Below are 56,791 nucleotides of genomic sequence, written 5' to 3'. Positions count from 1 at the left end.
GTACGTCGCCACTTCCTTGCGGTTCGCGGCGTGGTCCTTCGCAAACGTCACCGCGCGCCGCACCGAGAAATATTCGAGCACACTCGGTATCGACTTCACTGCGGGCAAGATCACGCAGATCAGTATGACGATGACGATGAGTAACGACCCCATCGAAAAACCTCGCGACCGATGCGACTTATACATCACATCACGAAGCTGTTGTTTCCTGTTGATGCTGACCCATTGACCCATATGCGCTTCTCTCTTCTATGTGAGTGTTTGCGCGGCGCGAAAAGAACGCCTGTTCCCTGCTATTTGAACGTTCCCACGCGTCCGAAATTGCCCAGATTCATCCAGATCACGAATGCCTTTCCCACCACATTCTGATCCGGTACGAATCCCCAGTACCGCGAATCGAGGCTGTTGTCCCGGTTGTCACCCATGACGAAGTAATGACCCTCGGGCACCTTGCACGTCAGCCCCTGCTGATTGTAAGTGCAGTTCTCGTGGAACGGAAAATCCGGGTCGGCGCCGGCCACGAACGCGGGCCGGTCGGCGTCGTTGAGGATACCGTGCGACGGACCGCCGGGCAGCGTCTCGGTGAAATGCTTCGAATACGTGAGGCGCTCTTCGTCGAGGTAGTCGGGCAGCGGCTGGTACTCGGCCGGCTTGCCGTTGATCGTGAGCTTCTTGTTCTCGTACCGGACCACATCGCCGGGCACGCCGATCACGCGCTTGATGTAGTCGAGCGATTCGTCCTTCGGGTAACGGAACACCATCACGTCGCCGCGCTGCGGCTCGCCCACGTTCATGACCTTCTTGTTGATCACCGGCAGGCGAATGCCGTAGTCGTACTTGTTCACGAGGATGAAATCGCCGATCAGCAGCGTCGGGATCATCGAGCCCGACGGAATCTTGAACGGCTCCACCACGAAGGAGCGCAGCACGAACACCGCGAGGATGACCGGGAAGAAACTCGCCGAATATTCGAGCCACCAGGGCTGGCGCATCTTTTCTTCGGCCAGCCGGGCGCGCGAGGTATCGAGCTCGGCGCCACCATGCGTCGTGGCAAGCTGGCTGCGGTTCGCGTCGAACTCGGCCAGCGCCAGCTGCGCCACACTGCGGCGCTGGCGCTCGAAGACGAGCTTGTCCGCGACCCAGGCAATGCCCGTAATGACCACCAGCACAAAAAGGATCAAGGCGAAATTCATGACGGCGTTTTGATTGTCGGTTTCTTTGTGTTCTTACTTGTCGTCAACCTGCAGGATCGCGAGGAACGCCTCCTGCGGAATCTCGACCGTGCCCACCTGCTTCATGCGCTTCTTGCCCGCCTTCTGCTTTTCCAGCAGCTTCTTCTTCCGCGAGATATCGCCGCCGTAGCACTTGGCCAGCACGTTCTTGCGCAGCGCCTTGACGTTCTCGCGCGCGATGATGTTCGCGCCGATGGCCGCCTGGATGGCCACGTCGTACATCTGGCGCGGGATGATCTCGCGCATCTTCGCGGCGACTTCACGGCCGCGGTACTGCGAGTTCGAACGGTGCACGATCACGGACAGCGCATCCACCTTGTCGCTGTTGATCAGGATGTCCACCTTGACCACGTCCGACGGGCGGTACTCCTTGAACTCGTAGTCCATCGACGCATAGCCGCGCGACACCGACTTCAGGCGATCGAAGAAGTCGAGCACGATCTCGGCCATCGGGATCTCGTACGTGAGCTGCACCTGTTTGCCGTGGTAGCTCATGTTGATCTGCGAGCCACGCTTCTGCGTGCACAGCGTGATCACCGAACCCACGTAGTCCTGCGGCATGTAGAGGTTGACCGTGACGATCGGCTCGAGGATCGCCTCGATCTTGCTCGGGTCGGGCATCTTGGCCGGGTTCTCGACGGTGACCATCGAGCCGTCACGCAGCTGCACCTGATAGACCACGGTCGGCGCGGTCGTGATCAGGTCCATGTCGAATTCGCGCTCCAGACGCTCCTGCACGATTTCCATGTGCAGCAGGCCGAGGAAGCCGCAGCGGAAACCGAAGCCCAGCGCCTGCGAGACTTCCGGCTCGAACTGCAGCGCGGCATCGTTGAGGCGCAGCTTCTCGAGCGACTCGCGCAGGGCTTCGTACTGGTTCGATTCCACCGGATAGAGGCCCGCGAACACCTGCGGCTTGACCTCCTTGAAACCCGGCAGCGGCGCGTCGGCCTTGCGCGTGGTGGTGGTGATCGTGTCGCCCACCTTCGCGGACTTCAGCTCCTTGATACCGGCGATGACGAAGCCGACCTGACCCGCCGACAGCGAATCGCGCGGGATCGACTTCGGCGAGAACACACCGACCTGTTCGGTCAGGTGCTGCGCGCCCGTTGCCATCAGCAGGATCTTGTCCTTGGGACGCAGCGTGCCGTTGACCACGCGCACGAGCATCACCACGCCCACGTAGTTGTCGAACCACGAGTCGATGATCAGCGCCTGCAGCGGCGCGCTCGGATCGCCCTCGGGCGGCGGCACCTTGGCGATCAGCGCCTCGATGACGTCTTCCACGCCCTGGCCGGTCTTGGCCGAGCACGGCGTTGCGTCCTGCGCATCGATACCGATCACGTCCTCGATCTCCTGGATCGCGGTCGCGGGATCGGCCTGCGGCAGATCGATCTTGTTGAGCACGGGCACCACTTCCACGCCGAGTTCGATCGCGGTGTAGCAGTTGGCCACGGTCTGGGCTTCCACGCCCTGCGACGCGTCGACGACCAGCAGCGCGCCTTCGCACGCGGACAGCGAACGGCTGACTTCGTAGCTGAAGTCGACGTGTCCCGGGGTGTCGATGAGGTTCAGGTTGTACAGCTTGCCATCGCGCGCCTTGTAGCTCAGCGCGGCGGTCTGGGCCTTGATCGTGATGCCGCGCTCTTTCTCGATGTCCATCGAGTCCAGAACCTGCGCTTCCATCTCGCGATCGGAAAGGCCCCCACAAAGCTGAATGATCCGGTCGGCCAGGGTCGATTTCCCATGGTCGATGTGGGCGATGATCGAGAAATTACGGATATGGTCCATCTACAAGTTCTGGGAAGCGTGGCGCGGCCGGGTCGGTCTGTCTGGCCGGATGCGGGGCGGCGCGCATGTGCGGGTGTTTCGCAATCCGCGCGCCAAACCGAGATTTTACAGGAATTTCAAAGGGTTCCGTGACTTCAAATGGTCCGGCCCCACCGGGCCGGGTGGCCCGCACAACACTCGGTGCGCACCAAGAAAAAACGCCGCGCTTCTCGCGCGACGTTGGCTGGCCACGTTGTGCCACATTGTCCGGCTTCCCCCGCCATCGCCCTGCATCCTGAGCAAGGCGAGGGCCGGGGCGCCCGCTTCAGCGGGCCTGCCCGTTCGGGCGCAGCGTCAGCACCTGCGTGGCGTCGCCGCGGCGCACGAAGATCGCCACGATGCGGCTCTTGTCGAGCGCCTTGACCAGATCGTTGAACTGGCGCGCGCCCGTAACGTCCGTGTCGCCGAGGCGCAGGATGATGTCGCCCGGACGAATCCCGGCCCGCAACGCCGGACCGTCTGCCGTATCGACTTCGACGCCCGACTTGACCTTGAGCTCCTTGAGGCGCGTTTCGGCGAGGTCATTTACCACCAGTCCGAGCGCATTGGGCTTCGGTGCCTGCTGGGCGCCCTCGTCGCCGCCCTTCTTGTCGCCGCCGCGCGAGCGCGCCACCTTGGCGTTGTCGGGTTCCAGTTCGGCAACCGTGATCGACACGTCGCGCGTCTGGCCCTTGCGCCAGAACTGCAGCGGCACGCGCGTGCCCGGCTTGGTGTCGCCCACCATGCGCGGCAGATCCGAGGCCTTCTCGATATCGCGGCCGTTGAACTTCAGGATGATGTCACCCGCCTCGATACCCGCCTTTTCCGCGGGGCCGCCCGGCTCGACGCTGCCGACCAGCGCGCCCCGCGCGCGGCCCAGCCCCAGCGAATCGGCCACTTCCTTCGTCACGTCGCCGATCGCCACCGCGATCCGGCCGCGCGTGACCTTGCCCGACGTCTTGAGCTGCTCGACCACGCGCATCGCCTCGTCGATCGGAATCGCGAACGAAATGCCCATATAGCCGCCGCTGCGGCTGTAGATCTGCGAGTTGATGCCGATGACCTCGCCGCGCAGGTTGATCAGCGGACCGCCGGAATTGCCCGGGTTCACCGCCACGTCGGTCTGGATAAACGGCAGGTAGTCGCCGGTGTCGCGGCCCTTGGCCGAGACGATGCCCGCCGTCACGCTGTTGTCGAGCCCGAACGGCGAGCCGATGGCCAGCACCCACTCGCCCGGGCGGATCTTGTCCGAGTCCCCGAGCGTCAGGCGCGGCAGGCCCGTCGCCTCCAGCTTGATCAGCGCCACATCGGTCCGCTTGTCGGAGCCGATCAGCTTGGCCTTGAACTCGCGCTTGTCCGGCAGCGTCACGTAGATGGTTTCCGCATCGGCCACCACGTGGGCGTTCGTCATCACGTAGCCGTCCTGGCTGATGATGAAGCCGGACCCCACGCCACGGCTCTGCTCCTCGCCCTGCGGCGGCTGACCGCGGCGCGGCGTATTGCCGCCACCGCCCGGAGGCGTCGGCTGGCCCGGCATCGGCACGCCGAAGAACCGGCGGAAGAACTCGGCCATCTCGTCATCGTCGGGCGTGCCGTTGCCGCGCGCGCGCACGCGTTCGGTGGTACGGATATTCACGACGGCGGGGCTGGCCTTCTCCACCAGATCGGTAAAGTCCGGCAGGTTGTAGTTCGATGCCGCGGCTTGTGCGTGGCCGGACATGGAAACGGCCGGGCCAAGCACGAGCATGGCCACCATGACCATGGTTCGCACCACGGATGGAGATTTCATCATCATCGACGGCTCCCGGGATTGCAGCGAGAAAGGAATGCAGTGAGAAAGAAATGCAAGGAGCGTCCCATGGGACGCCCCGAACCGGCTCAGTGTACCGTCTTGGGCGGACGGTATTCGACGGCCGTTGCGAATTGCTTGACCGTGGCGGCCGGCACCTCGCCGACGACGGTGATCCAGTAATCGGACACGCGGCGCACGACCACCTGGGTCGCGCCGAGAGAGGCCACGCCTTCGCGGCGCGTACGCTGCTCCGACACCGGCTCGATAAAGATCGACAGACCGGTAAGGCCGTCGCTGTAGACGACCTGCAGCACCTCGAACACCTGACCCTTGTTCCCGTCCTTGCTGTCCTGGGCGGGCGCGCGTAGCTCGCCGAGCGGACGGCGCACTTCGCGAATCTTCTGGAAACCCTTGAGCGGCGGGTTGATGGTCCACCCCTCGTCGGCCAGGTTGGCCGGCTGGTAGTTGACCTCGTAGTGGTTCCAGGAACTGGAGTTCTTGATCGCCGAGAGAATGCGCTGCTTCTCCGACGGCACGCCGATATCGACCTGCGAGAACGCGACCTGCTCGAGCACCTTGCCGCCCTCGCCCAGCGTCTGCGCGCGCATCAGCAATCCGGAGTTCTTGTCCGCCCACAGGCGCACCGCATACCGCGCGCTGTCGTGCGGCTCCAGCGCGAACACCTCGCACTCGACGCCCGCCACGCGCTCCGCCGGCAGCTTGCGCATGTCGTACAGATCGAGCACGTCGGTCTTGTTCGTCGCGAGCAGCGCCGGGAAGCGGTCCTTTGCTTCCTGCTTCTCCACGACCACGAGCTTCGCTTCGGGAATCAGGCTGTGGACGACGTCGTTCTGACGCAGCACTTCACGCGGCTTGCCATCGAGCGTCTCGAGGCGTTCGTACTCGTTGTGCACGAGGTCGCTGTAGTGCTGGATGCGCGAGGCGTGCATCACGCTGCCACGCTGATAGATCAGCGTGCCAACGTAGTTTTCGCGTTGCGCCGCCCGATGGATCTTGTTGAGCCATGCGGTGGCGTCGCGGCGGTTCAGCGTGCTGTCCGGCTGCGCAGTCGCTGCGGCAGCGGTCAGACACAAGGCCAGAAAAAAGGACCTGCGCAGGCCCTTCATTCCGTATCCGCCTGCTACGTTGGCAGGCGTGTGTCCCTTATGCATGTCCGGCATTATTCCTGCGAATTATCCTGGGTGAAATTGGCGCCGTTGGCCACCGTGCGCATGGTGGGCACGACGGCATCGGTCGCCACCGACGTACGGTGCGCGCGCAGGTACTCGTCGAGGCGCGGGTCGCGGATCATCTGCGAACTGTCGGCCGCGACGGTCACCAGCGCACCGCTCGCGGCGGGCTTGGCGACGACGGACTGCACGGCGGCCGCCGGCTGTTCCGCGCGTGCCACCACGGCATCCGGCGCACCGATGTCGGCGGGGCCGCGCATCTGCGGCACGACGACCCAGCTCACCGCGGCCACGGCGGCCGCGATCGCGGTGCCCGGCATTACGCGGCGTACCCACGACGGGCGCACGAGCATGCGCTGGCGGCTCGCCGCGGCAACCGCGGGAACCAGCACGTGCGGCTCGGCTTCCAGCGTCGCGGAAAACCGGGCGAGGAACGCATCGGTCGAACCGGCATGCGTGAGTTCCTCGGACCGCAGGGCATCGCCAATCAGCTGATAGGTTGACCAGTCGGCCATGCCGGCCTCGCCCTTGGCGAGCGCCAGTACTGCATCGACTTCGTTCGGCGCCAGCTCGCCGTCCATCAATACGGAGATTTGCTCCGATGCTTCCACTACCTGAACCGCATGAACCGACTGCTTATGAGCCTGACCCATTTCCAACCCCAAGAAATTCCATTGAACACCGATAAATCCCGTACTACTGCTTGTCGTTTATCGATGCAGGAATAGGCTGCAACGCTGGCTGCACGACATTCTTCTTACCACCGCTTGCCCTCTGCCGTTCCCAGCAAGGGCCGCAATTTCTCGGCAATCGCTTCCCGCGCGCGGAAGATCCGCGAGCGCACCGTGCCGATGGGGCACCCCATCGCCTCGGAGATCTCCTCGTAACTGAGGCCCTCGATCTCGCGAAGGGTGATGGCGGTACGCAATTCCTCCGGCAGCGCCTCCATCGCCCGGTTGACCGTCTCGGCCACCTGCCGCGTATGGAGCATCGACTCCGGCGTATTGATATCCCTTAGTTGTTCACCGTCCGCAAAAGTTTCAGCCTCTTCGGCGTCAATATCGCTGGAGGCCTCCGGGCGCCGGCCCTGGGTCGCCAGATAGTTCTTGGCAGTATTGACCGCAATCCGGTACAGCCACGTGTAGAAAGCGGATTCGCCCCGGAATTGGGGCAAGGCGCGATATGCCTTGATAAAGGCATCCTGCGCCACATCCTCCACTTCGGCGGGGTCCCTGACGAGGCGCGAGATCAGGCGAATGATCTTGCGGTGGTACTTGGCCACCAGCAATTCAAATGCCCGTTTGTCGCCCTGCTGGACGCGTTCAACAAGAAGCTGATCGGCTTCGCGTTCGCTCACGAATGGTTCACCTGCAGTGTATCTCTTGGTTTCGTCGTCACGACAAGCGTTGTATTTTACCTACGTTCGCGAAACTGCCGTGTGTTGCGCAGCGCATTCTGTGACCATCACTGCGCAAGAAACGTTCCTTGCACGTGATGCGCGCGTCGCGCGGGGAAAGGGTTGCACGCGGCGCGCCCCTTCCGGGGGCGCCGGCGCGCAGGCGGGAGCGGTATCAGACGCGCTTGAAGACAAGCGTGCCGTTGGTGCCGCCAAAACCGAAGTTGTTCTTCACGGCAACATCGATCTTCATCTCGCGTGCCGTGTTGGCCACGTAGTCGAGATCGCACTCCGGATCCTGGTTGACCAGGTTGATCGTCGGCGGGGAGACCTGGTGATGAATCGCCAGGACCGTGAACACCGACTCGAGGCCGCCGGCACCGCCCAGCAGATGGCCCGTCATCGACTTGGTCGAATTCACGGCCAGCTTGTAGGCGGCATCGCCGAAGGCGAGCTTGACCGCATCGGACTCGTTCTTGTCGCCCAGCGGCGTGGACGTGCCGTGCGCGTTCAGGTAATGCACCTCGTCCGGGTTGACGCCGGCATCCTTGAGCGCGTTGACCATGCAGCGGCGCGGACCGTCCGTGTTCGGGGCGGTCATGTGGAACGCGTCGCCGCTCATGCCGAAGCCGGTCAGCTCCGCATAGATGCGTGCGCCGCGCGCCTTCGCGTGCTCGTACTCCTCGAGCATGAGCACGCCGGCACCCTCGCCCAGCACGAAGCCGTCGCGGTCCTTGTCCCACGGACGCGAGGCGCCCGCCGGATCGTCGTTGCGCGTCGACAGCGCGCGCGCCGCGGCAAAGCCGCCGATGCCCAGCGGGGAGACGGTCGACTCGGCACCGCCCGCGAGCATCGCGTCCGCATCGCCATACTGGATCAGGCGCGCGGCCAGGCCGATGCTGTGCAGGCCCGTCGTGCACGCCGTGACGGCCGCGATGTTCGGGCCCTTCACGCCGTGGATGATCGACAGGTGGCCCGAGATCATGTTGATGATCGAACCCGGTACGAAGAACGGCGAGATGCGACGCGGGCCGCGATTGGCCAGCACCATCTGCGTATCCTCGATCATCGGCAGGCCGCCGATGCCCGAGCCGACGAGCACGCCGATGCGCTCGGCGTTGGCTTCCGTCACCTCCAGGCCACTGTCGCGCAGCGCCTGGGTTCCTGCCGCAATGCCGAAATGGATAAACGTATCCATGTTCCGGGCTTCCTTCGCGGGGATGTAATCCTCGGCGTTGAAGCCCTTCACTTCACCGGCGAAATGGCAGGCGAATGCGGAAGGATCGAATTTGGTAATGGTGGCGATGCCGGACTTGCCGGCAACCAGATTGGCCCAGCCTTCGGCGACCGTGTTTCCAACCGGAGACACAAGGCCAAGCCCAGTGACGACGACGCGACGACGGCTCACTATCTTTTCCTACGAGGTGCGTGAAGCGAAACGGAATCTCGCTTCGTCGAACAGACGAAAGCCACAGAAAGCAGCTTGACGGACCGGACTGGCCGGCCGCCGTGCCTTCTGTGGCTCGAATGAATACCGAGACGGCAGCAGAGACGACAGGCTTAGGCCTTGACGTGTGCGGTAGCGTAATCGATCGCTTGTTGCACAGTCGTGATCTTCTCGGCTTCCTCGTCCGGAATCTCCATGCCGAATTCATCTTCCAACGCCATCACGAGTTCAACCGTGTCCAGCGAGTCGGCGCCGAGATCGTTCACGAACGACGATTCGTTCTTGATGTCTGCCTCGGCCACGCCAAGCTGTTCAGCCACGATTTTCTTGACGCGTTGTTCGATATTGTCCATGTAACCCTCCAGGGAAGTTCGACAAAAAGTGGGCGCATTTTAGCAGGTTTGGACCGCAAAAAATCCGCTTAGCGGTCTTTGCAAGAATCGCGCCCGTTTGGTTTGAAAAACGACTGCTACGGCCGGCTTCGTAAGGCTTCTCCCTCGAAGCCGGAAAAAGCCTTTCACATATACATGCCACCGTTCACGTGCAGCGTCGTGCCCGTGATGTAGGCCGCCTGCGGACCGGCCAGGAAAGCCACCGCGTTCGCGATGTCTTCCGGCTGACCCAGACGGCCGAGGGGGATCTGCGACTTCAGCGCGGCATGTTGTTCTTCCGACAGGACCTTGGTCATGTCGGTATCGATGAAGCCAGGCGCCACGCTGTTGACCGTGACGTTGCGGCTGCCGATCTCGCGCGCGAGCGCGCGGGACATGCCCTCCACGCCGGCCTTGGCCGCCGCGTAGTTCATCTGGCCCGGGTTGCCGGTCGAACCGACCACCGAGGTGATATTGATGATGCGGCCGCCGCGCGCCTTCATCATCGGGCGCAGCACGGCGCGCGACAGGCGGAAGACGGCCGTCAGGTTCGTGTCGATGACATTGAGCCAGTCCTCGTCCTTCATGCGCATGGCCAGCTGGTCCTGCGTAATGCCGGCATTGTTCACCAGCACGTTCAGGCCGCCATGCGTCTTCACGATTTCCTCGACGAGGGCGTCGCAGCGTGCGGCGTCGTTGACGTTGAGCACGGCGCCGTTGCCCTTGAGGCCTTCGGCCGCGAGGTATTCACCGATCGTCGCGGCGCCGGCTTCGCTGGTCGCGGTGCCGATGACGTAGGCGCCCTGACGCGCGAGTTCGATCGCGATGGCACGGCCGATGCCGCGCGATGCGCCGGTGACCAGTGCAACCTGATTGTCGAGAAGCTTGCTCATCTTGCGTTGTTGCGTAGTTGCGTTCAGTTGCGGCGGCTTACTTCAGCAGCGCCAGTGTGTCCTGCAGCGATGCCGGATCGAAGATCGCGCCACCGACGAGGTTGCCGTCGATGCGCTTGGTCATGCCGGCAAGTACCTTGCCCGGACCGCATTCGATCACGTGGGTCACGCCCTCTGCGGCGATCTTCTGCACGCACTCGACCCAGCGCACCGGTGCGGCGGCCTGGCGCACGAGCGCATCCTTGATCTGCTCCGGGTCGCTGACGATGGCCACATCGACGTTGTTCACGAGCGGGATCTGCGGCGCGGCGAACGTCAGCGTCGCCATGCGTTCCTTGAGGCGGTCCGAAGCGGGCTTCAGCAGCGACGAGTGGAACGGCGCGGACACCGGCAGCGGCAGCGCGCGCTTGGCGCCCTTCGCCTTGGCGATCTCGCACGCGCGCTCGACCGCGCCCTTGTGGCCCGCGATCACGACCTGCGACGGCGCGTTGAAGTTGACGGCCTCGACCACGCCCGCCGATGCGGCTTCGGCGCAGGCCGCGCGCACGTCGTCATCCGAGAGGCCAAGAATCGCGGCCATGCCGCCCTCGCCCACCGGCACGGCTTCCTGCATCGCCTGCGCGCGGAAGCGCACGAGCGGCACGGCGTCGGCGAACGGGATCACGCCCGCGGCCACCAGCGCCGAGTATTCACCGAGGCTGTGACCGGCCACCAGCGCCGGACGCGGACCGCCCGCATCGAGCCATGCACGGTACACGGCCACCGCGGCGGTCAGCATGACCGGCTGCGTATTCGTGGTGAGGTTCAGTTCTTCCGCCGGACCTTCGGCGATCAGGCGGCCGATGTCCTGGCCGAGCGCCGCGGATGCTTCCTCGAGCGTCGCGCGCACGACCGCATTGTCGGCGAAGGCATTGAGCATGCCCACTGCCTGCGAGCCCTGGCCCGGAAATACGAATGCGAATGTCATGGGTGATTCTTTCCTGGATCTTTACTGGATCTTTGCTGGATTCGATCGGGATCTGCTTACATGCGCAGCAGCACCGCACCCCACGTGAAACCACCGCCCACACCTTCCATCAGCACGGTCTGTCCCGGCTTGATGCGGCCGTCGCGCACCGCGACGTCGAACGCCAGCGGAATCGACGCGGCCGAAGTATTACCGTGCTCGTGCACCGTGGCAACCATGCGCTCGTTCGACAGGCCCAGCTTTTTCGTGGTGCCCTGCATGATGCGGATATTGGCCTGGTGCGGCACGACCCAGTCGATCTGCTCCGGCTGCATCTCCGCGAGCGCGATCGCTTCCCGCGCCACCTTGTCGAGCACGGTCACGGCCAGCTTGAACACGGCCTGGCCATCCATATGCAGGAAGGCGTTGCCCGTGATGTTGCCGCCGGAGACATTGCCGGGCACGCAGAGAATATCCACATGGCTGCCGTCCGAATGCATCGCCGACGACAGGATGCCCGGCTCGTCGGAGGCCGTCAGCACCACGGCGCCCGCGCCATCGCCGAACAGCACGCACGTCGTACGGTCGTTGAAGTCGAGCAGGCGCGAGAATACCTCGGTGCCGATGACAAGCACATTGCGGTGCGAACCGCTGCGAATGAACTTGTCCGCCGTGGCCAGCGCGTACACGAAGCCGGAACACACGGCCTGCATGTCGAAGGCCGCGCAGTTGTTCGTGATGCCGAGCTTGTTCTGCACGAGGCAGGCAGTGCTCGGGAACACGAAGTCGGGCGTGGACGTGGCCACCACGATCAGGTCGATGTCCTGGCGGTCGATGCCCGCGGCTTCGATCGCGCGCTCGGCGGCCTTGACCGCGAGGTCGCTGCTGCCGACATCGGGCTCCGCCCAGTGACGCGCCGAGATGCCACTGCGCGTGAGGATCCATTCGTCGCTGGTCTCGATGCCCTTTTCCGCGAGCTGGGCGGCGAGTTCCTGATTGGTGACGCGCCGCGGAGGCAGATAGCTCCCCGTACCGATGATTTTTGCGTACTTGGTCATGTAGTGTCGGATCGTGTGGTCCGGGCCGCGGCTCGCTGCCACAAACGCCGCGCGCCCGGCGCCCTCTCGGACGCCGTGTCAGGCCGCATGCTTGCTGGAATGAGGATCGGGCGAATTTGTCTCCGGGCCGCCGGCGGGGTCGCCAGCAGCGGCGCTGGTGGCGCCGGCCTTGTTGGCGAAAGCCCTGGCGATGCGTTCGATGACGCCGTTACTGGCGGCATCATACCCGCGTTTGATCGCCCATTCAAAAGAGCGGGCGTCGGCCGAACCATGGCTCTTGATCACGAGGCCGCGCAGGCCGAGCAGCGACGCGCCGTTATGGCGGGCCGGGTCGAGCCGGTTGGCCAGGCGCTTGAGCACCGGCATCGCGATCGCGGCCAGCAGCTTGGTGAACCAGGAGCGGGTGAACTCGTCCTTGATCATGCTGCCGATCATCTTCGCCAGCCCTTCGCTGCTCTTGAGCGCGACATTGCCGACAAAGCCGTCGCAGACGACGATATCGGTGGTGCCCTTGAAGATGTCGTTGCCTTCGACGTTGCCGTAGAAGTTGAGCTCGGACGCGCGGAGCAGTTCGCCCGCGGCCTTGACCACTTCATTGCCCTTGATGACTTCCTCGCCGATATTGAGGAGGCCGACCGTGGGATGCGCCTTGTGATCGACGACGGCAACCATTGCCTCGGCCATGCGCGCGAACTGGAGCAGATGCTCCGGTTCGCAATCGGCATTGGCGCCAAGGTCGAGCACGGTGGTTCCCCAGCCCTGCTCGTTCGGAATCGTGGTGGCGATGGCGGGACGCTCGATGCCTTCGAGCGTCTTGAGCACGTATCGCGAGACCGCCATCAGCGCGCCGGTGTTGCCGGCGGAGATGCAGGCGCCCGCACGGCCTTCCTTGACCTGCGTCACTGCGACGCGCATCGAGGAGTCCTTTTTCTTGCGGAGCGCCACTTCCACCGGGTCATCCATCGTGATGACCTCGGTGGCGGCCACGACGGTCACGCGCGGGTGATCGAGCGCATGCAGCTTCTTCAGCTGCGCTTCGATGGCGTCGGGCAGGCCGACCAGCACCATCTCGGCATCGTCGTGACGGGATAGAAAACTGATCGCTGCGGGCACGGTCACGGACACGCCGTGATCGCCGCCCATGCAGTCGATGGCGAGCTTGATCGTCATTGTTTCCTGGTACGGAAAACGCGCTGCCGGCCCGAAGGCCGAGCGCCCAACAAAAAAGCGGCAACGAGCTTGCCGCTTTCCTGTTTCATACCTGACAACGTTCGCGAGCGAGACGCAAGGTCACGCCGAACGACTTGGTCAGTCGTTCTTGGTCTTGATGACCTTGCGACCACGGTAGTAGCCGTTCGGGCTCACGTGGTGACGCAGATGCGCTTCGCCGGTGGTCGGCTCGACAGCCAGGGGCGCAGCCGACAGATGGTCGTGCGAACGGTGCATGCCGCGCTTGGACGGCGACTTCTTGTTCTGTTGAACAGCCATGATGACTCCTTCGAGAATTTTGCGATATTAACACACGCACCCTGCACAAGGCGTAGCCGGGGCCCGGCCGGATGCTTCAACTTACTACCCTCTGACTGACGGCGCCGATGCTTTCATCAGTGCTTCGTCGTCTTCAGGCCAGCCAGCGCCGCAAAGGGCGATGGCCGCTTTTCCTCTTCGGGCGGCGCCTCGGGCTCCACCTCTCCATCCACACCGGTCACGAGCGACTCGTGCACGGTCGGACAGACTTCATGCTTTGGCGCCACCGGCAACGCCAGCAGAACCTCGTCCTCGATCAGTTCCAGCACCGAGAACCGGCGCGAACCGACGATCACATCCACGTCTTCGTCCTCGTCGGGCACGGCATCGGCCTCTTCGTCGCTGGCCATCACCTCGAACCGCATATCGGTGTCGATGGGCTCCGCGAATGCCGCCAGGCAGCGCTGGCAGTCCTGCCATACACGCCCTGCCGTCGTCACGTCGAGATACAGCCGCTGGACCGCTGGCGTTCCGGGTTCCGCCGCGTCTTCCTGGACAAAGCCCCGGATGGTATAGCGGAACGTCTCGTCGGGTGCCGTCGCTGGCGCGTCTTCGGCCGTCTCGGCTAAGATGCGCGGCAAATCGCGCACCGCGATTTCGCCTTCCGCGCTGCCGCCCTTGCGGCAAAACGCGAAAATGTCGGTCTCGCGCAAATCGAATTCAACGACATTCGCCACGTTAGCGACGTTTGCACCAGTCGGCGGGGTGGGCGGGGTCGATGGAGTCATGTTGATCTCCTGCGATACGCGAGCAGCTAAACGCGCGATTATACGACGCTTTCGTCCGCACAGCAAAGTTTACCGGCCTGACCCGCCAAAGATCCGTTCCACCGTTTTCCTTTCGCTTCAGATAGTTACTCATATGCCACACCCCTCGCGGCCTCCCCTGATCCTCGGCTCGAGTTCGCCTTACCGGCGCGAGCTGCTGACGCGCCTGCACCTGCCCTTCGAGGTGGCGGTGCCCGATATCGACGAGACCCCCCTCCCGGGCGAAGCCCCCGAAGCCACCGCGCTGCGCCTGTCGCGCCGCAAGGCCGAGGCAATTGCCGCGCGCCATCCGGGCGCGGCGGGAGCGCTGGTCATCGGCTCGGACCAGGTGTGCACGCTCGATGGCGCGCAACTCGGCAAACCCGGCACCCACGAACGCGCGCTCGCCCAACTGCAGCGCATGCGCGGCCGCACGGTCACCTTCCATTCGGCGTTGTGCCTGCTCGATAGCCGCACCGGCGAGGCGCAACTGGCAGACGTCCAGACGCGGGTGACGTTCCGCGACCTGCCCGACGCCGAGCTCGACGCCTACCTGCGGCGCGAGACGCCGTACGACGTGGCCGGCAGCGCCAAGGTGGAAGGACTCGGCATCACGCTGCTCGCGCGCGTGGAATCGGACGACCCCACGGCGCTGATCGGCCTGCCGCTGATCGCGCTGACCGGCATGCTGCGCCACGCGGGCTATCCGCTGAATGAGGTCCAGCCGGGGGACCGGCCATGAGCGGCACGCTCTATCTATTACCGAACACCCTCGGCAAGCGCGACGAATTCGATCCGCTGCCGAACGTGCTGCCCGCCGGCGTGCAGCAGATCGCCGCGCAACTCGACTACCTCGTGGCGGAAAACGCCAAGACCGCGCGGGCGTTCCTGAAGAAGCTCGGCGAGACGTGCCCGCTCGCCAGGCCGATCCAGCAGATCGAGATCCGCGAACTCAACGTCAACACGCGCGCGGACGCCCTCGGCGCACTGCTGGACCCGATTGCCGCGGGCCGCGACGGCGGCCTGCTGTCGGAAGCCGGCGTGCCGGCCGTGGCCGATCCGGGCGCGGATCTGGTCCGGCTCGCGCATGCGCGCGGCGTCACGGTGCGCCCGCTCGTGGGTCCGAGTTCGATCCTGCTCGCGGTGATGGGCTCCGGCCTGAACGGCCAGAGTTTTGCGTTCAATGGCTACCTGCCCGTGGATCCGGACGAGCGCGCGCGCCGCCTGCGCGAGCTGGAAGCGCGCTCGCGCAAGGACCGTCAAACCCAGGTGTGGATCGAGACGCCGTACCGCAACGGCGCGCTGCTGGAGGCGCTGCGCCAGCATTGCGCCGGCACGACGCTGCTGTCGGTGGCCGTGGACCTGACGCTGCCGACCGAGTCGATCGTCACGCTGCCGCTGTCGGCGTGGACGCCGGAGCGGCTTGCGCTGCACAAGCGGCCGGCGATCTTCTCGCTGCTGGCCGCCTGAGCCGTCGGATCAGCGAATCGCGTCGATGCGGGCCCCGCCGTAGATCATGGCCTTCATCGCCGCGGTGCCCATGGCCGCGCCGAACCGCTTGGCCACGCGCTCGGCGATATTCTCCTTGACCGTGTAGTCCACGATGTCCTCGGCCTTGAAGAGGTCGCGCGCCACGTAGTCGGCGCTGCCCACGCCATCGGCAAGGCCCAGCTCCACCGCGCGCTCGCCCGACCAGAACAGGCCCGAGAACAGATCGGGGTCGTCCTTGAGGCGGTCTCCGCGCCCTTCCTTCACCACATTGATGAACTGCTGGTGAATCTCCTTGAGCATGGTCTCGGCATAGGCTTTCTGGCGCGGCACCTGCGGCGAGAACGGATCGAGCATGCCCTTGTTGGCGCCGGCCGTGTACAGGCGGCGCTCGACGCCGAGCTTGTCCATCAGCCCCGTGAAGCCGAAGCCGTCCATCAGCACGCCGATCGAGCCGACGATGCTGGCCTTGTCGACATAGATCTTGTCGGCCGCGGCCGCCACGTAGTAGCCGCCCGATGCGCAGATTTCTTCCACGACCACATAGAACGGCTTGCTCGGGTACAGCGTGCGCAGGCGATGGATCTCGTCGTTGATGATGCCGGCCTGCACCGGCGAGCCGCCCGGCGAATTGATCTTGAGAATCACGCCCGCGGCCGTGGTATCGGCAAACGCGGCCTGCAGCGAGGCATTGATCGACTCCGCGCTGGCCGGCGTGCCCGCCGCGATCTCGCCCTCGAGCGTGACCATCGCCGTGTGGCGGCCCGACGTGCTCAGCGCGCCGTCGCCCTTGAAGTCGAACACCGCGAACAGGATCAGCGCCAGGATGCCGAGCCCGATAAAGCGGAAAAAGATGCGCCAGCGCCGTGCCGCGCGCTGCTCGCGCAGCGTCGCCATCAGCACGCGCTCGAGCACGTCGCGCTCCCAGCGCGCGCCCGGCGCGCCATCGGCGCCCACCGGCGCGGTGCCGCCCTTGCCCGCCATGCGCGCGCGGCGTGCGTCGGCCTCCCTGCGCGCGGCTTCGTCGCCGGCGCGCAGGTCGTTCTCGAGCGGATGCGCGGCTTCGCGCGCCACGTCGAGCCGTTGTGCATCGTCAGGTGTCGTATTGCCCGCGTCGGCGGACGTCGGATCGACCGGCGGTTTCTGCTGTTCTGTCATGCAATGGACTCGTTGGGTTCAGACTGTGCCGCCCGTCCTTCATTGGTCTTCGGGCGGGAAAAAAGGCGGCTCGGGCAGCCAGTAAATGGCGCCATCGCGTTCCTCGATCCGGAGTTTGGCCAGCGCGGCGCCCCGGCAAGGGCCGCCCATGCATTGACCGGTGTCTGGCGCGTAGACCGCGCCATGTGTCGCACACATCAAGTATAGGCCCGCGCTATCGAAAAACTGGCCTTCCTGCCAGTCCATCTCCATCGGCACGTGGGCGCACTGGTTCAGATAACCGTGGGCCACGCCGTCGTAGCGGATGACGAAGGCGCCGACGTCGCGCATCGACTCCCGCGCGGCAACCGCCACGGTGAAGCGGACGCCCATGCCGCCATCGGCGAGGTCTCCGGACGCGCAGACCCGCCGCGCGCTGGCCATGTCAGGCATGAGTCAGCAGCCACCCGTGCAGGTCTTCGATCGACGTCGCGCAGTGCACGGGCGTCATGGCGCGCAGCGAATCCTCCGGGTGCGCCCCGTAGCACACGCCGAGGCCGTGCGCCCCCGCGTTGAGCGCCATCTGCAGGTCGTGCGTGGTGTCGCCGATCATGACCGTGCGTTCGACATCCTGCCCGAGCTCGCGCGTGAGTTCGTGCAGCATCGCGGGATGGGGTTTGGAAAACGTCTCGTCGGCGCAGCGCGTGGCGTCGAACAGCCTGGCGAGGCCCGTGGCCGCGAGTGCGCGGTCCAGCCCGGCCCGGGTCTTGCCCGTGGCGACGCCGAGGAAGTAATGCTCGGCGCGCAGCGCCTCCAGCATCTCGCGCGCACCGTCGAACAGCACGAGGTCCGCATCGCGCGTCAGAAAGTGATAGCGGTAGCGCTCGGCCAGCTTCGGATAGTCGGCCGGGTCGAGCGTGGGCACCGCATAGGACAGCGCGTCCTTCAGGCCCAGGCCGATCACGTGGCTGGCCGCGCTGTCGTCGGGCACGGGCAGCCCCAGATCGCGGCTGGCCAGTTGGATGCATTTGGCGATGGTGGGCGTGGAATCCATGAGGGTTCCGTCCCAGTCGAACACGATCAGGTCGAAGCGCTGCCTGGCCATTGGGGTCCTTGTAGGGAGACTTTTCGGCGCCGGGCCGTCAGGCCGCCGCGCCGGGCTCCCGCAATTGTTGCAGAAAATCGACACACTCCGGCGGCAGCGGCGCGGACACGGTCAGCGGCTCGCCAGTGGCCGGGTGCGTCAGCGTCAGCCGGTGCGCGTGCAGGAACATACGCTTGATGCCGGGACGCGCGTTGCCGCGCGCGAGCGCCTTGTTCAGGGCGAAGTCCCCGTATTTGTCGTCGCCGACGATCGGGAAGCCCGAATGGGACAGATGCACGCGGATCTGGTGCGTGCGGCCGGTCTTGAGCTCCGCCTCGAGCAGCGTGTAGCCGGGAAACGCCTCCACGCGGTTGAATACCGTGTGCGATGGCAGCCCGTCGGCCTGCACGCGTACCCGGCGCTCGCCATCGGCGGTGCTGTACTTGAACAGCGGCAGCTTGACGTGCTGGCGCTGGTTCGTGAACTCGCCGGCCACGCAGGCGAAGTAGCGCTTGTCCATGCCCGGCGCATCGCCGTCGCCCCGGATCTGTTCGTGGAGGTTCACCAGCGCCGAGCGCTTCTTGGCCAGCACGAGCACGCCCGAGGTCTCCCGGTCCAGCCGGTGCACGAGTTCGAGGAACTTCGCTTCGGGCCGCGCACGCCGCAGCTGCTCGATCACGCCGAATGCGACGCCGGAGCCACCGTGCACGGCCACGCCGGCCGGCTTGTTGACGATCAGCAGGTGCGCGTCCTCGAACAGGATCGGGAATTCGCTGGGCGGGGCTTCGGCGGACGTGGCCCGTTCGGCGACCCGCATCGGCGGAATCCGAACGATATCGCCGATCTTCAATCGATAGGTAGCATCTATGCGCCCCTTGTTGACGCGGACTTCGCCCGAACGCAGGATCCGATAGATATGGCTTTTCGGGACCCCGCGCGCAACCTTCAGCAGAAAGTTGTCGATACGTTGCCCGTCGCCACTTTCGTCGATCGTGACATACGCCACCTGGAGGGCGTTCGACGTGGAACGCGGCTCCTTTTCAATTTGATGGCGTAACTCATTCATTTTCAATATAATTTCCCCGCTGTTGCCGGCGAGACGCCAGCAACGCAAAAGCCAGTGTGACTTTGCGTCATTCCGCATTTTACACTTCGGGTTGCCGCCAGCCCGGCCCGTCCCGCGCAAACGCACATATATTCGCGCGCGCCGATGGGTGAATGACGGCATCAGCAGCACGCACGCGCCACGCCGGCGCGCAGGAAGCCGCCCACAGGCGACTTCGGCGAAGACGGCGGGCTCGTGGGAACAGAGCTATCAGGTAGATCAGAATTTGGATGCGGATGCCAGGTGGCATCCGCAAATGGTGAGAGAAGACCGCCTGCACCGGGAATCCGGTGCCGGCCGGCAGGTTGAACTGCCACCTGACTTGTCATGCCGGCGCCGCGTCGTTGATGTGGTTTGCGCCGCGCCGGCCTGACGCACGCGCCTGGTCGCAGAACTCCAAGAAGCAGCCAGCGCGCCCAGAAGGAGAAGTCAGGTGGGCGAGTGTTTCGCCTGCCGTGTCCGAAAAACTTGCTCTTTGACGCGTCTGGGCCGTCCCGGCCAGCCGCGGTGCGAGGCACCCATGCCGCAGGCATGCAGTGCTGGCGCGCCGCCGCTGGCATCCGGGAGTTCGCCGGAGCCGCTGCACGAGGAGCAGGACTTGTTTGGTGCCCCTCCCTGCCAGCGGACGACTGCCTCGACGTCATCGCCTCTCCCTCACCCGTGCCCTTGCCGGTTCGCATGTCTTGCGCGCCGGTGCCCTGGCAATTCTCCCACCCTGCTCTCTTTCCTCGCGTGCTCCATGGATCGTTGCGCGCACGGCCACCCTTTGGCTTTCGGCCCCGCGCGACACTGGAGTGAGGTATTGCGATGAAACGCATGCTGTTCAATGCGACGCAACAAGAGGAATTGCGCGTCGCGATCGTCGATGGTCAGAAGCTGATCGACATCGACATCGAAACTGCCGGGCGCGAACAGCGCAAAGGCAATATCTACAAGGGCGTGATCACGCGCATCGAGCCGTCGCTCGAGGCGTGCTTCGTCAACTACGGCGAAGAGCGCCATGGCTTCCTGCCGTTCAAGGAAGTCGCCCGCGCGTATTTCAAGGAAGGTGTGGACGTGCGCAACGCGCGCATCCAGGACGCGCTGCACGAAGGCCAGGAACTGATCGTCCAGGTCGAAAAGGAAGAACGGGGCAACAAGGGCGCCGCCCTGACCACGTTCATCTCGCTGGCCGGCCGTTACCTCGTGCTGATGCCGAACAACCCGCGTGGCGGCGGCGTGTCGCGCCGCATCGAGGGTGAAGACCGTCAGGAACTGCGCGAAACCATGGCGCAGCTGCAGGTGCCGGACGGCATGAGCATCATCGCCCGGACCGCGGGCATCGGCCGCGCGGCCGAGGAACTGCAGTGGGATCTGAACTATCTGCTGCAATTGTGGAAGGCCATCGACGGCGCCGCCGGCGACAACAAGGCCCCGCTGCTGATCTATCTGGAATCGAGCCTCGTGATCCGCGCGATCCGCGACTACTTCCAGCCCGATATCGGCGAAATCCTGATCGATACCGACGAGATCTACGAGCAGGCCCGCGCCTTCATGAGCGTGGTGATGCCGGACAACATGAATCGCGTGAAGAAGTACCGCGATGACGTGCCGCTCTTCTCGCGCTTCCAGATCGAACACCAGATCGAATCGGCCTACTCGCGCATGGTCATGCTGCCCTCGGGCGGCGCGATCGTGATCGACCATACCGAAGCACTCGTCTCCGTGGACGTGAACTCGGCGCGCGCCACCAAGGGCGCGGACATCGAGGAAACGGCGCTGCGCACGAACCTCGAGGCCGCCGACGAAATCGCCCGCCAGCTGCGCCTGCGCGATCTGGGCGGCCTGATCGTGATCGACTTCATCGACATGGAGTCGGGCAAGGCCCAGAAGGACGTGGAAACGCGCCTGAAGGATGCGCTGCGCCACGACCGCGCACGCGTGCAGATGGGCAAGATCAGCCGCTTCGGCCTGATGGAACTGTCGCGTCAGCGCCTGCGTCCGTCGCTGTCCGAGGGTTCGCACATCACGTGCCCGCGCTGCAACGGTACTGGCCATATCCGCGATACCGAATCGTCCGCCCTGCAGGTGCTCCGCATCATCCAGGAAGAGGCGATGAAGGAGAACACCGCGGCGATCCATTGCCAGGTGCCCGTGGAAGTCGCGGCGTTCCTGCTGAACGAGAAGCGCCAGGAAATCAACCTGATCGAGCTGCGTTTCAAGGTCAACGTGCTGTTGATCCCGAACAAGCACCTCGAAACCCCGCATTACAAGCTCGAGCGCCTGCGTCACGACGATCCGCGCCTCGAGGATTCCACGGCCAGCTACCGCATGGCGGAAGCCGCGGCCAAGGAACTGGAAGCCGATACGAGCTACAGCAGCCGCAAGAAGGAAGACGCGCGTCCGCGCCAGGAAGCGGCCGTCAAGGGCATCACGCCCGACGCGCCCGCGCCGGTGTCGGTGCCGCGCCCCGAGCGCGCGCCGCGTCCGGAAGCTCCCGTTGCGCGTCCGGTTCCGGCCACGCAGCCGGTGGCGGCCGGCGGCTTTATCGGCTGGCTGAAGGGCCTGTTCGGTGCCCGTCCGGCGGCGCCGGCGGCGGAGCCCGTCAAGGCAGCCGCCTCGACGCCAGCGCGCGGCGAAGGCCGTGAGGGTCGCGAGGGCCGTGAAGGTCGTGGCGAAGGCCGCCGCGAGCGTGGGGAGCGCGGTGAGCGTGGCCAGCGCGGCGAAGGTCGTGGCCGTGCCGGCAACGAGGCGCGCGGTGAACGTGGCGAACGTGGCCAGCGCGGCGAGCGTGGCGGCGAAGGCCGTGGCCAGCGCGGCGAGCGTGGCGAGAAGGAGCAGCGTGAGCCGCGCGAGGCGCGTGGCGAACAACGCGCCGACCTGCGTGGCGAACCGCGTGGCGAGCGTGCCGAGCGCGGTGAGCGTCCGGCCCGTGCCCCGCGCGATGCGCAGGCTACGCCGGCCGTGGCCCGTCAGGCGGATGCCGCCGCGGGTACCGAGGCCCGTCCGGAAGGCGGCCGTCGCGAGCGCAATCAGGAACGCCGCGAACGCCAGCGTGAACGTCAGCGCGAGCGCGGCGAGTCGCGCGAAGGCGAGACGACCGATGAACTGAACGCCGTGGCCGCCGCGCCGCAGACCGCGTTCGAGGCCATCCAGTCCGCGCCGGCGACGATCGCCCAGACGTTCGACACCGCGGAAGGCGCCGATGCGCTCGAGCGTGCCGAAGGCCTGGAAGGCGTGGCGACGGAAGGTGGCGAGGGTGAAGAGCGCCGCCGCCGCAACCGCCGTGGCCGCAACCGCTACCGTCGCGAGCGTGACGAGGCACAGGGCGCGGACGGCGACAACGTCGCCAACCTCGCCGAGGTGGCAGCGGGCGTGACCGAATCCGAGTCCGAGTTTGTCGAAACGGCCGCGCCGGCGGTATCGCAGCCGATCGCCCAGCCGGTATCGCAATCGGCAGTGCAACCGGTGTCGCAACCGGCGGCGGAGCCCGTGGCGCAACCCGCTGCCGAGCCGGTCACGGCCGTGGCGGTGCCGGCGGCCCCGACCCCGGCCGCCACCCCGGTGGCCCCGGAGCCCGTGTTCGCACCGGTGACGCCGGAAGCCGAGCCTGTTGCGGCGAGCTATTCCGCACCGGCAGCGGCACCGGCAGCCGAGCCGGTGGCAGCGCCCATCGCCGCCCCGGCAGCCGCCGCGGCACCGGAACCGGCGAGCGTGTCGCCCGAAGTGACGGCCGCCCCGGTTGCAGCCCCGGTTGCAGCCCCGGTTGCAGCCCCGGTTGCAGCTCCGGTTGCAGCCCCGGTCGCAGCCCCGGCCGCCGCGCCTGTTGCAGCCCCGGCCGCAACGGCCGGCATCGCCAAGGCCGCGCTCGAGCCGATGCTCGCCGCGGCAGGCCTGCAATGGGTGCACACCGACGACAGCAAGCACCGCGCCGCGCAGGAAGCCGCTGCCCGCATCGTGCCGGCACCGCGCGTGCCCCGCGAGCGCAAGCCGCTGCCGCCGCTGCCCCAGGGCCCGATGGTCCTGGTCGAAACGGGCAGCCGCCAGGCCGACCCGGCCACGCAGCAGCAACAGCAACAACAGCAGTAACGCGCCTTCGCGGCCGCTCTCCCGAGGGGCCGCGACAGCACGACGAACCGGCAGCGCCGCAAGGCCTGCCGGTTTTTTTTTGGCGAAACCGGACAACTTCCGGCGCACCGCAACATCTGTACTCCTGAACTGTCGCCCCAGGTGTATGCCCGTCCCGGCGCGGTAGTTTGACGGTGTCGGCTAGAATGGCATCCATAGCCGCGGCCTGTGCCGTCGCGAACGCCCCCGCTCATGACCGACACCGTCATTCCGATCCTCGACCTGCGCGAACATCGATATCGTTCGATGGTGCCGGCCATTCCCGCCCGCCTCACCCCGCCGACGGGGCTGGTGACGGACACGCGTGGCCGCATGCTGCACGACCTGCGCATCTCGGTGACCGACCGCTGCAATTTCCGCTGCGTCTACTGCATGCCGAAGGAGGTGTTCGACAAGGACTACACCTTCCTGCCGCACTCGGCGCTGCTGAGCTTCGAGGAAATCGAGCGGGCCGCGCGGCTGTTCGTCGCGCACGGCGTGGAGAAGATCCGGCTGACTGGCGGCGAACCGCTGCTGCGCAAGAACATCGAGCGGCTCGTGGAAATGCTCGCGCGCATCGAGACCGTGTCCGGCAAGCCGCTCGACCTGACGCTGACCACCAATGCCTCCCTGCTCGCCCGCAAGGCGCGCGCGCTGCGCGACGCGGGCCTGACCCGCGTGAGCGTCAGCCTCGATGCGATCGACGATGCGACCTTCCGGCGCATGAACGACGTCGACTTCGCGGTGCGCGACGTGCTAGACGGCATCGAGACCGCGCAGGCCGTGGGCCTCGCGCCGATCAAGGTCAATATGGTGGTCAAGCGCGGCACGAACGACGCCGAAGTGGTGCCCATGGCGCGCCATTTCCGCAATACCGGGATCATCGTACGGTTTATCGAGTTCATGGACGTCGGTGCCAGCAATCACTGGCAGATGGACGAAGTCATGCCTTCGGACGAAATCGTGCGCCGGATCGACGAAGCGTTCCCGCTCGAGATGATCGCCGCCAACTACACGGGCGAGACCGCCGAGCGCTGGCGCTATCGCGATGGCGCGGGCGAGATCGGCGTGATCTCGAGCGTCACGCACGCGTTCTGCGGCGACTGCAGCCGCATTCGCCTGTCCACCGAGGGCAAGCTGTATCAATGCCTGTTCGCGACCGAAGGCTACGACCTGCGCGCGCTGCTGCGCGGGGGCCATAGCGACCTCGAGGTTTCCAATGCGATCGCGCAGGTCTGGCGCGGGCGCACCGACAACTATTCGGAACAGCGTAGCGACCCCGCCGTGCGGCTCGCGCGCGCCGAACAGAAGATCGAGATGTCGTACATCGGCGGCTGAGCGATGGGCATCTCATGATCGACCGATCCGACATCACCGGACTGATCCTGGCTGGCGGCCGCGGCAGCCGCATGGGCGGCGTCGACAAGGGCCTGCAGACGCTGCACGGCACGCCGATGGCGCTCCATACGCTGCGCCGGCTTGCCCCGCAGACCGGCACCCAGCTCATCAACGCCAATCGCCATCTCGATGTCTATGCGTCGTTCGGCGTGCCCGTCGTCAGCGACGACGCGCCGGGCGACGCGGTCCGCTTCGACGGCCCGCTGGCCGGGATGCTCGCCGGACTCGTACGCTGCGACACCGCATGGATGGTCGCCTCTCCCTGCGACACGCCGTTCCTGCCCACCGACCTCGTTGCGCGGCTCGCGGAGGCGATCGTCGTCAGCGGCGCGAAGATCGCCATGCCCGTGACCCTCGCCGGTGACCGCCGCCAGCCGCAGCCGGCGTTCTGCCTGATGGCCGCGTCCCTGCGCGACAGCCTGCGCGACTATCTGGATCGCGGCGAACGCAAGATCGAGACATGGGCGGCGAGCCATCCGCGCGTCGATGTGCCATTCGACGATGCCGGCGCCTTCGCCAATATCAACACGCTGGACGAACTGCGTGCCTTCGAAGCGCGCTGACCCCGACCGATGCCTTCCCTGCAATCCGTTATCTCCTGCCTGTCCGACTACGATCCTTCCGCGATGTCCGTCGATCAGGTCGCATCGATCCTCGCCGACGTGATCGAGCCGATTCGCGGCATCGAGCAGGTCGCCATCCGCGCCGGGCTCGACCGCGTGCTCGCGGAAGACATCGTCTCGCCGATCGACGTGCCCGCTCACGACAACGCGGCGATGGACGGCTATGCGTTCTCGGGCGCCGCGCTGGCCACCGCCACGGCCGATGGCGTCACGCTCGACGTCGCCGGCACGTCTTTCGCCGGCGGCGCCATCGGCGTCACGGCTTCGGCCACGCAGGCCGTGCGCATCATGACCGGTGCCGTCATGCCGGCCGGGTGCGATACCGTGATTCCGCAGGAATTCGTTGAGGTGATCGACGACGGCGCGGGCACCCAGCGCATCCGCTTCGCCGCCGATGCGGTGCGCGCGGGGGACAACCGCCGCCTGCGCGGCGAGGATCTCGCCCGCGGCCAGGCCGCCCTGCAGAACGGTCGCATCCTGCGCCCCGCCGATATCGGCATGCTGGCCTCGCTCGGCATTCCCGAGATCAAGGTCCGGCGCCGGCTGCGCGTGGCGTTCTTCTCCACGGGCGACGAGCTGCGCTCGATCGGCGAGCCGCTCGACCCCGGCTGCGTGTTCGACTCCAACCGCTACACGCTGCATGGCATGCTGCGCCGCCTGCATGTGGACCTGATCGACATGGGCGTCGTGCGCGACGATCCCGATGCGCTGGAGACGGCGTTCCGCACCGCCTGCGAAAACGCGGACGCGATCATCACGTCGGGCGGCGTGTCGGTCGGCGAAGCGGACTTTACCAAGCAGACCATGTCGCGGCTTGGCGAAGTCACGTTCTGGAAGATCGCGATGCGGCCCGGCCGCCCGATGGCATTTGGCCGCATCACATCCGATGGCCACGATGCGCTGTTGTTCGGCCTGCCCGGCAATCCGGTCGCGGTCATGGTCACGTTCTACCATTTCGTGCGCGCCGCGCTGCATCGCCAGATGGGCGCGGAGGTCCCGCCGCTGCCGCTGTTCCGCGTGCGCAGCGCGGGGCCGATTCGCAAGAAGCCGGGCCGTACCGAGTACCAGCGCGGCGTGCTCGCGCGCGGTGCCGATGGCGAGTGGGAGGTCCGCATCACGGGCCAACAGGGATCGGGCGTCCTGCGCTCGATGAGCGAGGCCAACTGCTTTATCGTGCTGGGCCACGATCAGGGTCCGGTTTCCGCGGGCGGTGCGGTCGAGGTGATGCTGTTCGATGGGCTGATCTGAGTGGCGGACCTGACATGGATCCGTCACATTGATCACCAAAATCGATGAGCGCTAAGCGGTCACGCCAATCTGTCGTTTTTGTGCACCATTCGCTGGCCGCGTGAACGCACCAAACCTTGGAATTACGCATACGCTCCTTTGGCGGGCTATGCGGCCATAATCCCAGTCGCTACACTTGCAGCACGAAAATGCATACACCCTCCTCATCCCATACCCCCGTCATGAACCAGGAGATTGCTTACCTCCACCCCGTGAAGACCGCCCGCGCGCTGGTGCTGGTCTATCTGTGCTTCTCGGTGCCGATCGTGGCGATGGGCCTGTTCGTGGCCTTCGTCCGCTATGGCGACCTGCCGGGCATCACCGTTTTCACGGCGCTGATTCTCAACGCGCTGATCGGCTTTGGCCTCCTGTGGCTGGGCTGCAAGGCCTACAACTGGGTGGCCGCCCGTTTCGGCGGCATCGAAGTTCACGTCCGTGAACTGACGCGGCAGGACTGATCCCGCCGCGCTGCCATCAATCGGCTGTGGGCGCTGTGGGCTCGCTGGGCACTGCGGGCGCCTCTGGTCCCGCGGCGGTCCGCCCCGCATCCGGCTGCACCGTCCCCAATAGTTGTTCCGCCAGTTCCCCCGGTAACGCCTCCACGTTGCGCAGCTTGCGCTCCATCTGCCGCGTGCGGACTTCCGCCTGCTCGATATTGCGCGCCGCCCGCACGAGCGTGTCGCGCGTCTTGGCCAATACCTCGCCAAATTTCCCGAACTCGGTCTTGACCGCGCCCAGCACCTCCCAGACCTCGCTCGAGCGCTTCTCGAGCGCGAGCGTGCGAAACCCCATCTGCAGGCTGTTGAGCAGCGCGGTCAGCGTCGTCGGCCCTGCCACGGTCACGCGATAGTTCCGCTGCAGCAGGTCGGTCAAACCCGGACGCCGCAGGACCTCGGCATACAGGCCTTCGGTCGGCAGGAACAGAATCGCGAAATCGGTCGTCGCGGGCGGCGAGAGGTACTTCTCCGCAATCTTCTGCGCCTCGCCCCGCAACGCCACCTCGAGCTCGCGGCCCGCTGCCGTCACGCCCTCGACGTCACCGCGCTCCTGCGCATCGACCAGACGTTCGTACTGCTCTTTCGGGAACTTGGCGTCGATGGGCAGCCAGACCGGTTCGCCATATACATCCTTGCCCGGCAGGCGAATCGCAAACTCGACGCGCGCGCCCGAATTGCGCACGGTCTCGACGTTCTTGGCGTACTGCTCGGCCGTAAGCATCTGCTCGAGCAACATTTCCAGCTGCACTTCGCCCCACGTTCCGCGCGTCTTCACGTTCGTCAGCACGCGCTTGAGATCGCCAACGCCCTGCGCAAGCATCTGCATCTCGCCGAGCCCGCGATGCACCTGCTCGAGCCGATCGGAGACCAGCTTGAACGATTCGCCGAGCCGCTGCTCGAGCGTCGCGTGCAGCTTCTCGTCCACGGTGCGGCGCATTTCCTCGAGCTTGGTCGCGTTGTTGGACTCGATATCGCGCAGCTTCTGCTCGATGGTCGCGCGCACCTCGATGAGCCTGCGCTCGTTCGACTCGGTCAGCCGCCCCAGCTGCTGCGCGAACGTGTCGATCTGATTGTTCTGCAGCCGCGCGATCTCGGTCAGCTGCGACAGCAGCGCCTGCTGCAGCCGCATCATCTGCTGGCCCGCCTCGCCACGGCTCGCGCGCGCGGTCTCGTCGATCTCGTGACGCAGCTCGCGCTCCACGCGCTCGAATCCGCGCGACGCATCGTCGCGCACCTGCCCACGCAGTTCCGCCAGCGAACCGGCAAGCAGGCGTGCGAGTTCGACTTCGGACGACGCGGTGCGCGTGCGCGCCAGCAACACAACGAGTAGCGCCACGCCGATCAGCGCGACGAAGAACGTGAGGATTTGCAGCCAGTCCATAAATACCTAGCGACGACGTGGCAACACGTCGGGGTTGATGACCGAAGGCGGATGTCCGGCGTTCGGGCCTGCGTCGAGCGCGGCAATCAGGTTGTCGGCGGCCAGGTTCGCCATCGCGCGCCGCGTCTTCTCGGAAGCGCTCGCGATATGCGGTGTCAGCACGACGTTGGGCACCGTCAGCAGATCGGGATGCACGCTCGGCTCGCCTTCGAACACGTCGAGGCCTGCCGCGAAGATCTGCCGCGCGCGCAGCGCATTCGCCAGCGCCGCATCGTCGACGATGCCCCCGCGCGCGAGATTGATCAGCGTGGCCGTCGGCTTCATCTTCGCGAGCTCCGCCGCGCCGATCGCGTGGTGGCTCTCCGGGCTGTAGGGCAGCACGAGAATCAGATGGTCGGCCTGCGCAAGCAGTTCGTCCTTGCCGACGTAGCGCGCGTTGAGCGCCTGTTCCGTATCGGCGGGCAGGCGGCTGCGATTGTGATAGATCACGGGCATGCCGAAACCCGACGCGCGCCGTGCGATGGCCTGACCGATCCGGCCCATGCCCAGAATGCCGAGCGTGGCGCCGAACACATCCATGCCCACCAGCATGTCATAGCTCCAGCGCTCCCATTTTCCCGCGCGCAGATAGTGCTCGGACTCGGTCACGCGCCGCGCGGTGGACATCAGCAATGCCCAGCCGAAATCGGCCGTGGTCTCGGTCAGCACGTCGGGCGTGTTCGTCGCCACCACGCCAGCCGCCGTCAGCGCGGGCACGTCGAGGTTGTTGTAGCCGACGGCCATGTTGCATACGGCACGCAGCTGCGGCAGCTCGGCCGCGAGCGCGCCATCGATACGGTCCGCGGCATTGGCGAGCACGCCCGCCTTGCCGGCCAGCCGTTCGCGCAGCGCGGCCGCGTCCAGCACCGCGTCCTCCTGGTTGCTGTCGACGTCGAAATACTGCGCCAGGCGATCGATCACATCGGGAAAGATCGCGCGCGTCACGAGGATGGAAGGCTTCATAGCGCTCACACGTGGAAGAAGAGAAACGTCATCACGAAGAAGATCGGCAGCAGGATGGCGCCGGACCATGCCATATAGCCGAAGAAGCTCGGCATGCGCACGCCACGGCTTTCCGCGATCGCCTTCACCATCAGGTTGGGCGCATTGCCGATATAGGTATTGGCGCCCATGAACACGGCGCCCGCCGAGATGGCGGCCAGCGTCGATGCGTCGCGCGTCATCAGCGTGGCCGGATCGCCCCCGGCGGTATTGAAGAACACCAGATACGTCGGGGCATTGTCAAGGAACGACGACAGGATACCGGTGGCCCAGAAGTACATGCTGTCGATCGGCTGGCCATTGGTGTCGCTGACCATGTGGATGATGCCCGCGAACGCACCGTCGGTGCCGGCCCGCAGCATCGCGATGACCGGAATGATGGTCAGGAAAATCCCCGCGAACAGCTTGCCCACCTCGAGCATCGGCTCCCAGTTGAATTCGTTGCCGGTGCGCGCGCTGCGCGGCGTGACCGCGAGCGAGACCAGCGTGACGGCGATCAGCAGGCCATCGCGCACGGCCGCCTGCAACGGCACCTCGGTGCCCATGATGTCGAACACGACGCCAGGCTTCCACAGGCCGCTCATGAGCACCAGCACGACCACGGCCACCAGCAGCGCGAAGTTCGCCTTGCCTTCGATGCGGATGCCGGCGCGAGGTCCGCCCGAATCGGGCGTCGGATCGACCGGCAGCAACTCCTCTCGATTCACGTAATAGTGCCGGTCCACGAAGTAGAACAACACGAGCAGCACGACCCACAGCAACAGCGTCTCGGGCAGGATATGGCGCAGCGTCCAGAAGAAATCGACGCCCTTCAGAAAGCCGAGGAACAGCGGCGGATCGCCGAGCGGCGTCAGCGCGCCGCCCGCATTCGCCACGAGGAAGATAAAGAAGATGACGACGTGCGCCACATGGCGGCGGTTGTCGTTTGCGCGCAGCAGCGGGCGAATCAGCAGCATGGCCGCGCCCGTCGTGCCCATCACGCTCGCGAGCACCGTGCCGAGCCCGAGCAGGAAGGTGTTGAGCTTCGGCGAGCCATGCAGGTTGCCCTGCACGCAGATGCCGCCCGCCACCACGTAGAGCGCCGTCAGCAGCACGATGAAAGGCAGGTACTCCGCGAACAGCGCGTGCACGACGTTGGCCACCGCCGCGTGCGCGCCGAACGCGAGCGCGAATGGCACGAGAAACAGCGTCCCCCACCCCGCGGCGATCTTGCCGTAATGGTGATGCCAGACCGATGGCATCACGAGCGGGCACAGCGCGATGGAGAGCAGGATGCCCGCGAATGGCAGCCCCCACAGCGGGGACAGTGCCGCGCCATCGACATCGGCGGCGAGCGCGAGCGAAGGCATGACGCCAGCGGCCATGACGACCGCAAGCGACAGGAGACGGCGCGGCAGCAAGCGGAGGGACAGCAAACGGAAGACGAGCACCGGCATCGGCAGGCCTTTCCTGTGACGTAAGGAAGGCCCAGTGTAAAGCAAAGCCCTATGAGACTGGTCTCAAAATCGGCATCGCAATACCGCCAAATCGAGCCCCGCTCGCGCCTTATGCCTCGTCGACGAGAATCACGTGCACGCGATACGGCCCATGCGCGCCGAGCACGAGCGACTGCTCGATATCGGCCGTGCGCGAGGGACCGCTGATGATATTGGTGGCGCGCGGCAACTCCCCGCGCTCCGCGCGCATCAGCGCGAACGCGGCCTCGAGGTTCGCGACGATGCGCGAAACGGGCGCCACCGCGATATGGGTCTCCGGCAGCAGTGCCGCGGAGGCATAGGTCTGCGGCCCCGACAACAGCATCAGCGAGCCCGTTTCGGCGATCGCGCAGAAGCAGCCCGTGATGCCGACGAGATCGCCATGCTCGAGATCGCCGCGCGCATCGCGCACGGGCGGCCGCACCTCGACGTCGAGCCCGTGCGCCTGCCATGGCAGGTCGCCCAGCGTCTCCCAGGCAATGGCGCGGCGCGGCAGGTTCAGCCCTTCGAGATAGTGCGCGGCCGCGGCGGGCACGTCGGCCAGCGTGGCCACGCGATCGACCGTCGAGGCCATCTTATGCGCCTGCTCGGCGAACACCTGCGGGACATCGCCGCCCAGCGCGGGCTGCGGCCCCTGCGGATGCCGCGCGAGGTAATCCGCCACGGCTTCCCGCTCGCCCGGCCCGACCTGCGGCGAACGCCCCTGGGCGGAACGGATGCGGGCAAGGATTCGGTCGCGGGCGGCAGTGGTGTCCATGGTCGGCGGGCGGATAGGCGATGAGCGGTAAGCGAAGTGCGGTCGGGCGATTATAGGCCCGCGCGCGCCCGCGCAAGCCTCGCTCGCGCGCGCGGCGTCATGAATAATCCTAAGCGGCGCGCTGAACCGTGAACACCTGACGCAGGTAGGCCAGATAGCCAGGGTCGTCGCACATCGTCTTCTCGGGCGTATCCGACAGCTTGGCCACGGGCTGGCCGTTGCAGCGCACCATCTTGATCACGATCTGCAGCGGCGTATAGCCCAGGTCGTTGGTGAGGTTGGTGCCGACGCCGAACGCGAGCCGGCAGCGGCCGCGAAACCGCTCGTACAGCTCGATGACCTTCGGAATGTTCAGGCTGTCGCTGAAGATCAGCGTCTTGCCGCGCGGATCGACGCGATTGTCCGCATAGTGCGCGAGCATGCGTTCGCCCCATTCGAGCGGATCGCCCGAATCGTGGCGCACGCCGTCGAACAGCTTGCAGAAGTACAGGTCGAAGTCGCGCAGGAACGCATCGAAGCCATAGGTATCGGACAGCGCGATGCCGAGGTCGCCGCGATACTCGCGCGCCCAGTTCTCGAGCGCGAACACCTGCGAGTCCCGCAGGCGCGGGCCCAGCGCCTGGCAGGCCTGCAGGTACTCGTGCGCCATCGTGCCGAGCGGCGTCATGTTGTGCAGCCGCGCGAAGTGCACGTTGCTCGTGCCCGCAAGCTGCGGGCCGAGCGTCTGCCGCGCGGTCAGCAGCACCTCTTCCTGCCAGTCGCGCGAGAACCGCCGGCGCGTGCCGTAGTCCGCGATCACACAGTCCGCATACGGGGCGGCCTGCAGCAGCGCGAGCTTGCTATCGAGGCGGCGGCGCCCTTCCGCGAGATCGGGCTCGGGCTGCGTGCGGCGGAAGTACACCTCGTTGACGATCGCGAGCAGCGGCACCTCGAACAGGATCGTGTGCAGCCACGGCCCGCGGATCGTGATGTCGATCTCGCCGTTGCCGTTCGCCGACGGCGCCACGGTCACGTATTTCTGGTTGAGATGGAACAGCGCGAGAAAGTCGACGAAGTCGCTCTTGATGAAGCGCATGCCGCGCAGGTAGTCGAGCTCCTCTTCCGTGAAGCGCAGCTCGCACAGTTGCGCGATCTCGTCGCGGATATCGTCAACGTACGGCGTCAGGTCGACCTTGTTGCGGCACTTGAACCGGTACTCGACCTGCGCTTGCGGAAAATGGTGCAGGACCACCTGCATCATCGTGAACTTGTACAGGTCGGTGTCGAGCAGCGAGCGAATGATCATAACGGGCCATGAGGCAAGCGGGCGCCAGCACCCGCGGAGGCAGACATCCTAACCGAAGTCCCGCGCGCGGGCGCACACACCGGCCCGCTCAGCCGCCGTCGAGAAAGCGCTGCGCGGGGCGCGGTCCGTATGGCTTGACGCACCAGACCGGCTGCCGCGCCGGCCCCGGGCACGATACGAGCGTCGCGTGCGCGCGCGGCACGGCGTTCGGCAACGGGTCGGCAAACCGGCCCGACGCCGCCATGATGCGCTCCTCGTAGACGGCCTCGCCGTTCCGGTCGAACCGCAGCACCTGCACCACGCCGTCCGGCGACGGGCGAAGCTCGGGCCCGCACGGCAGGAACCCCTGCCGGCCGCAGTTGGCCATGCTTTCCCCCGCCGGCACCCGGATCACGCTGAAGCTGTCCCACTCGAAGGGCGTCAGGGACGACAGCATGACGGGCTGGTCGTCGCGGGCGCGCGATGCCACGAGCCGCGCCACCACGCTGTCGGTCGTGTTCGATACGGCCAGCGTCTGGGCCGACGCCTCGCCGGCGGGCGGGACGGCGACGGCCATCGCGATCCATGGCGCGGCAAGCAGCTGCATACGCGTGCGGGAGGAAAACAGCATCGGGCAAAACTCCTAAAGACCCGGGAAATATAAGGGAATAGTAGGCCGGAATCACTCGTCAAATGTTCGGAATGCACGGTCCGAGGCGGCGTTCCGGGCAGTTTTGCACCGGAAGCACATAAAGAAATAAGAAAACTGTCTGACCCAGCTATATAGAGTCGCTATCCTTGCCGGAAGGCTCGGCTACAATAGCGGTCTTTGAAAGGCCACGGCCCGCGCTCGCCTATGAGTTCAAGCCTGCGCGTTCAAGCCTTTGCGTCAAACCATTGCGCTCGACACAAGTGGCCTAACCAGTTTCCCCATCGAAGACCGCCCGTTTTTCTGGAACCGAAATGACTCACGTTGTCACCGACTCCTGCATCCGTTGCCGCTATACCGACTGCGTTGATGTGTGTCCGGTCGATTGTTTCCGCGAAGGCCCGAACTTCCTGGCCATCGACCCCGACGAATGCATCGACTGCGCCGTGTGCGTGGCCGAGTGCCCGGTGAACGCGATTTACGCCGAGGAAGACGTGCCCGGCGATCAGCAGCACTTCATCGATCTGAATGCCGAGCTGTCCCGTAGCTGGCCGTCCATCACCAAGACCAAGGCCCCGCTGCCCGAGGCCGAGGAGTGGAAGGACGCCACCGACAAGCTGCAATACCTGCAGCGCTAAGACCAACCAACAAGCAATACGAAAGCCGTCCCCACGCGCTTTCCCGCAATGCCGGGCACCCGGTGCCCACAACGTATCAGGACGAATATGGACTTGAGCATTCCCAATCCCGTGGCCGACGCGACGCAGCAAGGCAACGGTGGCAACGCCGGCGGCCAGCCGCTGGAAATCGACGCGCTGATCGTGGGTGCCGGCCCCGTCGGTCTCTTCCAGGTCTTCGAGCTGGGCCTGCTCGAGATCAAGGCGCACGTGATCGACTCGCTCAAGGTGGTCGGCGGACAGTGCGTCGAACTCTACCCGGACAAGCCGATCTACGACATCCCCGCCGTGCCCATCTGCACGGGCCAGGAACTGACGGACAACCTGCTCAAGCAGATCGAGCCGTTCGAACCGACGTTCCACCTGGGCCAGGAAGTCACGATCGTCGAGCGCCGTGAAGACGGCCGCTTCTTCGTCGAGACCTCGCTCGGAACGCGCTTCCTGACCAAGACCATCTTTATCGCCGCAGGCGTGGGCTCGTTCCAGCCGCGTACCGTGAAGGTCGAGGGCATCGACAAGTTCGACGGCAAGCAGCTGTTCTACCGCGTGAAGGATCCGAGCCGCTTCCACGGCCGCAACCTCGTGATCGTCGGCGGCGGCGACTCCGCACTGGACTGGGCGCTGGACCTGCACGGCAAGGCCGAGTCGATCGTGCTGCTGCACCGTCGCGATGGCTTCCGCGCGGCACCCGCCTCGGTGGCCAAGATGAAGGAGCTGTGCGACCAGATGGAAATGCAGTTCCTGGTCGGCCAGATCAGCGGCTACGAAGAGAAGGACGGCGTGCTCACCGAGATCAAGGTGGCCGGTGCCGACGGCGTGACGCGCCGCCTGCCGCTCGACGATCTGCTCGTGTTCTTCGGCCTGTCGCCGAAGCTGGGCCCGATCGCCGAATGGGGCCTGGACCTCGAGCGCAAGCAGATCAAGGTGGATACCGAGAAGTTCCAGACGAACGTCCCGGGCATCTTCGCGGTGGGTGACATCAACACCTACCCGGGCAAGAAGAAGCTGATCCTGTCGGGCTTCCACGAGTGCGCGCTGGCAGCGTTCGGCGCCGCGCCGTACATCTTCCCCGAGAAGAAGATCCACATGCAGTACACGACGACTTCGCCGAAGCTGCACAAGATCCTCGGCGTCGATTCGCCGGTGTTCGACTGATCGTTTCCGGTCGCGAAAGAAAAAACCGCCTCCGGGCGGTTTTTTTCTGGCACAAACCAAAAAGCGTCGCTATAATGCGGCCTCGCTGTTGAGCAGGACAAACAGCGAACCAGAGTTTCAGCAGCGACTTCCGACATGCATTCACACGAAAGCAAAACGTCAAAAAGTTGTTGACGAAACGAAGAGAAGCTGGTTATAATCTCTTTCTCAGCTGTTCCCCGATAGCTCAGTCGGTAGAGCGCCGGACTGTTAATCCGTAGGTCCCTGGTTCGAGCCCAGGTCGGGGAGCCAACCGATAGAGAAGGAAGGCCGATGCGAAAGCATCGGCCTTTTTTCTTTGGTACACGCTTCGTTTGTGCGTGCTTCAAGAATCCTCGATATCGAGGAACACGGCATCGGGCGCGCCGCGCAGTCCTCCCAGCCCAATCCCCTGCACGAACACGAGATGCCGCCCGACCGGCAGGTCCGCGGTCTCCAGCGTGCCCGATACCTCGGCCGTCGCGCCCGATCGCCGATTCACGCGCAGCACGACAGGCACGGCACCCACGTCTCCCGGCATCGCACGCACCGCGGCGTGCCCCGCCACCGCGATCCGCGGCACCGTGCGCCTGACGGGCGGCTGACCGCGCAAGCCGCGATCGTATCGATACCGATCGCTGTCGAGCGTCGCGGAAACGGTCACGACCTCGCCCTGTCGCGCGCGCGACGCCGATAACCGGATCTGCGCCACATCGGGACCACGCGAGAGCGCCTGTGGCGCACCGAGCGTGCGGGCCGCGTAACGCAGTGCATCGAGAACCGGCGGCAGGCTGGTGCGCTGGAATTCGTAGCATGGCTCGTAGAACGACTTCGCCATCTCGATCACGAGCGACGGCACACCCAGTGTCGCGCGGAACATGGCCGCCGCATCGCCATCGACGGCATAGCCCAGACGCTGCACCGCGCGATAGCGCGTGAGCCAGGCCATGCGCTGCGCAAGCGCGGTCATCGCGCGCGCATCGTCATCGGGCCACAGGATCCATCCGCCAAAGCTGTGCAGATCGACGTAGAGGCCCGGGTAATCGGCCGGCGCGGGCCAGCCCGCGCGCAGGTCAGACCGCAGGTCAGACCGCAAGTCAGACATTATGCCGCCGCGATATCTGCCATCGCCGTCACGCACGCCGGCGATGTATCGCACGATGGCCTGCGTCTCAGGCTCCGACAGCGGTGCCGGACCGCGATAGGTCTCGTCGCACGGATCGCTCGCCGATGCCTGCGTGCTGCGACCCCAGCCGTGCGGGAAATTGCGATTGAGATCGACGCCGGAATCGATCGGGGAGGCGGAACAATGACCGTCCACGACATTGAGATTCTTGCGCCAGCCGCCGCCTCGCGAGAGAACGCCCTGCTCCGCCATGACACGGCCATCGGGATTCGCGTGGACGATGATGTGGAATTCGTGGCGATCGAGCAGCCATGTCGCGGTGGGATCCTCACCATAGCTTCGCAACAGCCATTCAGCGAACCGCATGGCGCCCTCGGACGATGCGAGCTCCCGCGCGTGCAATCCCGCCGTGATCACCATGCGCGGCCTGTCGCGGCGCGGCGGGCCCGCACGGTTGCCGAGCACGAGCGCCACGATGCCGTGCCGGCGCGCGCGCTCGACATGCACCGGCAGGACACGTGCCGGCAGGATGCGCCCCACCAGCTCGCGCAGGGACTGAATCTGGCGCTGGCTCCACGTCTGCCCGACCAGCGCCACGCGCGCTAGCTGCGGATAATGCCGTTCGAGCTCCGCCATATCCGTCTGGATGCGCGCCACGCCGCGATAGCAGGCCGCCACGGCATCGAAGGGGTTTGACGCGGCCAGCGCGGCCAGCGATACCCGCGGATGGCCCCAGGCCGCCACGGCGCCGATCAACACCTTGCACAGCATCCCTCGCCAGCCACCCTCGCGCATGACATCCCCCGCATCGCAGTCGTGTGCTGAAAGCTATACGCGGGGATATCCGGGGTCCATCGCCGCCTTCCGAAACTTCCGAAGGGACACCGCCGCACTTGGCGGCGCCGCCTGACCCGTTCAGGGCGCTTTCACTTGACGCCCGACCCGTAAACCTGTAAAAGCTTACCGGCGTATTACTTGCGCAATATCCAAGGAAACAGGTAGGCCCCGCCAAGTTTTTACCTACGTAGGAAAATTTGGCCAGAACACCCCGATCGCTCTCTTGCAGGTCCTCGGGGGGCACCGCGGCACTCGCCGTAGCGTGCATACCTCAGTCGCCCAAGGCTCCGGAGCCGGACTGCGACGACGTTTCCCCCCGTATGAACCGCCGCTGCCCGCGGCATTTCCTAAAGGACTGAGTTGACTAAGATCGTTCTGAAACCGGGTGAGCCCGTTGAAGTTGCAATGCGTCGTTTCCGTCGCGCCATTCTGCAGACTGGCCTGATCGTGGAACTGAAGAGCCGTACGGCCTACGAAAAGCCGACGACCGAGCGCAAGCGCAAGAAGAAGGCTGCTGAATCGCGCCTGCGCAAGCGTCTCCGCATGCAAATGCTGCCGAAGAAGCTGTACTGATTCGGATCAGCAAGTAAAAAAACCGCCAGCAAGCTGGCGGTTTTTTTTCGTCCCGGGTTTCTATCTCAGCTCTTGGCCGCGATCAGCGCACCGGCCCCGATCAGCGTGATGCCGCCGGCCCGCTGCACGTTCGACTGCGCACGGCGCGTGGTCAGCCGTGTGGCCAGCGATCGCGCCAGCAGCGCGTAGACCATCGCATTGGCGCTCGCCATCACGACGAAGGTCGGAATCAGCACGACGGCCTGTTGCCAGAACCCCAGATGCGGGTCCAGGAACTGCGGCACGAACGCCACGAAGAACACGATGCTCTTCGGGTTCAGCGCCGTGACCAGCCACGCCTTGGCAAAGCGCTGGCGGCCGCTGCCGGCCTGCGACGATACCTGCATGGCCTCCGCCCTGCCCGCCGATCGCAGCGCCTGTACGCCCAGATACACGAGATAGGCGGCGCCGGCCCATTTGAGCGCGGTGAACAGCGTGGCCGAGGCCGCGAGCACCGCGCCCAGCCCCGCCATCGACAGCGTGAACGCGGTGAGGTCTCCGGCGGCCACGCCGGCCACGGTGGCGAAGGCGCTGCGGCCGCGATGCGCGAGCGCATCGCCGATCACGAGCAGGATCGTCGGTCCCGGGATGATCAGGATCACGATGCTCGTCAGCACGAATGCGAGCCAGTGTTCGAACGACATCTTTCTGTCCCCTGCGTCGAAGGTTGTAGTCGCCACAGCGTAGTACAAAGCTCGCCCGCTGTCTGCATGTCCCCTGCCGATGTTATTGGTGCTGCATTGCGGCACGCGACGATCGGCATAATGGCGGGTATTGCATCCAACGAGGCCAGCCTTGACTGCCATCCTCCAACTGCGCAAGGTGCGCAAGCTCTACGGCGACACCGTCGTGGTCGACGACCTCGACCTCGAAGTCCAGCGTGGCCAGTGCTTCGGGCTGCTGGGACCCAATGGCGCCGGCAAGACCACCACGCTGCGCATGCTGCTGGGGCTCACCACGCCCGCCTCCGGCACGCTCACGCTGTGCGGCGAACCGATTCCGCAGCGCGCGCCGCAGGCACGCATGCGCGTGGGCGTGGTGCCGCAGTTCGACAACCTCGATCCCGATTTCTCGGTGATCGAGAACCTGCGCATCTTCGGCCGCTATTTCGGCCTGTCTTCCGCCGTGATCGAGGAGCGTGTACCGAAGCTGCTCGAGTTCGCGCGCCTCGAGAACCGGGCCAAGGCGCAGGTGCGCGATCTCTCCGGCGGCATGCGCCGGCGGCTGACGGTCGCGCGCGCGCTGATCAACGATCCCGATCTGCTCGTGATGGACGAGCCGACGACCGGCCTCGATCCGCAGGCGCGCCACCTGATCTGGGAACGCCTGAAGTCGCTGATCGCCGCGGGCAAGACCATTCTGCTCACCACGCACTTCATGGAGGAAGCGGAACGCCTGTGCGACCACCTGTGCGTGATCGACGGGGGCCGCAAGATCGCCGAGGGGAAGCCGCATGAGCTGATCGACAGCGAAATCGGCTGCGACGTCGTGGAGATCTATGGCGACGAGCTGGGGCCGATCCACGAAGTGGTCCGCCCCTTCGGCCAGCGCTGCGAGATGCGTGGCGAGACCCTGTACTGTTACGTGCGCGAGCCCGCGCCGCTGCTGGCCGCGCTCCATGGCCGCGCGGGCATCCGTTATCTGCACCGGCCCGCGAATCTCGAGGACGTATTCCTCAAGCTGACCGGCCGCGACATGAGAGATTGAGATGAGCGAACAGGACCCCCCCAATACCGGCGTGAACCGCGCGGGCACCGCCTCGATAGCGGGCGCCGCGGCCGTGCCCACGCACTACCCCCAGCCATTGCTGCCGCGCAATGCGCGCAACTGGATGATGGTCTGGTATCGCAACTTCATGGTGTGGAAGAAGCTCGCGATTCCCTCGATGATCGGCAATCTCGCCGACCCGATGATCTATCTGTTCGGGCTGGGGCTCGGGCTGGGACTGCTGGTCGGCCAGGTCAGCGGCGTGTCGTATATCGCGTTTCTCGCGGCGGGTACCACGGCGTCCAGCGTCATGATGTCGGCGAGCTTCGAGGCGATGTACTCGGCGTTCTCGCGCATGCACGTGCAGCGCACGTGGGAGGCCATCATGCATGCGCCGCTCACGCTCGGGGACGTCGTGCTGGGCGAGATCGTATGGGCGGCCAGCAAGGCCGTGCTGTCCGGCGTGGCCATCATGCTCGTGGCGGGCGCGCTCGGCTATGCGAAGATGCCTGGCGCGCTCATGGCGCTACCCGTGATCGTGCTCGCGGGCATCACGTTCGCGAGCCTCGCGATGATCGTGACGTCGCTGGCGCCGGGCTACGACTTCTTCATGTTCTACCAGACGCTCGTGATGACGCCGATGCTGCTGCTGTCCGGCGTGTTCTTCCCGCTCGAGCAGTTACCGGAAGGCGTGCGCACGGCCACGGCCTTCCTGCCGCTCTCGCATGCCGTGGCGCTGATCCGTCCGTTGATGCTGGGCACGCCGGTACAGCACGTGGGCCTGCATCTGGGCGTGCTGCTGGTCTATGCGGTGGTCGCGCTGGTGCTGGCGCTGGTGTTGCTGCGCCGGCGGATGCTGAAGTAAGCGAAAGACGGGAAAGAAGGAAGGGAGGCCCCTCTCCCCGCAGGGAGAGGGCAAAGCCTTTACTGACCGAGGCCGCGGAGCAGGTCCGCCTTCAGGTCCTCGACCGACTCCAGGCCCACCGACAGGCGGATCAGGCCTTCGCTGATGCCGGCGGCCGCCTTGGCCTCGGGCGTCACGCGCAGGTGGGTGGTCGTGTACGGATGCGTGATGGTCGTGCGCGTATCGCCGAGATTGCCCGTGATCGAGCACAGCTTCGTGCTGTCGATCACGCGCCATGCGTTGGCGCGCTGCTGCTCGGCCGTCGCGCCCTTCAGCTCGAACGACACGATCGCCCCGCCACCGCTTTGCTGGCGCCTGGCGGTCTCGTACTGCGGATGCGACTTCAGCGCGGGATGGAACACGCGTGCGACGGCCGGATGCGACTCCAGGAACTCGGCCAGCGCGAGCGCGTTCGACGAATGGCGTTCCATGCGGATGGCCAGCGTTTCCATGCCCTTGAGCATGACCCATGCGTTGAAGGCCGACAGCGTCGGACCCGCGGTGCGCACGAACGGAAACACCTTGCCCATGATGAACTCGCGCGTCCCGACGATCGCGCCGCCGAGCACACGGCCCTGCCCGTCGATATGCTTGGTCGCCGAATGCACGACGACGTCGGCACCGAACTTCAGCGGCTGCTGCAGCGCCGGCGAGCAGAAGCAGTTATCGACGACGAACAGCGCGCCCGCGTTGTGCGCGATATCGGCCACGGCGGCGATATCGGCCACCTCGGTCAGCGGGTTCGACGGCGTCTCGAGGAAGAACAGCTTCGTGTTGGGACGCACGGCCGCACGCCACGCCGACACATCGCCGCCATCGACGTAGGTCGTTTCCACGCCGAACTTGCCGAGCACCGTGTTGAACAGCGTCATCGTCGAACCGAAGATCGAGCGCGAGCTCACGATATGATCGCCCGACTGCAGCGTGGCCAGCGCCACGGACAGGATCGCGCTCATGCCGGAGGCCGTGGCCTGGCAGGCCTCGGCCCCTTCGAGCGCGGCCAGCCGCGCCTGGAACATCGACACGGTCGGGTTCGTGAAGCGCGAGTACGTGTACGCCTCTTCCGAGTTGGCAAAGCGCTCGGCGGCTTCCGCGGCGTTGGCGAAGCAGAAGCTGGAGGTCAGGTACATCGCCTCCGAGTGCTCCTGGAACTCGCTGCGCAGGGTGCCGGCGCGCACGCCCAGCGTGTCGATGCCGAGGGCATTGGGATCGAACGGTTCGCTCATCTTGTGGTTATGGTCTTCGATTACTCGTTGGTGCCCGAACGCTGCAGATGCAGTTGCGAACGCTCCGTGTCGCCGCTGGCGCTGGTGCCGTCGCGATCGGCCTGGCTACGCGCGGTCTCGAGGCGCTCGAGGTAGGCTTCGTCGATATCGCCGGTGATGTACTTGCCATCGAAGCACGACGCATCGAAGTCGCGCAGCGCCGGGTTGATGTCGCGCACGGCCTGCTTCATCGCTTCCACGTCCTGGTACACGAGCTTGTCGGCGCCGATCATCTGCGCGACTTCCTCGTCGGTACGGCCGTGGGCCACGAGCTCGCTGCGCGTCGGCATGTCGATGCCGTACACGTTCGGGAACTTCACGGGCGGCGCGGCCGAAGCGAAGATCACCTTGTTGGCGCCGGCATCGCGGGCCATCTGGACGATCTCGAACGACGTGGTGCCACGCACGATCGAGTCATCGACGATCAGCACGTTCTTGCCCTTGAACTCCACGCCCATCGCGTTGAGCTTCTGGCGCACCGACTTCTTGCGCACGGCCTGGCCCGGCATGATGAACGTGCGGCCGACGTAGCGGTTCTTGAAGAAGCCTTCGCGATAATCCACGCCGAGGCTGTTCGCCACCTGCATGGCGGCCGGACGGCTCGAATCGGGAATCGGCATCACCACGTCGATATCGCCACCCGAGATTTCCTTGCGGATCTTCTCGGCCAGGTAGTCGCCCATGCGCAGGCGCGCGTCGTAGACGGGCACGCCATCGAGGCACGAGTCCGGACGCGCCAGATACACGTATTCGAAAATGCAGGGCGTGAGCACCGGATTGTCGGCGCACTGCTTGTTGTAGAGCTTGCCGTCGAGGTCGATGAAGATCGCTTCGCCCGGCGCCACGTCGCGCTCCATCGTGTAGCCGATGCCCTCGAGCGCCACCGATTCCGACGCGACCATGTATTCCTTGCCCGTCGGTGTATCGATGCTGCCCAGGCACAGCGGACGGATGCCGAACGGATCGCGCACGGCAAGCATGCCGTAGCCCGCGATCTGCGCGGTGATCGCGTACGCGCCCTTGACGCGGCGGTGCATGCCGGCCACGGCGCGGAAGATCACTTCCGGGTCGAGCGAATTGCCGTTGCTCGCGCGCTGGAGTTCGTCGGCCAGCACGTTCAGCAGCACTTCCGAATCGGAATGCGTGTTGATGTGGCGACGGTCGCGGCGGAACATTTCCTCGCGCAGTTGACGCCAGTTGGTCAGGTTGCCGTTGTGCGCCAGCATGATGCCGTACGGCGCATTGACGTAGAACGGCTGGGCCTCTTCCTCGCTGGAGGCGGAACCCGCGGTCGGATAACGTACCTGGCCGATACCGGCCGCGCCGGGCAGGCCGCGCATGTTGCGGGTACGGAAGACATCGCGCACGAGACCGTTGGCCTTGTGCATGTGGAAGGTGCTGCCGTTGGCGGTGGCGATGCCGGCTGCATCTTGCCCGCGATGTTGCAACAGCAGCAGGCTGTCATAGATCAACTGATTGACAGGCGAAGTGGACACCACGCCGACGATACCGCACATGCCAAGCTCCCAACGGAATGCAAAATTGCAAAGAATTCAGGGGGCGCGGCCCGCCCTGAGAGCGAACCCGCGTTGTTCGGAAACCCGCTTGTGGCACGGTTCCCATAAATCGATGTTCAGGTCCTCACGTACCTGGCCAGCTCCGGCGGCAGCCACTGCCGCGCGGCCTCGATGGCCTGGGTCACGTAAGGCCGGGAAACCGCGTCTCGCCAGAACGGTTCCTCGGGCAATTTCGTCAGGCTCGCGACCGTGACGATCACCATGATCAGCAACGCGCCGCGCGCCAGCCCGAAGATCAGGCCCAGCCCGCGATCCGCGGGCTTCAGGCCCGTGGTCTCCAGCAGCTGGCCGAGCACGGTGCCCGCGAGCGCCGCACCGATCCAGACCGCGAGAAACACCACCACGTAGCCCAGCGCCGTGCGCGTCAGCTGGCCGCCCGGCAGCGACTCGGGCATCCAGGCCGCGACCGTCGCGCCGAAGTGATACGCCACCACGAGCGCCACCACCCAGCCCACCAGCGCCAGCAGCTCCCGCACCAGTCCGCGGAGGATGCCGATCAATGCCGACGCCACCAGAATGAAGGCAACGCCGTAGTCAAAAAAAGTCAGTGCCATGCCTGTCATGGGCGCTACCGCGCGTTCCTCGAAGATGGGGCCGATCGGACAGCCTGCAATGGCCGCTTACTGTTCCACCAGCTTCGATGTCAGGCCAATGGCCCGGACGCGCTTCTCGGCCGCCTCGGCCGCTTCGCGATCGCTGAACGGGCCCGCACGCAACAGGTTGCGCTCGCCATCGGCAAGCGTCTTCTTTTCCACATAGGCCGGCACCTTGCTCTCCTTGAGCTTGGCCAGCCAGTTCTTCGCGCGTTCCTCGGAGGCGAACGCGCCGATCAGAATCAGGTACTTGCCGCTGCCGGTGGCCTTGTCGCCGACCTTGTCCGCGGGCTTGTCGGCAGGTTTGGCGGCGGGCTTGTCGGCAACCTTCACCTCGGCCGGCTTCGCCTCGGCGGGCCTGGCCGCGGCCGCAGCGTTGCCGCCCGTTGTGTTCACGATTTCCTCGCCGGCATCGAGCGCGGCATCGTTGCGCGAGGACGCAGCGGGGGCCGGCGGCAGCGGATCCGCCTTGCGCGGCTCGACCTTGGGCTTCTGCCCCTGCGCCGCCCCGTTCGCCACCTTCACCGCGATGTCTTCCGACACCGGGCGCGGCTTGTGTTCGAAGATGATGGGCAGAACGATGATGGCCACGGCCAGCAGCACCACGGCACCGATCAGGCGACGGCGCGCGCGCTGCTTCTGCGGGAAGTCGGGATCGAGGGTGTCGTCGGCGTACTCGCTCGACGCACTGGCGCGGCCACGCGAGGGAGGAGCGGAATCCGTGCGCGAGCGCCGCCCCCGCTCGGGATTGACGTCTCTTCCCGTCGATTGTCTCGTCGAATCTTTGCCCTTGCGGGACGAGAACAGCGAAAGCAGGCCCATGGATGCCTAGAAAAATGGTTCGAGGTCGATCAGCGTTGATCAGCGTTGATCAATTTGCCTGCGTGGCGCGGTATGCGAGCACGCCTGCAACCGTGTAGAACGATCCGAAGACCAGAATTCTATCATTCTCGGTCGCTCTGCCGATGGCGTCCCGATACGCCAGTTCGGGACTCGCAAAACACGCGGCCGAATTATCCGGTCCCGCCTCGAATCCGCTGGCCTCGAGTTTCTCCAGCAGTTCGGCCGCGCTGGCCGCGCGTTCGCTGGGCAGATCGCACAGGCACCAGTGGTCGATCTTGTCGCCGACGTGCTGCAGCACGCCTGCAATGTCCTTGTCGTGCATCGCGCCGAACACCGCATAGGTGTAGCGGAAAAACCCCATATTCTCGAGGTTCTGGCCCAGCGTCGCCGCCGCATGCGGATTATGAGCCACATCGAGAATCACGGTCGGGCGCCCCGCCATGACCTGGAATCGGCCTGGCAGTTCGACGAAGGCCAGCCCGTTGCGCACTTCCTGCGCGCTCACCGGCAGGCGCGGGCGCATGGCCTGCAACGCCGCCAGCGCGGCCGAGGCATTGAGCAGCTGGTTGGCCCCGCGCAGCGCGGGATAGCCAAGCCCGTTGAGCTTGCGGTCGCGGCCGCTCCAGTCCCACTGCTGGCGCTCCTGGCCCTTGGCGGCCTGATGCTGGAAATCGCGGCCGACGAGCCACAGGTCGGCGCCGATTTCCTCGGCATGCGCGATCAGCGATTGCGGCGGCATCGGATCGCCGCAGATCGCGGGCACATGCGGACGGAAGATGCCGGCCTTCTCGAAGCCGATCTTCTCGCGCGTGTCGCCGAGGTACTGCGTGTGGTCGATATCGACGCTCGTGATCACCGCGCAGTCGGTATCGATCACGTTGACGGCATCCAGACGGCCGCCGAGCCCCACTTCCAGCACCATCGCATCGAGGCCCGCCTGCGCGAACATGTGGATGATCGCGAGCGTCGTGAATTCGAAGTACGTCAGGCTGACCGGATCGGCGAAGCTCGTGCGCGCGCGCTCCACGGCCTCGAAGTGCGGCAGCAACTGCGCGTCGGTCGCGAACTCGCCATTGATGCGCGCGCGTTCGTTGAACGAGATCAGGTGCGGCGACGTATGGCAGCCCACCTTGTAGCCGGCCTCGAGCAGGATGCGCTCGAGCATCGCGCAGGTCGAGCCCTTGCCGTTGGTGCCGCCCACCGTGAATACCACGGCGTCGATGCGCAGGCCGAGCGCTTCCTTGACGCGCGTGATGCGCGTCAGGCCCATGTCGATGCCGACAGGGTGCGCGGTTTCCAGATGGGTCAGCCAGTCGGGAAGATTGTGGAAGATGGGCATTTCAGCGGGGCGGCGGAGGATCGTACTAGCGTTGGACCTGCGGGAGCGCAAACAGTGCGGGGCAACTGCGCGCTCCAAATGAAAAACGGCGCGTCAACCGCCCGCGCCGTTCCGTATTGCGGCGGCGGCCGTATCAGGCCACCGCGTCAGCCGGCTGCTTCTGCAGCAGCGCGAGCAGTTGCGCGATTTCCGCGCGCAGCTTGCGGCGATCGACGATCATGTCGATCGCGCCCTTCTGCAGCAAGAACTCGGCGCGCTGGAAGCCTTCCGGCAGCTTCTCGCGCACGGTCTGTTCGATCACGCGCGGGCCGGCAAAGCCGATCAGCGCCTTCGGTTCGGCGATCACGACGTCACCCAGGAACGCGAAGCTCGCCGACACGCCACCCATGGTCGGGTCGGTCAGCACGCTGATGAACGGCAGCTTGGCGTTCGACAGCTGGTTCAGCATGGCCGTGGTCTTGGCCATCTGCATCAGCGACAGCAGGCTTTCCTGCATGCGCGCGCCGCCCGTGGCGGTAATGCAGATGAACGGCACCTTCTGCTCGAGCGCCGCCTGTGCGCCGCGCGCGAAGCGCTCGCCCACCACGGAGCCCATGGAGCCGCCCATGAATTCGAACTCGAAGCACGACACGACCACCGGGATCGTATGGATCGCGCCGCCGAGCACGACCATCGCGTCGGTCTCGCCGGTTTCGTCCATGGCCGCCTTGATGCGGTCCGGATACTTCTTGGTGTCCTTGAACTTCAGCGCGTCGACCGGCACGATTTCCTGGCCGATCTCGTAGCGGCCCTCGGCATCCAGCAGCGCGTCCAGACGCTCGCGCGCGCGGATACGCATATGGTGATCGCACTTCGGGCAGACGTGCAGATTGGCCTCGACGTCGGTCCGGTACAGGACCGATTCGCACGCCGGGCACTTGACCCACAGCCCTTCCGGAATGCCCTTGCGGGTGGAGGGGTCGGTCTGTTGAATCTTGGGAGGCAGGAGTTTATCCAACCAGCTCATGAAAGCTCCTTACGGAATTCAGGCCGCGAATTTACCACGGCGGGGGGTTCCCCGCCGCAGCCAGCCCTGGTATTTCGCGGTTTTTGAGACTTTTAAAGCACAATTACCGATCGAGTGCCGTACGGATCTCGGCGATAAATGCGCGCAGCGCCTCCACGGCCTGCTCGCGCGGCGTGTCTTCCAGCAGCTGCACGATCCGGCTGCCGATCACGACCGCATCGGCCAGCTCGCCGATCGCGCGCGCGCTCTGCGCGTCGCGAATCCCGAAGCCCACGCCCACCGGCAGGTTCGCATGACGCTTGATCAGCGGAATGCGCTGCGCCACGCTGTCCAGGTCCAGCGCGGCCGAACCGGTCACGCCACGCAGGGACACGTAGTAAAGATAGCCGCTGGCCACGCGCGCCACGGCTTCGATGCGCGCATCGGTGCTCGTCGGCGCCAGCAGGAAGATCGGGTCCATGTCGTTGGCGCGCATCAGCGCGGCAAACGCCTCGCACTCCTCGGGCGGATAGTCGACGATCAGCACGCCATCGACGCCGGCCGCCTTCGCATCGGCCGCGAAGCGCTCGATGCCCATGCGCTCCACGGGGTTCGCATAGCCCATCAGCACCACGGGCGTCTCGTTGTCGGTCTTGCGGAATTCGGCGACCCACTCGAGCACGTGCACGAGCGTGACGCCCTGCGCGAGCGCGCGCTCGGACGCGCGCTGGATCACGGGGCCATCGGCCATCGGATCGGAAAACGGCACGCCGAGCTCGATCACGTCGGCGCCACCGGCCACCAGCGCGTGCATGAGTTCGACGGTCAGCGCCGGCGCGGGATCGCCCGCCGTGATGAACGGTACCAGGCCCTTCTTGTTCTGCGCGGTCAGTGCCGCGAACGCTTTCTGGATGCGGGACATGGGGTCCTCAACTCCTCAGATTAGGGTGCCGCTCGCAGACGCAACGTCGTCGTTGGCCGCGTCGGTGGTATTGGATGCTTCGGCCTGTGCGGCGTCATCCCCTGCTTCGGCCGCGGGAGCGAGCGCGGGCTGCGTCGCGGCCACGCGCTGGCGCGCCACGTCGATATACGTGGCGTTGATCTCGAAGCCGACGAAGCGCCGGCCGTGGCGCAGACATGCGACGGCCGTGGTGCCGCTGCCCGAGAACGGATCGAGCACGATGCCGCCCGGCGGGCAGCTGGCCAGCACCATGCGCTCGACGATTTCGAGCGGCTTCTGCGTGGGATGATCGGCACGCTCCGGATCCTGGCGATGGATCCGGGGCACGCTCCACAGGTCTTTCGGGTTGTAGCCGACCTCGAGCCACTTCTTGCCCTCGAACCGCGGGCGGCTGCGCGCCTTCTTCGTCTCGGCATCGTACGGAATGCGCACGGGGTCGAGGTCGAAGTAGTAGTCGCGCTGGCGGGCGAAGAAGCCGATGTTGTCGTGCACCGAGGAGTACTTGCGCGTGGTGCCGCCCATGCTCGGCACGCGGCGGTCCCAGATGATCTCGTTGATCATCGTCATGCGCTGCTTCAGCATGACGAACAGCTCCGGGGAGTATTGCCACGTGCAGAACAGGTACAGCGAGCCGCGCGGCGCGATCTTCGGAATCAGCGCGTCCATCCAGCGCACGGACCAGTCGAGATAGGCCTGCCCCGAGAGCAGGTCCGAATCGTTGCCGTAGTCCTTGCCGAGCCCGTAAGGCGGGTCGGCGACCACGAGATCGATCGAGCCGTCCGGAATGCGGGCGAGCCCCTCGAGCATGTCTTCCTGGTACAGGCGCAGATTGGGCGTGTCGAGCACGTCAGCGGTCGGGTCGGCAGCTTGCATCAGAATTTGATCCCGGCGCGTTCGGCCACGGTGTGCATGTCCTTGTCGCCACGGCCCGAGAGATTCACGAGCAGCAGCTTGTCCTTGGGCAGCGTCGGCGCGAGCTTGCACGCGTACGCGATGGCATGGCTCGACTCGAGCGCCGGGATGATGCCTTCGATGCGGCAGCAGTCGTGGAACGCCTTGAGCGCTTCATCGTCCGTGATGGTCACGTACTGCGCGCGCTGGCTGTCCTTGAGCCAGGCGTGCTCGGGGCCGACGCCCGGGTAGTCGAGGCCGGCGGACACCGAATGCGTCTCGATGATCTGGCCGTTCGCATCCTGCAGCAGGTACGTGCGGTTGCCGTGCAGCACGCCGGGCACGCCGGCCGTGAGCGATGCCGCGTGACGGCCCGTCTCGATACCGTCGCCGGCCGGCTCCACGCCAATCAGCTGCACGTCCTTGTGGTCGATGTACGGATAGAAGATGCCCATCGCGTTGGAGCCCCCGCCCACGCACGCGATCACCGCGTCCGGCTGGCGGCCCGTCAGTTCGGGCATCTGCACCTTGGCTTCCTCGCCGATCACGCACTGGAAGTCGCGCACGAGCATCGGATACGGGTGCGGACCCGCCACGGTACCGATGATGTAGAACGTGCTCTCGACGTTGGTCACCCAGTCGCGCATCGCTTCGTTGAGCGCGTCCTTGAGCGTGCGCGAGCCGCTTTCCACGGGCACGACGGTCGCGCCCAGCAGCTTCATGCGGTACACGTTGGCGGCCTGGCGCTTGACGTCCTCGGAGCCCATGTAGACCACGCATTCCATGCCAAAGCGCGCGGCGATGGTCGCCGCGGCCACGCCGTGCTGGCCGGCGCCGGTCTCGGCGATCACGCGCTTCTTGCCCATGCGGCGCGCAAGCAGCGCCTGGCCGATCACGTTGTTGATCTTGTGCGCGCCGGTGTGGTTCAGGTCCTCGCGCTTGAGGTAGATCTGCGCGCCGCCGAGCGTCTCGCTCCAGCGCTGCGCGTGATAGATCGGCGACGGGCGGCCGACAAAGTGCTTGAGCTCCCGGCGGAATTCGGCGTCGAACTCCGGATCCTTCTGGTAATGCGCATAGGCCTGGCGCAGCTCGTCGAGCGCGTGCATCAGGGTCTCGGAAACGAAAACACCGCCATAGGGGCCAAAGTGGCCGCGGGAATCGGGCAAATCGTACATGTCCAGTCTCTTCAGAGAGGGTCCCGGCGCGATGGCGCGGGGACGTAATGCCGGAGGGGCCGTAGGCGGGGAGCGGACGGCGGCGTGGCTGGGGAGCCGTCCTGCTTAACCCGCCTCGGCGGATCGGACCGCGCGCACGAACGCGGCAATACGGGCGGCATCCTTGACGCCCTTGGCTGCCTCCACGCCGCTGCTGACATCGACGGCGTAGGGGCGCACGCGTGCGACCGCCTCAGTGACGTTTTGCGCGTTCAACCCACCACTCAAAACGATGCGAGGAGCGTCGCTTGCGGTCGGGCTGCCTGTCGTTGCAGGCACTGTAGGTGCTGGCGGGAGCCATCGAGGGGGAATCAGGGTCCAGTCGAAGACGTGGCCACCGCCGCCATACCCTTCCACGAAGGCATCGAGCAGCAGGCCGGCGGCGTCGGCATATTGATGGCCGAATTCTACCAAATCGAGGCCCGGCCGAACACGGGCGGCGCGCATGAACGGCAGCCGGCAGCGGCGCGCGATCTCCGTGCATTGCTGTGGCGTCTCGTCCCCATGGAACTGGAGCAGCGTCAGCGGCACACGCTCGGCCACATGGGCGACCTCCTCGGCATCGGCGTTGACGAACAGGCCGACCACCGAGACGAACGGCGGCACGCGCTCGGCCAATGCGGCGGCGCGCGCCACATCGACATGCCGCGGGCTGCCCGGGTAGAACACGAGGCCGATGGCGTCGGCGCCGGCATCCACGGCGGCGGCAACGTCCTGCTCGCGCGTGAGGCCGCAGATCTTGATGCGCGTGCGGTGGGGCATCGTCACCGGCGGGGTGGAGGTTGGGCTATCTGGCGCCGTCATCGGCAAATACTCCGTGAAACAGGCTCGCGGACGTATCCGCGGCCGGAAGGGCATAAGGCTCAGGATACTTCACGTCGACCAGATACAGCCCATCCGGCATGAAGGTCGGCGCGCCACGCCGGCGGTCGCGCGCGGCCAGCAGCTCGGCCATCCACGCAGCCGGATAGCGGCCCCGCCCTACCGCGACGAGCCCGCCCATCAGGTTGCGGACCATATGGTGGAGGAACGCGCTGGCGCGAAAGCGCAGGAAGAGCCAGTTGCCGTCCTCGGCGAGCGTCACGTCGTACATCGTCTTGACGGGCGATTTCGCCTGGCACTCGGCCGCGCGGAACGACGAGAAATCGTGCTCGCCGACCAGGCACGCCGCGGCCTCGCGCATCGCCTCGACGTCGAGCCGCCGGCCCGGCGGCAGCATCAGGTAGCCGGCACGGCCGTGCACCATCGGCACGCGATGCGGGCCCGTGTACAGCGCGTAGTAATACATGCGCTCGTAGGCCAGGAAGCGCGCGTGAAAACCGTCATCGACGGGCTGCGCCCACTGCAGCGCGATCGACGGCGGCAGAAACGCATTGACGCCCCGCACCCACGAGAACGGCTCGCGCGACAGTTCGGTATCGAGGTGGATGACCTGCCCCAGCGCATGCACGCCGGTATCCGTACGGCCCGCGACGGTCGTCGCCAGACGCACGCCCGCGAAACGCTCGATCGCGTCTTCGAGGTGATCCTGCACGGTATTGCGGTGCGGCTGGGACTGCCAGCCCGAAAAGGCGGCTCCGTCGTAATGGAGGCCGATGGCGATGCGATTCATGGGGGTCAAAAGAAAATGCGCCGGAAGGAACGCTTCCGGCGCATCGTTCGCGAACCGCAATGATAGCGCAGCGCGGGACCGCTCAGCGCAGCACGATCCGGCTCAGGTCAGGCGACCTCGCGCAGCAGCGTGCGGGCCTCGGCCTGCAGCGGGTCCTGCGACTGGTCCACGACTTCCTGCAGCAGTTCGCGGGCCCCTTCCTTGTCGCCGATCTCGATATAGGCGCGCGCCAGATCGAGCTTGATCTGCATGTCGCGGCCGCCATCGATGCCCACCGCGGACAGCGTGCTCGGTGCCACGCCGTTGGTGTGCTCGCTGCGGTGCTCGGAGGTCACGCGCGACAGGTCGATCGGCTCCACGAGCTTGCCGTCCTGCAGCATCGTCGGCGCGGGCAGCGGTACCGTCGCTTCGTCGAGCTGCGGCACGCGCTGCGGTGCCGGCGCGTCCTCGCGGACGGTGTCCTGACTCAGCGAACCGCCCGCGGCGCCAAGGTCCGCGTTCAGGTCGAGCGAAAGGCCCGACATGTCGAACTCCAGCGGACGCGAGCGCGTCGGGGTGTCCAGCGCAGGGGCATCGAACGAGGCCACCTCGGCCGGGCGGCCGGCGTCCGACTCGGGCAGGTCGAGGCCGTCGTCGAAACGCTCGTCCAGAACATCCACCGATCGTGCCGCCGGTTCGGTCGCGTTCAGTTCACCACCGAACACGAGCGAGGCCGACTGCGGCGCCACGATGGGCTCCCCCGCGGCGGGCGCCGGAAAGCCGTCCAGCGGCAGGGCGATATCGCCGAGCGTCGGCACTGCCGCCGGCTGCTGCTGCAGGTTCATCGCCGGATCCTGCGTGCGCCACTGATCGGCGGCAGGCGTCTTCGTGTCCTGATCCCCGGCCGCATCGGGCGCGACCGTCAAATACAACGCATTGCTCGGATCGAGCTTGCGGCCCATCTCCACGGCCTGTTGCCAGTCCGCGCCTTGTCCGCCCGTCTGGGCAAACATTTCTTCTGCGATCACTCGGAAACCTTCCACATCCTGACGAGTGCTGTAAATCTCCATGAGTTTCAGGCGAATGGCCTGGCGCTCAGGGTTCTGCTGAAGCGCTTCGCGCAGGATCTCCTCTGCCTGCACGTCGCGCCCGTAGGCGATATAGACCTCGGCCTCGGCGATCGGATCCACCTCGGTCGCTTCGGGCGAGTTGCTGCCGATCCGGAAGTCCGCGCCGAACACGCTGTGCTGCGACGTGTCCACGCTCTGGCCGCCGGCCGCGCCGAACAGCGAATGGCCACCGGCCATCACCGTGCTTTCCTGCGAGAGGATGCTGTCGCCAAAGCCGTGGCCTTCGCTGGCCTTCTGCTTCTGGCGGCGGCGGTAGATCGCATAGCCGCCCAGCAGCGCGATGAGCAGGCCGGCCCCCGGCAGCAGCATCGGGTTCTCGAGCAGATCGTCGAGGAACGACTTCTCGGGCGGCAGCGGTGCCGGCGGACGCACCGCCGGCTTCGCCGGCGTGGCGGTGGCGGCAGCGGCGCCGGGGCTCGACGCCGCGGCGGTGGCCTGCGGTGCCGAAGCAGCGGCAGCCGTCACGGCCGGCGCTGCGGCATCGGATGCCGCAGCGGCGCCGGTGCCCGGGGTGGTCGTTGCGGTAGTGGTTGTGCCCGCAACCGGTGCGGCCGGGGCAGCCGGCGTTGTCGCGGTATCGGCCTTGGCCGGTGCCGCCGGCACCACGGTCGGCGCGGGCGCCGGTGCAGCGTTGGTGGCCGTGCTGGCAGCGCCGGCGGTGGCTGCGGCGGCAGCCGTCGCGGCGGCAGCAGACGACTTGGCCGCGTCATTGGCCTGCGCGAGCTTCGAGATCTCCGCGTTCTTCAGCTCCATCAGGCGCTGCATGTCGGTGACGTTCTTCTCGAGCTGCGCGAGCTTCGACTCGGCTTCCTTGAGCTTGCGCTCGTTGGCGACATTGGCTTCGGCCTGGGCATTCGCCTTGGCCTGTGCGCCCTGCTCGCCCTTGCTGAGCTTGAGTTCGTCGCGCGGGCCGGCGGCCGGTGCGGCCTGTTCCTGCACGCGTGCCGTCACGGCACCCGATTGCTCGCGGCCCGTGCCGCTCTCGACGGACTTGGCTGCAGCCGCGGCGGCCAGGCGCGCGCGGTAGCTGTCGAAGCCCTGCGTGCGAGCGACCACTTCGCGGCGCGCTTCACGGGGGCTCACGGACTGCGCCTGCTCGGTCGTCGGGACCTTGAGGACCGCGCCGGACTTGATGCGGTTGATATTGCCGCCGATGAACGCGTTCGGATTGTTCCGATACAGCGCGAGCAGCATCTGGTCGAGCGAGACGGACTCCGCACCCTGGGTCGCTTCGCCGGCGATGGACGACAGCGTGTCGCCACGCTGCACGGTGTAGCTGCCGGCGACGGCGGCCTCGGTGGCGGGAGGCGCGGCCGGTGCGGGCTGCTGCGCGCGGCGCTGCGGGCGCTGGCGCGGCTGTGCGGGTTCGGCACCCGGATTGGCGCCGGCACCGGCGATCGGCGCGGCCGACGGCGTCGGGGCGGCCAGCGGTGCGGGCGCGGCATTGTTCTCGGCGGGCGAAGCGTCCGGCGTCGCCGCCTGCACGACCGTGGTCGGCGCGAACGACTGCGGCGAAGGCTTGCTGCCGGCCGGATCGAGCAGGAACGTGTACGCGCGCGTCACCTTGCCGCTCGACCAGGCCATATCGACGAGGATATCGACGAACGGCTCGCTGATCGGCTGGTTGGAGCGCACGTAGGCGACGTAGCTGCCGTTCGGACGGCGCTCGACGTTGACGCGCACGCTGCCGACGGCCGGCAGGTACGTGAGTCCCGCACGCGCATAGGCGGCCGGGGACGCGAGCTTGACGACGAGGCTCTCGGCCTCTTCCGGCGCGACGCCACTGATATCGATTTCAGCCTGAAGCGGTTGCCCCAGGCTCGACTGTACCCGTAGTTGTCCAAACCCTGCGGCATACGCGGCCGGCTGTACAAGCAGCAGACCGAGAGCCGTCACGGCCAGCGTTGACCAGCGCTGACGGACAGTAGGCGCATCTTTCCGGCGATGTAGGTTCACACTCACCTCGTGCTCCGTTTGTTTTCTAATGAACAGAATTGACCCGACCCCAAAAACAGGCGCGCCCGATCGAGGGTGACCTCCCCCCTCGGCATGGGCTTATGCCGGCTGTATTGTGACGCAACCCTGCGAAAAAAACGCGCCGGAACGTAACAACGCCGCGCGGGGGCGCGGCGTTGCGAGGAAAGTGACCCATTTTGTTGCCTGGCCGCAACGCCGATGCTCGCGTTGCAGCCGGGCAGCCGGAACGGTCAGGCTTCGATCAGAATGCGCAGCATACGACGCAGCGGTTCGGCCGCGCCCCACAGCAGCTGATCGCCCACGGTGAACGCGGACAGGTACTCGCCCCCCATCTGCATCTTGCGCAGACGGCCCACCGGAATGGTCAGCGTGCCGGTCACGGCAGCGGGCGTGAGGTCGGTCATGCTGGCCTCGCGCGTATTGGGCACGACCTTCGCCCACTGGTTGTTCGCGGCGAGCATGCCTTCGATCTCGTCGATCGGCACATCCTTGCGCAGCTTGATAGTGAGCGCTTGCGAATGGCAACGCATCGCACCGATCCGCACGCACAGGCCGTCTACGGCGATCGGGGCCGCGCCGGTGGCGCCCACGAAGCCTTCGCCACGGCCGAGAATCTTGTTGGTCTCGGCGCCGCCCTTCCACTCTTCGCGCGACACGCCGTTGCCCAGGTCCTTGTCGATCCAGGGAATCAGGTTGCCGGCCAGCGGCACGCCGAATTGCTTGGTCTCGTCCGCGGACAGGCCATGCTGGGTCGCCAGGATCTGGCGGTCGATCTCGAGGATCGCCGAAGCCGGGTCGTCGAGCAGCGGCTTGACCGCGGCGTTGAGCGTGCCGAACTGGGTCAGCAGTTCGCGCATGTGCTGCGCGCCGCCACCCGAGGCCGCCTGGTACGTCATGGAGGTCATCCACTCGATGAGGTCGTGCTGGAACAGGCCGCCGAGGCCCATCATCATGCAGCTCACCGTGCAGTTGCCGCCGATGAAATTCTTTACGCCCTTGCCCAGCGCATCCTTGATCACGCCGAGGTTGACCGGATCGAGCACGATGATCGCATCGTCCTTCATGCGCAGCGACGAGGCCGCGTCGATCCAGTAGCCGTTCCAGCCGGCCGCGCGCAGGCGCGGGAAGACGTCGTTGGTGTAGTCGCCGCCCTGGGCGGTCAGCACCACGTCGCACTTCTTCAGCGCCTCGATGTCGTTGGCATCCTTGAGCGTGGTTTCATTCTTCGCCATCGCCGGCGCCTTGCCGCCAGCGTTGGACGTGCTGAAGAAAATGGGCTCGATATGGTCGAAATCGCGCTCTTCCTGCATGCGTTGCATCAGGACGCTGCCAACCATTCCCCGCCAACCGACGAGACCTACAATCATGACAAACCTCGGATGTGATGTGAACTTCCCCGCCATTTTCCTCGCCCGGCGTGGCTGCGCGGGGAAGACGGGCAGGCACGACGAACGATCTAGGGGATCGTTTTGGTAATGGTTTTAATCGTCGTTGCGGTAACCGCGGGGCCATGCGACTCCACGCCGCCCGAATCAGGGGTGACGATATCACGCGTGGTGATAGCAGCGATGGAGAGTGCAGTCTGGATAGACTGGGAGATGACCATGCGGGGGAGTCTACACGATATTTTGCGGCGATGCCGCACGGAAATACGACGGCGCGGGGCCGGGGGGCCCCCCCGGCGGATTCGACAGAAGACGCGGGGGGGTCGGG

At 66.0% G+C, this 56,791-nt stretch carries 52 protein-coding genes and 1 tRNA gene (1 of these 53 cut by a window edge); 13 read left to right on the top strand and 40 right to left on the bottom strand.

What is annotated here, in order from left to right; genetic code table 11:
- The 15 genes from AAHB16_RS21980 to AAHB16_RS21910 form a co-directional block, all read right to left on the bottom strand.
- On the bottom strand, nt 1-153 hold the 5' end (the start) of the coding sequence (locus AAHB16_RS21980) for a DUF4845 domain-containing protein (protein ID WP_150373717.1). The gene continues 171 nt to the left of window position 1, outside the view; only the first 153 of its 324 coding nucleotides appear in the window; the start codon lies at nt 151-153; the stop codon falls past the left edge of the window.
- Between the two features lie 140 nt (nt 154-293).
- Entirely contained in the window at nt 294-1,193 is a 900-nt protein-coding gene (gene lepB, locus AAHB16_RS21975) for a signal peptidase I (RefSeq protein WP_342051960.1), read from the bottom strand.
- 33 nt (nt 1,194-1,226) lie between these two features.
- A complete protein-coding gene (lepA, locus tag AAHB16_RS21970) occupies nt 1,227-3,020 on the bottom strand; it encodes a translation elongation factor 4 (protein ID WP_150371156.1) in 1,794 nt (597 codons plus the stop codon).
- A 304-nt stretch (nt 3,021-3,324) separates the two neighbouring features.
- Nucleotides 3,325-4,794, bottom strand: a complete 1,470-nt coding sequence (locus AAHB16_RS21965; protein WP_446718122.1) for a DegQ family serine endoprotease — start codon at nt 4,792-4,794, stop codon at nt 3,325-3,327.
- A 122-nt stretch (nt 4,795-4,916) separates the two neighbouring features.
- Nucleotides 4,917-6,002, bottom strand: a complete 1,086-nt coding sequence (locus AAHB16_RS21960) for a MucB/RseB C-terminal domain-containing protein (RefSeq protein WP_150371154.1) — start codon at nt 6,000-6,002, stop codon at nt 4,917-4,919.
- A gap of 8 nt (nt 6,003-6,010) precedes the next feature.
- Entirely contained in the window at nt 6,011-6,673 is a 663-nt protein-coding gene (locus AAHB16_RS21955; RefSeq protein ID WP_342051958.1) for a sigma-E factor negative regulatory protein, read from the bottom strand.
- A 104-nt stretch (nt 6,674-6,777) separates the two neighbouring features.
- On the bottom strand, nt 6,778-7,377 hold the full coding sequence (gene rpoE / locus AAHB16_RS21950; protein WP_109580561.1) for an RNA polymerase sigma factor RpoE: 600 nt from the start codon (nt 7,375-7,377) through the stop codon (nt 6,778-6,780).
- Nucleotides 7,378-7,591: 214 nt separating this feature from the next.
- Entirely contained in the window at nt 7,592-8,824 is a 1,233-nt protein-coding gene (fabF, locus tag AAHB16_RS21945; protein ID WP_150371152.1) for a beta-ketoacyl-ACP synthase II, read from the bottom strand.
- Between the two features lie 152 nt (nt 8,825-8,976).
- Nucleotides 8,977-9,216, bottom strand: a complete 240-nt coding sequence (acpP, locus tag AAHB16_RS21940) for an acyl carrier protein (protein ID WP_008644813.1) — start codon at nt 9,214-9,216, stop codon at nt 8,977-8,979.
- Between the two features lie 164 nt (nt 9,217-9,380).
- Nucleotides 9,381-10,127, bottom strand: a complete 747-nt coding sequence (fabG, locus tag AAHB16_RS21935; RefSeq protein WP_150371151.1) for a 3-oxoacyl-ACP reductase FabG — start codon at nt 10,125-10,127, stop codon at nt 9,381-9,383.
- 37 nt (nt 10,128-10,164) lie between these two features.
- Nucleotides 10,165-11,094, bottom strand: a complete 930-nt coding sequence (fabD, locus tag AAHB16_RS21930; RefSeq protein ID WP_150371150.1) for an ACP S-malonyltransferase — start codon at nt 11,092-11,094, stop codon at nt 10,165-10,167.
- 56 nt (nt 11,095-11,150) lie between these two features.
- Nucleotides 11,151-12,131, bottom strand: coding sequence for a beta-ketoacyl-ACP synthase III (locus tag AAHB16_RS21925; RefSeq protein WP_150371149.1), 981 nt, complete (start codon nt 12,129-12,131; stop codon nt 11,151-11,153).
- 78 nt (nt 12,132-12,209) lie between these two features.
- The gene (plsX, locus tag AAHB16_RS21920; protein ID WP_342051957.1) at nt 12,210-13,301 is read right to left on the bottom strand and encodes a phosphate acyltransferase PlsX; all 1,092 of its coding nucleotides are present in this window, start codon (nt 13,299-13,301) and stop codon (nt 12,210-12,212) included.
- Between the two features lie 138 nt (nt 13,302-13,439).
- Entirely contained in the window at nt 13,440-13,619 is a 180-nt protein-coding gene (gene rpmF, locus AAHB16_RS21915) for a 50S ribosomal protein L32 (protein ID WP_017229329.1), read from the bottom strand.
- A 116-nt stretch (nt 13,620-13,735) separates the two neighbouring features.
- Nucleotides 13,736-14,386, bottom strand: a complete 651-nt coding sequence (locus AAHB16_RS21910; RefSeq protein ID WP_342051956.1) for a DUF177 domain-containing protein — start codon at nt 14,384-14,386, stop codon at nt 13,736-13,738.
- A 133-nt stretch (nt 14,387-14,519) separates the two neighbouring features.
- Between AAHB16_RS21910 and AAHB16_RS21905 the strand changes: the two genes are divergently transcribed.
- Nucleotides 14,520-15,146 (top strand): Maf-like protein, encoded by a 627-nt coding sequence (locus AAHB16_RS21905; RefSeq protein ID WP_342051955.1) that lies wholly within the window; start codon nt 14,520-14,522, stop codon nt 15,144-15,146.
- On the top strand, nt 15,143-15,874 hold the full coding sequence (locus AAHB16_RS21900; RefSeq protein ID WP_150371145.1) for an SAM-dependent methyltransferase: 732 nt from the start codon (nt 15,143-15,145) through the stop codon (nt 15,872-15,874). The genes AAHB16_RS21905 and AAHB16_RS21900 overlap by 4 nt, the downstream gene beginning before the upstream one ends.
- A 9-nt stretch (nt 15,875-15,883) precedes the next feature.
- Here AAHB16_RS21900 and AAHB16_RS21895 read toward each other — a convergent pair whose 3' ends face one another.
- The 4 genes from AAHB16_RS21895 to AAHB16_RS21880 are packed head-to-tail and all read right to left on the bottom strand — an operon-like array spanning nt 15,884 to nt 19,179.
- Nucleotides 15,884-17,050, bottom strand: a complete 1,167-nt coding sequence (locus AAHB16_RS21895) for a S49 family peptidase (protein ID WP_342051954.1) — start codon at nt 17,048-17,050, stop codon at nt 15,884-15,886.
- Nucleotides 17,051-17,089: 39 nt separating this feature from the next.
- On the bottom strand, nt 17,090-17,482 hold the full coding sequence (locus AAHB16_RS21890; protein WP_150371143.1) for a Rieske (2Fe-2S) protein: 393 nt from the start codon (nt 17,480-17,482) through the stop codon (nt 17,090-17,092).
- Nucleotides 17,475-18,134, bottom strand: coding sequence for an HAD-IA family hydrolase (locus AAHB16_RS21885; protein WP_150371142.1), 660 nt, complete (start codon nt 18,132-18,134; stop codon nt 17,475-17,477). Before AAHB16_RS21885 ends, AAHB16_RS21890 begins: the two co-directional genes overlap by 8 nt.
- Before the next feature lie 37 nt (nt 18,135-18,171).
- The gene (locus AAHB16_RS21880; protein ID WP_150371141.1) at nt 18,172-19,179 is read right to left on the bottom strand and encodes an RluA family pseudouridine synthase; all 1,008 of its coding nucleotides are present in this window, start codon (nt 19,177-19,179) and stop codon (nt 18,172-18,174) included.
- 846 nt (nt 19,180-20,025) lie between these two features.
- On the opposite strand from AAHB16_RS21880, the gene AAHB16_RS21875 reads away from it, so the two are divergent.
- The 5 genes from AAHB16_RS21875 (at nt 20,026) to AAHB16_RS21855 (ending at nt 27,070) form a co-directional block, all read left to right on the top strand.
- Nucleotides 20,026-23,286, top strand: a complete 3,261-nt coding sequence (locus tag AAHB16_RS21875; RefSeq protein ID WP_342051953.1) for an Rne/Rng family ribonuclease — start codon at nt 20,026-20,028, stop codon at nt 23,284-23,286.
- A 231-nt stretch (nt 23,287-23,517) separates the two neighbouring features.
- Nucleotides 23,518-24,642, top strand: coding sequence for a GTP 3',8-cyclase MoaA (gene moaA / locus AAHB16_RS21870; RefSeq protein WP_150371139.1), 1,125 nt, complete (start codon nt 23,518-23,520; stop codon nt 24,640-24,642).
- Nucleotides 24,643-24,656: 14 nt separating this feature from the next.
- On the top strand, nt 24,657-25,265 hold the full coding sequence (mobA, locus tag AAHB16_RS21865; RefSeq protein WP_342051952.1) for a molybdenum cofactor guanylyltransferase MobA: 609 nt from the start codon (nt 24,657-24,659) through the stop codon (nt 25,263-25,265).
- 9 nt (nt 25,266-25,274) lie between these two features.
- Nucleotides 25,275-26,573, top strand: coding sequence for a molybdopterin molybdotransferase MoeA (moeA, locus tag AAHB16_RS21860; RefSeq protein ID WP_342051951.1), 1,299 nt, complete (start codon nt 25,275-25,277; stop codon nt 26,571-26,573).
- 221 nt (nt 26,574-26,794) lie between these two features.
- Entirely contained in the window at nt 26,795-27,070 is a 276-nt protein-coding gene (locus AAHB16_RS21855; protein ID WP_109580544.1) for a hypothetical protein, read from the top strand.
- 16 nt (nt 27,071-27,086) lie between these two features.
- On the opposite strand, the gene AAHB16_RS21850 is transcribed toward AAHB16_RS21855, so the two are convergent.
- From AAHB16_RS21850 to AAHB16_RS21825, 6 genes are all read right to left on the bottom strand, one after another.
- Nucleotides 27,087-28,490: a DNA recombination protein RmuC gene (locus AAHB16_RS21850; protein WP_342051950.1), complete on the bottom strand. Its 1,404-nt coding sequence runs from the start codon at nt 28,488-28,490 to the stop codon at nt 27,087-27,089.
- A 6-nt stretch (nt 28,491-28,496) separates the two neighbouring features.
- Nucleotides 28,497-29,492, bottom strand: a complete 996-nt coding sequence (locus AAHB16_RS21845; protein WP_342051949.1) for a 2-hydroxyacid dehydrogenase — start codon at nt 29,490-29,492, stop codon at nt 28,497-28,499.
- A 5-nt stretch (nt 29,493-29,497) separates the two neighbouring features.
- Complete coding sequence (locus tag AAHB16_RS21840) at nt 29,498-30,895, bottom strand: sodium:proton antiporter (RefSeq protein WP_342052019.1); 1,398 nt, start codon at nt 30,893-30,895, stop codon at nt 29,498-29,500.
- A gap of 181 nt (nt 30,896-31,076) precedes the next feature.
- A complete protein-coding gene (locus AAHB16_RS21835) occupies nt 31,077-31,763 on the bottom strand; it encodes a LutC/YkgG family protein (protein ID WP_342051948.1) in 687 nt (228 codons plus the stop codon).
- A gap of 109 nt (nt 31,764-31,872) precedes the next feature.
- Nucleotides 31,873-33,048: a nicotinate phosphoribosyltransferase gene (gene pncB, locus AAHB16_RS21830; protein ID WP_150371132.1), complete on the bottom strand. Its 1,176-nt coding sequence runs from the start codon at nt 33,046-33,048 to the stop codon at nt 31,873-31,875.
- 88 nt (nt 33,049-33,136) lie between these two features.
- Nucleotides 33,137-33,658: a hypothetical protein gene (locus tag AAHB16_RS21825; protein WP_150371131.1), complete on the bottom strand. Its 522-nt coding sequence runs from the start codon at nt 33,656-33,658 to the stop codon at nt 33,137-33,139.
- 332 nt (nt 33,659-33,990) lie between these two features.
- Between AAHB16_RS21825 and fdxA the strand changes: the two genes are divergently transcribed.
- The 3 genes from fdxA to AAHB16_RS21810 all read left to right on the top strand — a co-directional run bounded on the left by fdxA (nt 33,991) and on the right by AAHB16_RS21810 (nt 35,799).
- Nucleotides 33,991-34,314, top strand: a complete 324-nt coding sequence (fdxA, locus tag AAHB16_RS21820) for a ferredoxin FdxA (protein ID WP_150371130.1) — start codon at nt 33,991-33,993, stop codon at nt 34,312-34,314.
- A gap of 87 nt (nt 34,315-34,401) precedes the next feature.
- Nucleotides 34,402-35,508 (top strand): NAD(P)/FAD-dependent oxidoreductase, encoded by a 1,107-nt coding sequence (locus tag AAHB16_RS21815; RefSeq protein WP_150371129.1) that lies wholly within the window; start codon nt 34,402-34,404, stop codon nt 35,506-35,508.
- Between the two features lie 215 nt (nt 35,509-35,723).
- A tRNA-Asn gene (locus AAHB16_RS21810) sits at nt 35,724-35,799 on the top strand.
- 73 nt (nt 35,800-35,872) lie between these two features.
- Here the strand turns inward: AAHB16_RS21810 and AAHB16_RS21805 are convergent.
- Nucleotides 35,873-37,447 (bottom strand): M14 family zinc carboxypeptidase, encoded by a 1,575-nt coding sequence (locus AAHB16_RS21805; RefSeq protein WP_342051947.1) that lies wholly within the window; start codon nt 37,445-37,447, stop codon nt 35,873-35,875.
- A gap of 402 nt (nt 37,448-37,849) precedes the next feature.
- Between AAHB16_RS21805 and rpsU the strand changes: the two genes are divergently transcribed.
- Nucleotides 37,850-38,062 (top strand): 30S ribosomal protein S21, encoded by a 213-nt coding sequence (gene rpsU / locus AAHB16_RS21800; protein ID WP_029044331.1) that lies wholly within the window; start codon nt 37,850-37,852, stop codon nt 38,060-38,062.
- A gap of 65 nt (nt 38,063-38,127) precedes the next feature.
- Here rpsU and AAHB16_RS21795 read toward each other — a convergent pair whose 3' ends face one another.
- Nucleotides 38,128-38,745 carry a LysE family translocator gene (locus tag AAHB16_RS21795; RefSeq protein WP_150371127.1) on the bottom strand — a complete coding sequence of 206 codons (618 nt, stop codon included), beginning with the start codon at nt 38,743-38,745 and terminating at the stop codon, nt 38,128-38,130.
- Nucleotides 38,746-38,896: 151 nt separating this feature from the next.
- Between AAHB16_RS21795 and nodI the strand changes: the two genes are divergently transcribed.
- Both nodI and AAHB16_RS21785 read left to right on the top strand, forming a co-directional pair.
- Nucleotides 38,897-39,808 carry a nodulation factor ABC transporter ATP-binding protein NodI gene (nodI, locus tag AAHB16_RS21790; RefSeq protein ID WP_342051946.1) on the top strand — a complete coding sequence of 304 codons (912 nt, stop codon included), beginning with the start codon at nt 38,897-38,899 and terminating at the stop codon, nt 39,806-39,808.
- Nucleotide 39,809: 1 nt separating this feature from the next.
- Nucleotides 39,810-40,673, top strand: a complete 864-nt coding sequence (locus tag AAHB16_RS21785; protein WP_150371125.1) for an ABC transporter permease — start codon at nt 39,810-39,812, stop codon at nt 40,671-40,673.
- A 59-nt stretch (nt 40,674-40,732) separates the two neighbouring features.
- Here AAHB16_RS21785 and AAHB16_RS21780 read toward each other — a convergent pair whose 3' ends face one another.
- The 13 genes from AAHB16_RS21780 to asd form a co-directional block, all read right to left on the bottom strand.
- Nucleotides 40,733-41,938, bottom strand: coding sequence for an O-succinylhomoserine sulfhydrylase (locus AAHB16_RS21780; protein WP_342051945.1), 1,206 nt, complete (start codon nt 41,936-41,938; stop codon nt 40,733-40,735).
- Nucleotides 41,939-41,958: 20 nt separating this feature from the next.
- On the bottom strand, nt 41,959-43,494 hold the full coding sequence (gene purF / locus AAHB16_RS21775) for an amidophosphoribosyltransferase (protein ID WP_150371123.1): 1,536 nt from the start codon (nt 43,492-43,494) through the stop codon (nt 41,959-41,961).
- A gap of 116 nt (nt 43,495-43,610) precedes the next feature.
- Nucleotides 43,611-44,108 carry a CvpA family protein gene (locus tag AAHB16_RS21770; RefSeq protein ID WP_342051944.1) on the bottom strand — a complete coding sequence of 166 codons (498 nt, stop codon included), beginning with the start codon at nt 44,106-44,108 and terminating at the stop codon, nt 43,611-43,613.
- A 66-nt stretch (nt 44,109-44,174) separates the two neighbouring features.
- On the bottom strand, nt 44,175-44,969 hold the full coding sequence (locus tag AAHB16_RS21765) for an SPOR domain-containing protein (protein ID WP_150371121.1): 795 nt from the start codon (nt 44,967-44,969) through the stop codon (nt 44,175-44,177).
- Between the two features lie 49 nt (nt 44,970-45,018).
- Nucleotides 45,019-46,329 carry a bifunctional tetrahydrofolate synthase/dihydrofolate synthase gene (folC, locus tag AAHB16_RS21760; protein ID WP_150371120.1) on the bottom strand — a complete coding sequence of 437 codons (1,311 nt, stop codon included), beginning with the start codon at nt 46,327-46,329 and terminating at the stop codon, nt 45,019-45,021.
- A gap of 133 nt (nt 46,330-46,462) precedes the next feature.
- The gene (accD, locus tag AAHB16_RS21755; protein WP_150371119.1) at nt 46,463-47,335 is read right to left on the bottom strand and encodes an acetyl-CoA carboxylase, carboxyltransferase subunit beta; all 873 of its coding nucleotides are present in this window, start codon (nt 47,333-47,335) and stop codon (nt 46,463-46,465) included.
- A gap of 103 nt (nt 47,336-47,438) precedes the next feature.
- Nucleotides 47,439-48,236: a tryptophan synthase subunit alpha gene (gene trpA, locus AAHB16_RS21750; RefSeq protein WP_342051943.1), complete on the bottom strand. Its 798-nt coding sequence runs from the start codon at nt 48,234-48,236 to the stop codon at nt 47,439-47,441.
- Nucleotides 48,237-48,251: 15 nt separating this feature from the next.
- Nucleotides 48,252-49,148, bottom strand: coding sequence for a DNA-methyltransferase (locus AAHB16_RS21745; protein ID WP_150371117.1), 897 nt, complete (start codon nt 49,146-49,148; stop codon nt 48,252-48,254).
- Nucleotides 49,148-50,341, bottom strand: a complete 1,194-nt coding sequence (trpB, locus tag AAHB16_RS21740; protein WP_150371116.1) for a tryptophan synthase subunit beta — start codon at nt 50,339-50,341, stop codon at nt 49,148-49,150. The genes AAHB16_RS21745 and trpB overlap by 1 nt, the downstream gene beginning before the upstream one ends.
- 105 nt (nt 50,342-50,446) lie before the next feature.
- Nucleotides 50,447-51,184, bottom strand: coding sequence for a phosphoribosylanthranilate isomerase (locus tag AAHB16_RS21735; RefSeq protein ID WP_342051942.1), 738 nt, complete (start codon nt 51,182-51,184; stop codon nt 50,447-50,449).
- Nucleotides 51,168-51,992, bottom strand: coding sequence for a tRNA pseudouridine(38-40) synthase TruA (truA, locus tag AAHB16_RS21730; RefSeq protein WP_342051941.1), 825 nt, complete (start codon nt 51,990-51,992; stop codon nt 51,168-51,170). Before truA ends, AAHB16_RS21735 begins: the two co-directional genes overlap by 17 nt.
- A gap of 107 nt (nt 51,993-52,099) precedes the next feature.
- Entirely contained in the window at nt 52,100-55,063 is a 2,964-nt protein-coding gene (locus AAHB16_RS21725) for a FimV/HubP family polar landmark protein (protein ID WP_342051940.1), read from the bottom strand.
- Between the two features lie 245 nt (nt 55,064-55,308).
- The gene (gene asd, locus AAHB16_RS21720) at nt 55,309-56,445 is read right to left on the bottom strand and encodes an aspartate-semialdehyde dehydrogenase (RefSeq protein WP_150371112.1); all 1,137 of its coding nucleotides are present in this window, start codon (nt 56,443-56,445) and stop codon (nt 55,309-55,311) included.
- Nucleotides 56,446-56,791 lie beyond the last annotated feature (346 nt).

Origin of the sequence: Cupriavidus sp. OTU4054 (genome assembly GCF_038440175.1) — a bacterium.
Lineage (GTDB): Bacteria > Pseudomonadota > Gammaproteobacteria > Burkholderiales > Burkholderiaceae > Cupriavidus > Cupriavidus pauculus_D.
This window is presented reverse-complemented; position numbering and strand designations above follow the sequence as displayed.

What these genes read in the sequence shown, in the direction of transcription:
- AAHB16_RS21835 (WP_342051948.1), bottom strand. Translation starts at nt 31,763, where the DNA reads ATGGACACCACTGCCGCCCGCGACCGAATCCTTGCCCGCATCCGTTCC.
- AAHB16_RS21850 (WP_342051950.1), bottom strand. Translation starts at nt 28,490, where the DNA reads ATGGACTGGCTGCAAATCCTCACGTTCTTCGTCGCGCTGATCGGCGTG.
- AAHB16_RS21925 (WP_150371149.1), bottom strand. Translation starts at nt 12,131, where the DNA reads ATGACCAAGTACGCAAAAATCATCGGTACGGGGAGCTATCTGCCTCCG.
- mobA (WP_342051952.1), top strand. Translation starts at nt 24,657, where the DNA reads ATGATCGACCGATCCGACATCACCGGACTGATCCTGGCTGGCGGCCGC.
- AAHB16_RS21900 (WP_150371145.1), top strand. Translation starts at nt 15,143, where the DNA reads ATGAGCGGCACGCTCTATCTATTACCGAACACCCTCGGCAAGCGCGAC.
- fdxA (WP_150371130.1), top strand. Translation starts at nt 33,991, where the DNA reads ATGACTCACGTTGTCACCGACTCCTGCATCCGTTGCCGCTATACCGAC.
- AAHB16_RS21795 (WP_150371127.1), bottom strand. Translation starts at nt 38,745, where the DNA reads ATGTCGTTCGAACACTGGCTCGCATTCGTGCTGACGAGCATCGTGATC.
- AAHB16_RS21735 (WP_342051942.1), bottom strand. Translation starts at nt 51,184, where the DNA reads ATGACGGCGCCAGATAGCCCAACCTCCACCCCGCCGGTGACGATGCCC.
- AAHB16_RS21880 (WP_150371141.1), bottom strand. Translation starts at nt 19,179, where the DNA reads ATGAATGAGTTACGCCATCAAATTGAAAAGGAGCCGCGTTCCACGTCG.
- AAHB16_RS21845 (WP_342051949.1), bottom strand. Translation starts at nt 29,492, where the DNA reads ATGAAGCCTTCCATCCTCGTGACGCGCGCGATCTTTCCCGATGTGATC.
- moaA (WP_150371139.1), top strand. Translation starts at nt 23,518, where the DNA reads ATGACCGACACCGTCATTCCGATCCTCGACCTGCGCGAACATCGATAT.
- lepA (WP_150371156.1), bottom strand. Translation starts at nt 3,020, where the DNA reads ATGGACCATATCCGTAATTTCTCGATCATCGCCCACATCGACCATGGG.
- AAHB16_RS21765 (WP_150371121.1), bottom strand. Translation starts at nt 44,969, where the DNA reads ATGGGCCTGCTTTCGCTGTTCTCGTCCCGCAAGGGCAAAGATTCGACG.
- AAHB16_RS21780 (WP_342051945.1), bottom strand. Translation starts at nt 41,938, where the DNA reads ATGAGCGAACCGTTCGATCCCAATGCCCTCGGCATCGACACGCTGGGC.
- AAHB16_RS21960 (WP_150371154.1), bottom strand. Translation starts at nt 6,002, where the DNA reads ATGCATAAGGGACACACGCCTGCCAACGTAGCAGGCGGATACGGAATG.
- accD (WP_150371119.1), bottom strand. Translation starts at nt 47,335, where the DNA reads ATGAGCTGGTTGGATAAACTCCTGCCTCCCAAGATTCAACAGACCGAC.
- AAHB16_RS21885 (WP_150371142.1), bottom strand. Translation starts at nt 18,134, where the DNA reads ATGGCCAGGCAGCGCTTCGACCTGATCGTGTTCGACTGGGACGGAACC.
- pncB (WP_150371132.1), bottom strand. Translation starts at nt 33,048, where the DNA reads ATGATCATTCGCTCGCTGCTCGACACCGACCTGTACAAGTTCACGATG.
- AAHB16_RS21905 (WP_342051955.1), top strand. Translation starts at nt 14,520, where the DNA reads ATGCCACACCCCTCGCGGCCTCCCCTGATCCTCGGCTCGAGTTCGCCT.
- AAHB16_RS21890 (WP_150371143.1), bottom strand. Translation starts at nt 17,482, where the DNA reads ATGCCTGACATGGCCAGCGCGCGGCGGGTCTGCGCGTCCGGAGACCTC.
- AAHB16_RS21855 (WP_109580544.1), top strand. Translation starts at nt 26,795, where the DNA reads ATGAACCAGGAGATTGCTTACCTCCACCCCGTGAAGACCGCCCGCGCG.
- AAHB16_RS21910 (WP_342051956.1), bottom strand. Translation starts at nt 14,386, where the DNA reads ATGACTCCATCGACCCCGCCCACCCCGCCGACTGGTGCAAACGTCGCT.
- AAHB16_RS21875 (WP_342051953.1), top strand. Translation starts at nt 20,026, where the DNA reads ATGAAACGCATGCTGTTCAATGCGACGCAACAAGAGGAATTGCGCGTC.
- AAHB16_RS21895 (WP_342051954.1), bottom strand. Translation starts at nt 17,050, where the DNA reads ATGACAGAACAGCAGAAACCGCCGGTCGATCCGACGTCCGCCGACGCG.
- trpB (WP_150371116.1), bottom strand. Translation starts at nt 50,341, where the DNA reads ATGTACGATTTGCCCGATTCCCGCGGCCACTTTGGCCCCTATGGCGGT.
- AAHB16_RS21825 (WP_150371131.1), bottom strand. Translation starts at nt 33,658, where the DNA reads ATGCTGTTTTCCTCCCGCACGCGTATGCAGCTGCTTGCCGCGCCATGG.
- AAHB16_RS21815 (WP_150371129.1), top strand. Translation starts at nt 34,402, where the DNA reads ATGGACTTGAGCATTCCCAATCCCGTGGCCGACGCGACGCAGCAAGGC.
- truA (WP_342051941.1), bottom strand. Translation starts at nt 51,992, where the DNA reads ATGAATCGCATCGCCATCGGCCTCCATTACGACGGAGCCGCCTTTTCG.
- folC (WP_150371120.1), bottom strand. Translation starts at nt 46,329, where the DNA reads ATGCCCATCTTCCACAATCTTCCCGACTGGCTGACCCATCTGGAAACC.
- fabD (WP_150371150.1), bottom strand. Translation starts at nt 11,094, where the DNA reads ATGACATTCGCATTCGTATTTCCGGGCCAGGGCTCGCAGGCAGTGGGC.
- AAHB16_RS21955 (WP_342051958.1), bottom strand. Translation starts at nt 6,673, where the DNA reads ATGGGTCAGGCTCATAAGCAGTCGGTTCATGCGGTTCAGGTAGTGGAA.
- rpmF (WP_017229329.1), bottom strand. Translation starts at nt 13,619, where the DNA reads ATGGCTGTTCAACAGAACAAGAAGTCGCCGTCCAAGCGCGGCATGCAC.
- lepB (WP_342051960.1), bottom strand. Translation starts at nt 1,193, where the DNA reads ATGAATTTCGCCTTGATCCTTTTTGTGCTGGTGGTCATTACGGGCATT.
- AAHB16_RS21965 (WP_446718122.1), bottom strand. Translation starts at nt 4,794, where the DNA reads ATGGTGGCCATGCTCGTGCTTGGCCCGGCCGTTTCCATGTCCGGCCAC.
- moeA (WP_342051951.1), top strand. Translation starts at nt 25,275, where the DNA reads ATGCCTTCCCTGCAATCCGTTATCTCCTGCCTGTCCGACTACGATCCT.
- AAHB16_RS21770 (WP_342051944.1), bottom strand. Translation starts at nt 44,108, where the DNA reads ATGGCACTGACTTTTTTTGACTACGGCGTTGCCTTCATTCTGGTGGCG.
- trpA (WP_342051943.1), bottom strand. Translation starts at nt 48,236, where the DNA reads ATGTCCCGCATCCAGAAAGCGTTCGCGGCACTGACCGCGCAGAACAAG.
- acpP (WP_008644813.1), bottom strand. Translation starts at nt 9,216, where the DNA reads ATGGACAATATCGAACAACGCGTCAAGAAAATCGTGGCTGAACAGCTT.
- purF (WP_150371123.1), bottom strand. Translation starts at nt 43,494, where the DNA reads ATGTGCGGTATCGTCGGCGTGGTGTCCACTTCGCCTGTCAATCAGTTG.
- plsX (WP_342051957.1), bottom strand. Translation starts at nt 13,301, where the DNA reads ATGACGATCAAGCTCGCCATCGACTGCATGGGCGGCGATCACGGCGTG.
- AAHB16_RS21805 (WP_342051947.1), bottom strand. Translation starts at nt 37,447, where the DNA reads ATGCGCGAGGGTGGCTGGCGAGGGATGCTGTGCAAGGTGTTGATCGGC.
- fabG (WP_150371151.1), bottom strand. Translation starts at nt 10,127, where the DNA reads ATGAGCAAGCTTCTCGACAATCAGGTTGCACTGGTCACCGGCGCATCG.
- AAHB16_RS21785 (WP_150371125.1), top strand. Translation starts at nt 39,810, where the DNA reads ATGAGCGAACAGGACCCCCCCAATACCGGCGTGAACCGCGCGGGCACC.
- asd (WP_150371112.1), bottom strand. Translation starts at nt 56,445, where the DNA reads ATGATTGTAGGTCTCGTCGGTTGGCGGGGAATGGTTGGCAGCGTCCTG.
- AAHB16_RS21840 (WP_342052019.1), bottom strand. Translation starts at nt 30,895, where the DNA reads ATGGCCGCTGGCGTCATGCCTTCGCTCGCGCTCGCCGCCGATGTCGAT.
- AAHB16_RS21745 (WP_150371117.1), bottom strand. Translation starts at nt 49,148, where the DNA reads ATGCAAGCTGCCGACCCGACCGCTGACGTGCTCGACACGCCCAATCTG.